Source organism: Acinetobacter haemolyticus (assembly GCF_900406815.1).
Lineage (GTDB): Bacteria > Pseudomonadota > Gammaproteobacteria > Pseudomonadales > Moraxellaceae > Acinetobacter > Acinetobacter haemolyticus_A.
Map to the genome: position 1 here is coordinate 57,672 of NZ_OVCN01000009.1, position 56,923 is coordinate 114,594.

Genomic DNA, 56,923 nt, shown 5'->3' on the forward strand with positions numbered 1-56,923 from the left:
ATCCTTGTGGGTTACCTGCGACATAATTTAATAAGAATTGAGGTAATCGTGCATAAGGTTTGTCTTTGTCATCGATTTCTTTATCAAGTGTTTGGAAATCTTCAACTTTTAATTGTGCTCTTAGACCAGGGATGCCATTTCGATAATTAAGCTCCCATGCTCGGCGCAAGTTTAAATCGGTTCTTGAGTTGGGGTTGTTATTAAAGTCAGAAAAATATTCTTTATCTGATGCGTAATTGTATTCTAGATTGGTAGACCACTGATCATCAATTCTCCAGTTATGGATAAAATGTAGATCGGAACGATTTTTGTTATTGTATTCTTTGTCATTTTGTATATATCCACCCCAAATTTGACCTGAACCAAAGTTTTCAGTCATGTAGCGATATTCAGCATCTAGCTTGGCACCACGGTTACTCATAAAGCTAGGTGTAAGCGTAAGATCATAATTAGGGGCTAGATTGAGATAAACGGGTACTGACAGTTGTGCGCCACCATCACTACTATAGCCAAAATTTGGACTGAGCATCCCTGTGGTGCGGCGATCATCGATTGGGAAGTTGAAATAAGGAACGGCAATCACGGGTACATTTTTGACATACAGCTTGGTGCCGCGAGTAACGCCGCGACCAGTATCTTGATTGAGTTCAATTTCTTTGGCTTGAATTTTCCAAGCCGGTTTTTGCTCTGGAGGACATGCTGTATAGCTTGCATCCTTTAAAACGAGTAGATTTTCGTTTTTCCGCAATATTTGATTGGCTTGCCCGTGCGCATGTTGTTGCTCAGCAATATAGAAGCTGTTATTTAAATCGCCTGTTTGGGTCTTTAGATTATAGTTAATTTGGTCACTTTGGGTGAGTAACCCAGATTGAGCAAGTTGAACTCGACCTTGAGCATTTGCATGAGTTTGTGTGGAGTCAATCGTGACTTGGTCAGCGCGAATGGTGCGGCCTTCTTGGTCAATTACCACATTGCCTTGTAAAATTGAATCACCGTTCGGGTTGTAGTGACCATAATCTGCTGTGATAACAGACGTGGTGCTGTTTGCATCAGCTGGCTTGGTTGCAGGATTAATTGGAGTAACCCATGTACCTTGACAGAAGGACGAACTCAAATGCTGATTATTACGCAGTTGAGCTTCTGGCGCGGTTTTATCTACATAATACTGTTGAAAAAAATGTTCGCCAGCATAACTTTCCTGATCTGGTTTTACTTGATTTTTTTCGGCGATAGCCTTGAGTTTAGCATTGTCTAGTGTAGAGACATGAGACGTGGTGGAAGCCGCGAAACCTGTTTGAATCGTGCCGCCACACAAGAGTGTCAAAATAGCTGTTGCTAAAGGATTAAATTTAAACTGATGTTTCATTGTCTCATTAACCAGTATGCTAATTCACAATTAATTATTGTCGCATCATAGAGAAAAAGTTGATAAGTGGCTACACTTAAGCTCTCAAAATCTCAGCTAGTTTTAGATTTTATTGCAAATGAATACACAACGTGAACAATTGATACAAACTTGGTTGCAAGCCACTCTACAATCTGATCAATTTGAGGTCAGCTTTTTAGCGGGGGATGCAAGCTTTCGTCGCTATGCGCGAATAAAGTTACAAAACAAAACATATATGCTTATGGATGCACCCCCTGAAAAAGAAGATTGTACGCCATTTGTGACAATTGATGAGTTTTTCGATCAGCATGGTGTACGCGTTCCTCATATCATTGCCAAGGATTTGGAAAATGGCTTTTTATTGTTGGAAGATTTTGGCGATGTAGTTCTATCGACGTTGCTCAATGATGCAACAGTGGATCAATATTATGCGCAGAGTTTTAAACAACTCATCGAATTGCAAAAGATTAATGGTCATGAGTTGTTGCCAGTTTATTCTTATGAAAAATTAATGACAGAAATGCGGTTGTTAACCGATTGGATGTTACCTTCGTTAAAAATTCAACCAACAGAGCAACAGCTTGAAACCATAGAACAAGCATTCGATTTTCTTGCAATTGAAGCTTTAAGTCAGCCGCAAGTGATTGTTCATCGTGATTTTCATAGTCGTAATTTGATGAAAATTGATAATGAACAAGAGCTGGGTGTCATTGATTTTCAAGATGCTGTAATTGGTGCAGATACTTATGATCTAATTTCAATTACACGTGATGCCTATGTTCAATGGAATGCGGCGCGCGTACACGAATGGTTTAATGTATTTTATAAGTTGTTGCCAGATGCAGCGAAAGTAAATCGCAGTTTTGAACAATTCAAGCGTGATGCTGATTTGATGGCGATTCAACGTCATTTAAAAATATTGGGCATCTTTGTGCGTTTATATGAGCGTGATGGTAAATCGGGCTATCTAAAGGATTTGCCACGGGTAATGTGGTATTTGCTTGAAGAAAGCCAAGGTTATGATGAGTTAAATGACTTTATGCATTTTATACGTGAAACGGTTATGCCAAAGTTCATATTGAAATATGGCGAATACGAGGTTGCTGCTTAATGAAAGCGATGATTCTGGCGGCTGGTCTAGGTAATCGTATGCGACCACTTACATTACATACACCAAAGCCGTTGCTTGAAGTGGGAGGGAAACCGCTCATTGTTTGGCATATTGAAAAATTACAGAAAGTCGGTGTAAAAGAGATTGTAATTAACACCGCTTGGCTGGGTGAAAAGCTTGTAGATGCTTTAGGTGATGGAACTCAATTCGGCGTAAATATTTTGTGGTCGCACGAGGGGGAAGGTTTAGAGACAGCGGGTGGTATTATTAATGCTTTACCTTTGCTTGGTGATCAACCATTCATTCTTGTAAATGGTGATGTTTGGACAACAATGGACTTCGCATCATTGCTGGATGTTAAATTAGGGACTAAACAGGCACATTTGGTTTTGGTTGATAATCCACCACAGCATTTAAAGGGTGATTTTATTCTGTCAAACAATATGGCCTATACTTTTGATCAAGAGCAATGTGGTGAAGCGCTAACATATAGTGGCGTTGCGGTGTTGGCACCTCAGATGTTTATCGGCTTAGAGAGTGGTAAGCGTCCATTGGCTCCATTATTGAAAGAAGCGATGTTAGAACAGCAGGTTTCAGCTGAAAAAATGCAAGGAATTTGGGTGGATGTCGGTACTCCTGAGCGTTTGCAGCAGTTAGATCAACAGATACAACAAGGTGCGTTTGCTTAGCGCTAATAGCAAACCCTATTAAAAAACTTAATAGTTTGTGCAGTTTATCGTGTTTGTTCATGTTTAACTGCATAATCGTTCAACAAGTCCTACTGTGTCTTGTGACAGAAATAGGTATACTGCACAGCAAATTTATCGAGATGTCGCACTGTTATGCATCCTTTTTTTCAAGAATTAAAGCAAGGAAGTCAAGCCTTAGGTTTAAGTCTAAGCGAAGAAGCCTTATCGCTCTTGTTGAAATATCAAGATGCTTTGGTGTTGTGGAATAAGGCATATAATTTAACAGCCATTCGTGAACCCAAAGAAATGTTGGTTAAACATTTATTAGATAGTTTGAGTATCTTAAATGATTTACCTGCTGGGCGTTTACTTGATGTTGGTACAGGTGGTGGCATGCCAGGCATGATCATTGCATTATGTCAACCAGAACGTGACTGTGTACTGCTAGATTCAAATGGGAAAAAAATTCGGTTTTTGAAGCAATTTATTGCAGATTTAAAGCTCAAAAATGTAATTGCAGTGCAAACACGAGTAGAAAGCGAACATAGTATATCTGAGCTCGGTCATTTCGATGTCATTACAAGCCGTGCCTTTGCATCTCTGACAGATTTTGTGAATGCTGCACAGCCTTATATGCATGATCAAAGCATTATTGCAGCGATGAAAGGTCTCATTCCTGAGGATGAGGTGGAGCAGATGAAGGATGAGTATTCTTGTAAAATCATTGAACTTCGTGTGCCAAGATTAGATGAGCAACGTCATTTACTGTTACTTCAACGTATTCAATAAAAAATATTAAGGGTAGTTATGGCTCAGATTATAGCAATTGCAAACCAAAAAGGTGGTGTAGGGAAAACCACGACAGCGGTAAATCTTGCTGCTTCTTTGGCGATCTTGAAAAAACGTGTCTTGTTAGTCGATATGGACTCCCAAGGGAATGCGACGATGGGGTCTGGCATTCAAAAAAATGATTTACTTTATACAGTGGCAGACGTGCTTTTAGGTGAGGTACCAATCGAGACTGCAATACAAAAAGCTGAAGTTGGTTACAAGGTCTTGGGAGCAAACCGTGAACTTGCTGGCGTTGAGCTTACTATTGCCGAACAGGATGGTCGTGAGTTTATTCTAAAAAACGCGCTGCAAGAAATTGATGCATCATTTGACTATATTATTGTGGATTGTGCTCCGAGTTTAAGTCTGATCACTGTGAATGCTTTAGCTGCCGTAAATGGTGTGATCATTCCAATGCAATGTGAATATTATGCTTTGGAAGGATTGGCTGACTTAACCCAAACAATTGATCGTATACAAAAAGCATTGAATCCAAACTTGGAAATTGTCGGTGTATTACGTACCATGTATGATGCTCGTAACGCGTTGACACGTGATGTATCTGCTGAATTAGACCAATATTTTGGCAAGAAGTTATACGAAACGGTTATCCCCCGAAATATTCGATTGGCTGAAGCACCTGCACATGGTTTGCCTGTCATTTATTTTGAGAAGAGCTCAAAAGGTGCGGTTGCCTATTTGAATTTGGCCGCGGAAATGTTGAAGAAAAGTAAAGTCAAAAAAGGAAGTGCTGTATGAGCATCAAAAAACGCGGATTGGCTAAAGGTCGTGGTTTAGATGCGCTATTAGGTTCAATTCAGAAAGAGAAATTGCAACTTGAAGCACAAGCCTTGGATCATGGTCAACTCAAGCAAATTGATGTGAACTTATTAAAACGTGGTGAATATCAGCCTCGTCGTTTTATTCAAGAACAAGACTTACAAGAGCTTGCATCATCAATTGAAAAGCATGGCGTGATGCAACCCATCGTTATTCGTCCTGTAGATGATGAACAGTTTCCATATGAAATTATTGCGGGTGAACGTCGTTGGCGTGCTGCACAGTTAGCAGGACTAACTGAAATTCCTGCAATTGTTCGTGAACTCAATGATCAGGTAGCGATTGCATTAGCATTAATTGAGAATATTCAACGCCAAGATTTAAATCCGATTGATCAGGCACTTGCATTACAACGTTTTCACGATGAATTTGGATTAAGTCATCAAGAAATTGCAGAGACAGTTGGTAAAGCTCGAACAACAGTAAGTAATCTGTTACGTCTATTAAGTTTGGCTGATCCAATTAAAGATTTCATGCAGCAAGGTCAAATCGATATGGGGCATGCACGTGCGATTTTGAGTTTAAAAGCAAAAGATCAAATGGACGTGGCAAAGATCGTTATTGAAAAGAGTTTATCGGTACGTCAAACTGAACAGTTAGTACGTGAGTGGAATGAACCAAAGCCTGAAAAGGAGAAAGTACAAGTTTCTCCAGATATTGAACAATTGACCCAAAAGCTGTCAGAGCGTTTTGGTGCAAATGTGAAAATTGATCATAATCAAAAAGGTAAAGGGAAAATGGTCATTCATTATCACTCATTGGATGAGTTGGATGGGATTTTAAATATTTGTTTACCTAACTGAACTTATAACATTGAGAAACCATCCTTTTATAATTTTTTAAATATTATTGGGGAATGATATGTGGGAACTTGTGAAAGCAGGCGGCTGGTTGATGCTGCCGCTTATTCTCTCATCAATTTTTACGGTTGCAATTATTATCGAGCGGTATATTCGTCTTAAACGCTCACAAGTTTTACCGCAAGCATTGTTGGTTAAAGGTGCCGATGTAGAGAATGTTGTATTGACTCTTGAACAGCCTGAAATAAATCATAGTGCTTTGGGACGAATTCTAAAGGCTGGATATGATCATCAAGATCAGGGAGAGCAGTTTGCTCGTGCTCAAATGGAAGCTACTGCTTCAGAAGAAATAACCCATCTTGAAAAAAACATAAATTTTTTAGGTACCTTAGGTGCAATTGCGCCACTACTAGGACTGCTGGGTACTGTTCTTGGGATTATTGAGGCGTTCTTGGTGGTTGATGTTGGGTCGGCTGGTAATGCAAGTATGATGATGCCAGGAATTTCTACGGCTCTGATTACTACAGCTGTGGGGATGTTGATTGCAATTCCAGCAATGATTGCTTACCGTTATTTTCAGCGAGTCGTTCATGAGTATGTGGCTGAGTTAGAACAGCAGTCAACATTGTTTCATGCAGCGCTTTTCCATAAAAAGACCCCACATGTTCAAGAACATCGTCGCGCCAGTTGAACGTAGGTGTGATGATGAAATTTAAACGCGCTCAAGTTGATGATATTCATATAAATTTGACACCTATGATCGACTGTATGTTGTTTATTTTGGTGTTTCTACTACTTTCTACCACCTTTAGTCAGCAAAGTCGCATAAACTTGACGCTGCCTGATGCTCAGGGTGTACCACCGAAACAATTCGATCACAAAATTGAAATAATGGTAGACTCAAAAGGGCATTATTCTGTGAACGGTCAAGCGATGGCAAGTAAGGAAGTTGCTGATCTAAGCACAGCGATCAAACAGATTGCACAAGATCGTCGTGATTTTATGTTCGTGATTGCTGCTGATGCCAATGCTGCACATCAAGATGTTATTCGTGTGATGGATGTGGCTGGTCAGCTCGGTTTTGTCAATGTCAACATTAGCACTAAAGTTCCAACAAGAGGTTTCACTGAGTGAGTCAGGATTTTAAGGTCTATTTTCGTCTACTAGCTTATTTAAAATCTTATTGGGGTATCGCCTTATTTGTATTGATTGGTTTTAGTATCAATGCCGCAACAGAGGTCTCTGTTGCAAAGTTGCTTAAATACATTATTGATGCCATTCAAGAAGGTAGCCGAGAAAACCTAAATTGGTTTCCTGCCTTAATCGTATTACTCATGTTCTTTCGTGGTGTAGGCTTATTTCTAGGTGGATACTTTTCGGCAGTTATTTCTCGTCGATTAGTATTCAGTATCCGCCAAGAAGTGTACGCAAAACTACTTAGATTGCCTGCCCAATATTATCTTGATAATAGTGTCGGTTATATCAGTGCTAAATTGATGTATAACGTGGAGCAGTTGACTGCAGCTTCATCGGACTCATTGCAGACTTTAGTAAAAGACGGTTTGATCGTTATTGGATTGTTAAGCTATCTATTCTATACCAATTGGCGTTTAACACTCTGTATCCTTGTATTCATGCCTGTGATTGGGGTCTTGGTGAGAGTCGCAGCAAAACGCATGCGCAAACTTTCTATTCAAGTGCAAAACACCATGGGTGATGTAAACCATGTGGTTCAAGAAACGATTAATGGTAATTCTGTAGTGAAAAGTTTCACTGGTGAAGCTTTTGAACAACAACGTTTTTATAAATCGTCTGAAGAAAATTTACGTCGCGGTTTGAAGATGGTGGTGGTTCAAAATATCAATAGTCCAGTGGTACAGTTGATTTTATCTTGTGCGATGGCTGTTATTCTTTGGTTGGCATTGCGTCCGCAAGTTTTCGGTGACACATCTGCAGGTGAATTTGTTGCTTATATTACGGCAGCAGGTTTGATTTCAAAGCCAATCAAAAACTTGACTGATATCAATGAGAAATTACAACGTGGTTTAGCAGCTGCACATTCAGTTTTTGAGTTACTAGATTTACCAGAAGAAGAAAATAAGGGGCAATTAAAACCTGCACTCAAAGGCAGTATTCGCTTTGAGCGCGCTAATCTTCAGTACTCTGATGGTACTCATGCGATTAAAGATTTCTCATTGGATATAAAAGCAGGGCAAACGATTGCATTAGTGGGTCGTTCGGGCGCAGGTAAAACGTCGTTAGTGAATATGTTGCCGCGATTCCAAGAGTTGAGTGGTGGTGAAATCTATTTGGATAATATAGCAATTGATCAAATAGAGCTTTTATCACTACGATCTCAAATCGCAATGGTTAATCAACAGGTAGTACTGTTTAACCGTTCGGTACGCGATAATATTGCTTACGGTCAATTACAAAATGCGAGTGATGAACAGGTGATTGCTGCCGCGAAAGCAGCTTATGCACATGAATTTATTATGGCATTACCGCAAGGTTATGACACGGTTCTAGGGGCGCAAGGTTTAAGCCTTTCAGGTGGCCAGCGTCAACGTATCGCGATTGCACGTGCGATACTAAAGGACTCACCAATTTTAATTTTAGATGAAGCGACCAGTGCTTTGGATAATGAGTCTGAATATTTTATTCAGCGTGCGTTTGATGAGGCGATGCAAGGTAGAACAACAATTGTAATCGCACACCGACTTTCAACTGTTGAGAATGCTGATTTGATCGTTGTCATGGACAAAGGACAAATCATAGAGCAAGGAACTCATGCTGAGTTGTTAGCAAAACACGGGATGTACTATCAACTTCATCAACGTAACTTTGAGGAAGAATAAGTATGTCGATGGCGCAACGCATACAAGATGCTTGGAACCAACAAGCCTCATGGTTAATTGTTTTGCGTCCATTGTCATGGCTCTATCGATTCGGCTTTTGCTTAAATCAAGCTTTGTATACTTTAGGTTTGAAGAAAGTATACAAGGCTCCTATACCAGTGATGGTGATTGGTAATATTACCGTGGGTGGTAGTGGTAAAACACCGCTCTTGATTGAGTTGGTTAAGTATTTGCAGCGACATGGTGTGCGAGTTGGTGTGATTAGTCGAGGGTATGGTGGTCAGGGACCTTTTCCAGCAATTGTTGAACAACACGCTACACCTTCAAAAGTGGGTGATGAACCTTGTTTGATTGTTCAATCAACTCAAGTACCTATGGCTGTTGGCCCTAATCGTCAAGCTTCTATTGAGTTGCTATTAAAAACAGCTCAGTTGGATTTGGTTATCAGTGATGATGGTTTGCAGCATTGGGCTTTAGCACGTCAAATTGAATGGATCGTTTTAGATCAAAATCGTGGTTTAGGTAATGAAAAATTATTGCCAGAGGGCTATTTGCGCGAACCCAAATCGAGATTGCAAAACAGTACTGTGATTCAACATACTAAAAATGCTGATTCTAAGCTAAATATGCATTTAGGTCTTGGTGACCCATATTTACTGAACTCGGATCTCCAGGCGGATTGGTTTGATCCAAATCAATATTTTAATGCGGTTGTAGGGATTGGTTTTCCACAGCGCTTTTATCAAACGTTGAAAGGTTTGGGTGTTCATCAATTTCAAGCGCATGAGTTTCCTGATCATCATGATTACGAAATAATAGATTTAATGTTTGATTCAGATGATGCCATTATTACCACTGAAAAAGATGCGGTAAAATTTAAACAGCTATTGGAACAGCATCCAGAGTTTAATACACCTATTTGGGTTGTACCCGTTAAAGCTGTTCTATCATCAGATTGCTACGACTTGTTAAAGCAACAATTGCAACAAGTTGGTATTCAGTTTTCTTAGAGAAAGACCATGAAACATATTGTTATACCTGCGCGTTTTGCCAGCTCACGTTTACCTGCGAAACCACTTTTGTTGATTCATGGTCGTCCAATGATTCTACGAGTAGTCGATCAGGCTAGAAAGGTCGGTGGTTTTGATGATCTATGTGTAGCAACTGACGATTCTCGTATTGCTGAGGTATGTCGTGCTGAGGACGTGGATGTGGTTTTGACGAGTGCTGATCATCCATCTGGTACAGATCGTTTAAGTGAGGTTGCACGTATCAAGGGATGGGCGGAAGACGATATTATTGTGAATGTTCAAGGCGATGAACCTTTACTTCCGGCGCTACTTGTTAAACAAGTGGCACAATTGCTTGTGGATAATCCTCAATGTTCAATGTCAACTTTGTGTGAGCCAATTATTCATTTAGATGAGTTCCAACGCGATAGTATTGTCAAAGTTGTGATGTCGAATCGAAATGAAGCGCTTTATTTTAGCCGAGCAACGATTCCTTATGATCGTGATGGAGCTAAACAAGATGAGGTTAAGCTACATAGTCAAGCCTATCGCCATCTAGGTCTGTATGCATATCGAGTTAAATTATTACAAGAGTATGTAACATGGCCACAAGGTAAATTGGAAGTTCTGGAGAGCTTAGAACAGTTGCGTGTTTTAGAGAATGGTCATCGCATTGCGATTGCTGTAGCTCAAGCTAATCTTCCACCAGGTGTTGATACACAAGTAGATTTGGATCGACTTAATGCAATGCCAATAAGCGCGTTTGAGTAATATGATTGAAGATACGCAAGCAACGATGATCTATCCATGGCATCAGCAAACATGGGAGTTACTCAGTTCTAGGTTTCCTGAAGTTGGACATGGCTTATTGTTTTATGGCAAAAAAGGGTGTGGCAAAAATGAGTTCACAGCGCGTTTCGTTGCTTGGATATTATGTTTGAATAAACAAGCTCAAGCTGCTTGCGGTGAGTGTTCGAGTTGCCAATGGTTAAAATCTGATACTCATCCCAATTATGTACATATCACAACGGATGAAGATAATAAAAAGCAAAATGCAAAGATTAAAATAGAAAAAATACGTGATTTATTGCCATTTGTTCAACAAACGGGTGAGGGCTGGCGCGTTGTTGTGATTGAACCAGCAGAAGCACTAAATATTGCTTCTGCAAATGCATTACTAAAGACTTTAGAAGAACCAGGTGAAAAAGTTGTTTTGATTCTGCTTGCTGATCATTATTTGAAATTGCCAGCAACAATTCGTAGTCGGTTACAGCATTTCGCTTTGGATCGATTGAGTCAACAAGAAGCTGAGAAATATATACAACAACAAATACCACAAGTTATGCCAAATCAGATTTCATTGCTACTTAATCTGGCGAATGATATGCCGTTGACAGCAATTGAAATTGAAAAAAGTGATTGGCTACAAAAAAGATCTTTTTTTGTCGCTGATTGGCTGAAATTAGTTGCTGAAAAAAATATGCCTTTAAATTATGTCAATAAGTGGTCTAAAGAGTTAAATTTTTCAGAATTCATGACTATGTTTGAGTATTTATTAGGGGATTTGATTGCTTTCAAGTTGAAACAACCTTTAAGAAATATTGATTTAGATTTTCAAGAACTAGAAAAACATTATGAGCTTGATGCTTTGTTCACCATCTATAGTGATTTACAGCAAAAAAAATTGATGGTTGCACAGAACGTACAAACACAATTAGTTATGGATGAGCTTTTTATGCAACTTATGAATATTTAGTTTTAAAACCACTCTGCTTTAAATTGCTTTAGGCGTTTTATGTAAAGATTGTATTTAAATTGTTTCTTGTTCTGTCATCCTAATTAAAAATATATAAAATGTGAGTTACTTCACAATAATATTAAAAAATAAGGAATATAGTGATGAAAATAAGACTATTTGCTGTTCTGTTATCACTTTACACTCTGCCTGTAATTGCTATGGCAGAGCCGAAGTTTGAATCAAATATTGATGGTTCTTCGATTTTGATCAATGCTTCGAATCTTGGGGCACAATCTTATGAGTGTGTTTATAGCTATTCATATAACCATCCTAAACAAAACGAGGGTGCATATCAGTTCAGTGGAAAACTACAGATTGAAGCTGGCGCAAAACAAGTCGCTGTTGTAACACGACATACGAATCAGGCTGTGATCAAACTCAACTTTGATTATAAATGCACACAAAAGTAAATTTAAATCCATCTCATAAAAACCATTCTTTTTGAAAATAGAAGAATGGTTTTTTTTATTTTCTGATCTATGAAAATTTTAGCTTATTTGCACTAAAGCTATCTATAAATGGATCATCTTTTAGTTTTTCTTGTCATTTCGTTGAAACAGAGTTTGTTGTTTTGAATATTGTTTTCTATAATCAATTGATAAATTAACTTTAGATTTTTAAATTTGACGGTAAACCAAAGAAACGACGACAAAAATATATAGTGTTTTCTATATGTCTAGGCGTTATCAAGATCATAAACTTTGGTGATTTAGCGATTTAACAGGGGAATGTTATGCAGCAGCAAATGATGGGTGGGATTATACAGGTTAATATTCCAGATAAAGCGACTTTACAATCAAGTTATATGCCTTTTGTGGTGGGCGGTGGACTATTTGTTCCGACTAAACAAGCAGTTTCTATGGGACAAGAAGTATTTATTTTAGCAACCTTACCAGAGCAGACGCAAAAGATTCCGCTTACAGGTAAAGTGATTTGGATTTCACATAAGCAAACACATTTTAAGCCACAAGGCTTTGCGATCCAGTTGGTTGGAGAAAAAGGCGTGTATTACAAGAACGAAGCAGAAAGAATATTGGCAGGCTCAAAAGCTTTAGAACGACCAAGTTATACGATGTAAATAAAGAGTAGGAAGAAAGCGTGTTCGTTGATACACATTGTCATTTAACCATGTTGGATCTCAGTCCTTATGATGGAGATTTAGATCAAGCCTTAGCACAAGCTCGACTTGCTGGTGTTTCAAAGTTTATGGGAATTTCAGTTGATCTTGATGATCATGTGAAATTGGCTGAAATAGCTGCTCGTCATGATGATGTTGGATATACAGTAGGTGTACATCCTTGTGAGGATGAACATATCATGGCGCGCGCTACAACGGATTATTTAGTTGAATTGGCGCAGTCTGATAAGGTTTGGGCATTAGGTGAAACGGGCTTAGATTACTATCACAGCCAAGATTTCATCGCAGAGCAAAAGCGGTGTTTTGCACGCCATATTCAAGCATCAAAAATAGTAAAAAAGCCTGTAGTTGTCCATACGCGTTCGGCCAAATATGATACCGTCGATATTATTCGTGCGGAACAATCAACCCATGGGATTTTGCATTGTTTTACTGAAGATTGGGAAACTGCAAAAGCTGTTCTAGATTGTGGATACTATATTTCTTTCTCAGGCATTATTTCTTTTAAAAATGCTCAAGATCTTCGTGACGTTGCAAAGCAAGTACCGATTGATCGAGTGCTTATCGAAACAGACAGTCCTTATTTGGCTCCTGTACCTTATCGTGGTAAAACCAACGAACCTAAATACGTTCCTTATGTAGCCAAAGCTCTGGCAGATGTATATCATAAATCAGTTGAAGAAATGGGTCTGATTACGACTCAAAATTTTGAAAATCTTTTGAAATTTAAATAAACGGTTTATGTTGTATTAGGAAAGAGAGTTATCACGTGAAAATGGATCGTCAAGCTCAATTTAGGGCAAGAGAAGTATTAATTTTTCAAATCGCTGAGCAACTCCTATTAGAAAATGGTGAAGCGGGCATGACCCTTGATGCCTTAGCGGCAGAATTGGATCTAGCAAAAGGTACTTTATATAAGCACTTTCAAAGTAAAGATGAACTATATATGTTGCTGATTATTCGCAACGAAAGAATGTTGCTTGAGATGATTCAAGATACGGAGAAGGGATTTCCTGAGCATTTAGCTTTTTTCATGTTACATCATTTACATCACCCTGAACGTACCGCTTTATTTCATCAAATTGAAGAGCGCCTATCGACAACGGCTCAAGGTATTCAACTGTTATTTAGCGAGCTTTATAAAATTCGACGTCAGCGTTTGCGGATTATTATTCGTATGACGGAAAGTTATTTAGCTGATATAAATAGCACAATGACCACGCGTGACTATCTTGCTTCTATTTGGTCTTTAACTTATGGAGCTGCCGTGATACTAAATTCGAGTTTCTATCAACGTTATCTTGGATCAAGAGATACATTGCGAGTTGCTTATATCGAACAGGCATTAGCGATGCCGAAACTTCCTGAATACAGTGCATAAGTTGATCAGCAACGATGAGCTATCAATCTTTTAGTCGAGAAAAAAGTGCTAAAGCTTCTTGTATTGCGGAGCGGCCGAGCAGTGCTCGACTTAATCGCTCCTCAGGATTTACGTTGATTGAGATTATGGTTGTCATCGTTATTATGACGATTATGACATCATTGGTTGTACTGAATATTGGTGGAGTTGACCAACGTCGAGCAATGCAAGCAAGAGAAATGTTTATTCTTGATTTAAAGAAAATCAATAAAGAGTCAACAGATCAAGCCAAGGTATTTGCTCTGAATATACAAAATGCTACTGATGTCGCGCCCTTAAGTTATAGTTTGTTTGAATATCATGATCAGAGCTTTGAGCGAGTACGACAAGCAGATCGTATCTGGCAACCATATACAGAATTTAAACCTCGTCAATTACCAAGTAATGTCTCATTTAGTGTGCAAAGTTTAAATAATGAAAATTACCCTCGTGCGCAGAATGATGATTTATTGGGTGGCCAAGCACCACAGTTAATTTGGTTTGGAAATGGTGAAGTGAGGCCTGTTCGAATCCAATTTTACTATGCTCAACAGCCGATTGGACATGAATTAGAATTGGATCACTTGGGGAAGGTTAATGAAAATTAAGTCTTTATCAGGTCTTCCAGAAAATGCTTCTTGTCTTGTGAAAGAACAGAAACCTCGGATCTCAAGCATAGCTTTCGATCTTGCAGCAGGGCCAAGCGTTGCCCGATTTAATCGTGCTCACGTCGAGCATAGCTCTCCGTCTTGCGCTCAGGAGAAACGATGTTTCTCTAATCCTCGCTCAGGATTTACCTTACTTGAAGTGATGGTGGCTTTGGCAATTTTTGCGGTGGCTGCAATCGCGCTAACAAAAATAGCCATGCAATATACGCAAGCAACCTCAAATGCAATTTTACGTACTAAGGCTCAATTTGTTGCAATGAATGAGGTTGCAATGATGGAGATTAACAAAGAGTGGTTGGATGGAACCCAATCCAAACAAATCACTTCACAAGGTGAAACATGGCAAATTGATAAAAAAGCACAAGCAACGATTAGCCCCAAAGTTCAGCGGATCGAATTACAAGTGAGTCTATTTAACGTTGATCAAGATAAAGTTGAAGCGGGTGTTGGTCATCTAGTGTTTTTCAATCATCAGACTGAAAGTTAAATCATATGAATAATAAAAACAATAATATGCAAATCTCAAAGCTTCACTTTGTTAATCCTCGTACTCAAAGCCTAGCTTTTCGTTTTGCGGAGCGGTCGAGCAGTGCTCGACTTAATCGTGATCACTCCGAACATAGTTCGTCATCTTGCGCTCGGACAAAGTTTCACTTTGTTAATCCTCGCTCAGGATTTACGTTGGTTGAGTTGCTGGTTGCAATTGCAATTTTTGCAGTTCTTTCTATGTTAGGTTGGAAAGTATTTGATTATTTGTTAAAAGTGAAAGATCGAAATGCTGAACATGAAGTGAATTTGTTTGCATTACAAGACGCTTATCAGCAGATCTTGCGAGATAGTTTGCAGATCATCCCTTTAACAGCAAATGATGGAAGGCAATTGCAAGCTGCATTGGTACTTAATGATCAGGTTTTTATGTTCAGTAAAGCTGGTGTTTCTGATCCGCTTAAGCAAGGGTTGTCGCCATACGAGCGTATCGAATATCGTTTTGATGAGTCTCAAAAAAGACTATATCGATTGAAATACACAAATCTAAATATTCCAAATCGTGTGCAGCCGATGTCAAGTGTATTGTTGGATAATGTTGAGCGCTTTAAAGTATCAGTTTTCAATCCACAGGAGTTAATGCAGTGGCCTGAAAATAATGTAGATTCAGAAAACACGGCTGAATTAAGAAAGCTACCATTAGGATTGAAAATTCAATTGACTGTTGCTGGTACAGATTATGAGTGGATCTATCGTCTGATCGATCGTAGTCAGGATAGTCAATGATATGAGAAATATAAGATCACAACATGGCGTTGCTTTATTGACTATCCTTGTTATGGTTGCTTTAGCAACAATTCTCGCCGCAACAATTGCAAAACGCCAAAGTAATAGTGCTGAAAATACAGGCTATTTAATGCGACAGAATCAATCTTTGCTCTATGCGAAAAGTGCGGAGGCATTTTTTGCTGAGTTATTGATTCAGGATAATGAAAGTGGCAAAAATATTGATCATTTACAAGAAAGTTGGGCGAAACCAATGCCTGCATTCCCTGTAGAGGATGGATATGTTTCGGGTCGTTTAGTTGATGAGTCTGGAAAGTTTAATCTCAATAATTTACTTAAAAGTGACGGTAGTGTTGATGATTCTGCTCGCCGATGGTTTGAGAGATTGCTGCAACGCGTTGGATTGCCAGCAGAATTAAGTCAAGCGGTAATTGACTGGCAGGATAGTGATGATGAGCCAACAGGTGCTATGGGGGCTGAAAGTAATTATTATCAAGGTTTAGAGCCAGCTTATTTAACACCAAATACCAGATTTCACAGTATTGAAGAGTTAAAATTAGTCCGCGGCTTTGAAGGAAAGAATTATGACTTAATTAAAAACTATATTTCTGCCTTACCTGAACCAACAAAAGTGAATATCAATACAGCACCAGCATTGTTGCTTGCGAGTATTGATCCTAGAGTTGACGTAAATACGGTTGATCAAGAATTAAAAGCAAAACAGGCAAATTTAACGTATTTTTCTAGTCTTGATGATTTATGGAAAATAAATGCATTTTCTGGGATAGAAGAACAGAATAAAACGGATGCAGCGGCGTGGTTGGATACTAAATCAGATTACTTTACAGCGTTGATTGAGGTTGTTTTGAGTGAGCGAAAACGTCAATTTACCAGTGCTATATACAGGAAAGATAAGCAGGTTACGGTTTATGCTCGAAGTTTAGCACCTTTTCGTACGGGCCATGGATTGAATAATTGAATAGTCACAAATTTTAAATTCGATCCCAATGCTTGTTTTTTTGTTTTATAATAAACTTCGTTTGCAGAAAAGATTCGCTTGGTGCATGTTAATTCGTAAATTATTTAAGTTTGAAAACGCTCATATTGTACGGAACTGTACATCAGATCGCTGTAAGCGTTCTATTCATGGTCATAGCTATAAAGTTGAGTTGCTGCTAAAAGCATCGAAGCTGGATCATGGGCAAATGGTTTATGATTTTGGCTTGTTGAAAGGCGTGATTAAAGAGCTGTTTGATAGCTTTGATCATGCAATTTGCTATTGGCAAAAAGATGATCCAGCTTATATTGATGCATGTAAAACGTTTAGTGCACGATGGATCGCATTGCCTGTTTCGCCTTCAGCAGAGCAGTTTTCTCGTATTTTCTTCTATCTCGCTCAACAAGTGTTAAATTCAACAATTACTCAAAACGGTGAGGGTGATGTTGAAGTTTATTCGGTCATTGTTCACGAAACAGATACGGGTTATGCACAAAGTTTTCAAGAAGATATTGATAATGAGCAAATGGGTGCATTGAGCTTGGAGCAAATTATTTTTTCCGAGCAAGTTCAAGCTGAATGGAGTGATCCAAATCTGTATAAAAACTTGAAACAAGGGTTAAAATTTCAAAACCCAAATGTAGAATTACAAGTTAATATTTAATCTGTACATTTCATTCGTGAGAGTGGAGTAATTTCAAGGAATGTTGATGCAATTTACTGAACAACAGCAGGACAAGTTAAGTAAAGTTCAGTTGGATGAGTCGTGGAAAATTTCTTTATCTGACTTTCTTCTTAGTCAGAAAATGGATAGTTTGCGTGATTTTTTGCAGCAGCAAAAAAATGCTGAAAAAATAATTTATCCGCCGAGTAAGCAGATTTTTAATGCATTGAATACAACACCTTTAAATTCGGTTAAAGTTGTAATTTTGGGTCAGGATCCTTATCACGGTCCAAATCAAGCAAATGGTTTAAGCTTTTCGGTGCAGAGAGGGGTTGCATTACCACCATCTTTGCGTAATATTTTTCATGAATTATCTACTGATTTGGCAATACCCATTTCTCGTCATGGTGATTTGAGTAAATGGGCAGAGCAAGGTGTTTTGCTTTTAAACAGTGTACTTACTGTTGAGGCTGGTCAGCCCACATCACATCAAAAGCAAGGTTGGGAAGAATTTACCGATGCAGTGATTGATGTGTTAAACGAACAACGAGAACATGTTGTTTTCATTTTGTGGGGGGCTTATGCACAACGCAAAGGGCAACGTATTGATCGTAATAGGCATCTTGTTTTGAGTGCAGCTCATCCATCACCATTAGCAGCAAACCGTGGTGGTTTTTTTGGTTGCAAAGTATTTTCTAAAAGTAATCATTATTTGAAACAACATGGCATTGAGCCTATAGACTGGCAATTGGACGCATAATGACTTCTCCCGATTTGAATAGCTATCATCCTGATTTGGTTATTGAGCAAGAAAAGAATGGTTGGCGAGTAATTCGTTTAAACCGCCCAAAATCATTGCATGCATTAGATGAATCTATTGTTAGTGCACTACTTAAGGTTTTTGAGCATTTTCATGAAGATGAAAGTGTTAAAGCAATTTGGCTAGATTCAACAACCCCTAAAGCATTTTGTGCAGGCGGCGATGTACGTAAGCTCCGTCAGCTTGTCATTAACAATGAAGTTGATGCCGCAAATCGTTTCTTTGAACAAGAGTATGCCTTAGATTTACTGTTACATAACTATGCTAAACCAATCGTGGTTTGGGGTGAGGGTTATGTGATGGGTGGTGGACTCGGTTTATTTATGGCTGCGCCATTTCGCTTAGTTACACCTTATTCTCGCCTTGCGATGCCAGAAATCAATATTGGATTATACCCAGATGTGGGTGGAAGTCGTTTCTTGGCAGATCGCGGTCAAATTGGTTTATTCACGGGACTGACAGGGTCGATTATGACAGCTGCAGGTGCATTTAGTATTGGTTGGGCAACTCATATTTGTGAAGCGCAGCGTGATAATGTTTTACAGAAAGTATTGAATGTTGATTGGAATCATTATCCAGCGGGAGCTTTCCGTGCGATTGATGACACATTAAATAGTCTGCATCGTCCAGTTGCGGCAGGTCCATTGCAAAACTCTATTGATGTTATACACAGCGTTTGTCGTGGCCAAAACTTTGAGTTTGATTATCAGGCCATCATTGGATTGAGTGAAGCGAGCAGTGATTGGTTGCGTCAGGCGAGTGAGAATTTGCAAAAAGGTTCTCCAAGCACGGCGGCTATTACTTGGTTACTTTGGCAGTGGGGCAAACAAGGACATGCTTGGGATGAAGTGTTTGCATTAGAGGCCCAAATTTCTGATTGGAAAATTCGCCATCCAGATTTTGTTGAAGGTGTGCGTGCGCGTTTAGTGGATAAAGATCTATCGCCTGAATGGAAAGCAACTGAAAAAATTACATTAAAAGATATTTTGTCGGATTGTCCACCTATAACTACGATTGATAGTTGGAATGTATTGTTAAGACAATACGGTATCATTGCATAAGGCGATGAGTAATCCAGATACTTTTGATGACGAATATTGGATGCAGTTTGCTTACGAGCAAGCTGCATTAGCTGCAGAACAAGGTGAAATACCTGTTGGCGCTGTTATTGTAAGTCAATCGAAAATTATTGGGGCAGGTTACAACGCGCCAATCTTGCTTTCAGACCCAAGTGCACATGCTGAAATTCAAGCATTGCGCATGGCTTGTCAGAGCATTCAAAACTATCGTTTGCCCGAAGATGCAACGCTTTATGTAACGCTTGAACCTTGTACTATGTGTGTAGGTGCTTTGATTCATGCGCGTATTCAACGTGTTGTATTTGCAACGCCTGAACCTAAAGCAGGTTCGCTGGTGAGTGCTCGTCAGTTACTTGATAGTGGTTATTACAATCACAAATTTGTTTTTGAACATGGGTGTATGCAAGCAAAATGTTCCGCTCAACTCAGTGATTTCTTTAAACAAAGACGTAATCAAAAGAAACAGATCCGTTTATCTAAAACGTCCTCAAATGATTAAAAATCTGCGATGAGTTATGGCAGACTAGCCGCTCCTATGATTTTGGTTTAATCAAAAAGGCGAAACTATGCGTAATGCGATCACCATAAAAAAAGAATTCAATGCACCGATCTCCGAAGTTTTTGATCTGTTGTCAAAACATGCAACATACAATAAGGCATTTGCACCTTTGCAAGTTGTACGTGTTAAGGACTCTACTGATCCACAGCGCCCAGATGGAGTGGGTTCTATTCGACGTATGGGATTTGGGCCGATTAAGCCACTTCAAGAAGAAATAACTTTGTTGGAAGAAAATAAGCGTATCGAATATAAGCTAATTAATAACCCTTTAGTTAAGCACCATTTGGGACAAATTGATTTTAGAGAGATTACGCCTTATATCACTTTAGTAACTTATAAGATTGAATTTACAGCAAAAGCACCGCTTGTAAGTAAATTAATTCTTGCACAACTCAAAGCAGCGATTACACTAGGTTTTTCAAAGTTAGCGAAGTCGGTTGCTTCATAAGAGATGGGAATGACAGTTCATATTATTACGATAGATGGTCCAAGCGGTTCAGGTAAAGGAACATTGGCAGCAAAAATAGCAGCGCATTACGGTTTCAATTTGTTAGATTCTGGTGCGTTATATCGTTTACTTGGACTGTCATTGTTTCAACGCGGATTATTAGATCAAATTGATTCAGAATTGGAGCAATGTATTGAATGTGCAACTCATCTCGACATTGAGTTTAAATCATCAGCCTCTATAACACTTATCTATTTAGATGGTGTAGATGTGACCAATATAATCAGAACAGAACAAGTTGGTGAATACGCATCAAAGGTTGCGACTGTACCAGAGTTGAGAAAAGCATTATTTGAACGCCAACGTGCTTTTATCCAAGCACCGGGTTTAGTGGCCGATGGTCGTGACATGGCGACATCAATATTTCCTGAAGCGCAAGCTAAAATCTATCTAACTGCATCTGCTGAGTCCCGTGCCGAACGTCGGGTAAAACAGTTGCAGGGTATGGGTCTTGATGCTAAAATAAACGACATTTTATCTAATATACAGGCTAGAGATAAACGAGATATGGAACGTGCTGTTGCGCCATTAAAGCCAGCAGGCGACGCATATATCATTGATAGTTCTAATATTGGCATCAATGAAGTCTTCCAATTAATGGTTGACTATATCGATAGCCGTATTCAATAGATAAACCATTTTATTTTCAGTTGAAGCATTGCTTGATCAGATTTTTTGGACAATGTAACAACTTAACTAAACCGGCCTTGTCTGATCCAAGACCGCGGACTTTATCAGGTATATCATGACCGAATCTTTTGCAGCCCTCTTTGAAGAAAGTGAATTAAACCTCAACGTTGAAAAGGGTGCAGTCATCCAAGGTACTGTTGTTAGTATCGATTCTGACTGGGTTACTGTTGACACTGGCCTTAAATCTGAAGGCGTTGTTGATCGTGCTGAATTTTTAAATGAACAACGTGAACTTGAAGTTCAAGTTGGCGATACTGTTGACGTAGTTGTTGAAGCGCTTGACAACGGTATGGGTCAAACAGTTTTATCACGTGAAAAAGCAAAACGTGCTGAAACTTGGACTAAACTTGAGAAAATCTTTGAAGACGGCGAAATCGTTACTGGTGTTATCTCTGGTAAGGTTAAAGGTGGTTTCACTGTTGACATCGGTCCTGTACGTGCATTCTTACCAGGTTCTTTAGTTGACACTCGTCCTATTCGTGACACAACTCACCTTGAAGGTAAAGAGTTAGAGTTCAAAGTAATCAAACTTGATGCTAAACGTAACAACGTTGTTGTATCTCGTCGTGCAGTTATGGAAGCTGAATCTTCAGCTGACCGTGAAGCATTACTTGCTCAACTTGAAGAAGGTCAAACAGTTACAGGTACAATCAAGAACCTTACTGATTACGGCGCGTTCGTTGATCTTGGCGGTATTGATGGTCTTCTACATATCACAGATATGGCTTGGAAGCGTATCAAGCACCCATCAGAAGTTGTTGAAGTTGGTCAAGAAGTTACAGTTAAAGTACTTAAATTTGACCGCGAGCGTAACCGCGTATCTTTAGGTCTTAAGCAATTAGGCGAAGATCCATGGTTAGCGATCATGAGCCGTTACCCTAAAGGTTCTATCGTTAAAGCACGTGTAACAAACTTAACTGATTACGGTTGCTTCGCTGAAATCGCTGAAGGCGTTGAAGGCTTAGTACACGTTTCAGAAATGGACCACACGAACAAAAACATCCACCCATCTAAAGTTGTTCAGATCGGTGACGAAGTTGATGTTATGGTTCTTGAAGTTGACGAAGAACGTCGTCGTATTTCGTTGGGTATCAAACAAACTCGTGCTAACCCATGGGAAGAGTTTGCTAAAGCACATGAAAAAGGCGAAAAAGTTTCTGGTACAATCAAGTCAATCACTGACTTCGGTATCTTCATCGGCTTAAACGGTGGTATCGACGGTTTAGTTCACTTGTCTGATATTTCTTGGAACGAACAAGGCGAAGAAGCGATTCGTCGTTACAAGAAAGGCGACACAGTTGAAGCAGTTATCTTGTCTGTAGACGCTGAAGGTAACCGTATCAGCCTAGGTATCAAGCAATTAAACAGCGATCCATTCAATGACTTCTTGGCTGCGAATGAGCGCGGTGCTTTAGTTAAAGGTACTGTAACTGCTGTTGATGCTAAAGGTGCTACAGTTAAATTAGCTGATGACATCGAAGCAACACTTAAAGCTTCTGAAATCAACCGTGACCGTGTTGAAGACGCAACTAAATTCTTAGAAGTTGGTCAAGAAGTTGAAGCTAAGATCATCAACGTTGATCGCAAATCTCGCTCTATCAACTTGTCTATCAAAGCGAAAGACGAAGCTGAAGAGAAAGAAGCTGTGAACAATGCTCGCCAAGCTGCTGCGACTCAAGCTGCAGAAAGCAATGGTCCTAAGACTATTGGTGACTTAATTAAAGCTCAAATGAAGTAATTTGTTAAAAAGTACGTTTCTTGTAACAGAGATGTACTTTTTTATACAAAAATACTGTAAACGGTAGCGTAGTAATCATGTACTGCGCTACCGTTTTGTATTTAAACAGGTTATTATTAAAAACACTGAGAAGTAGCAATAATTAAAGAGGTCATTAATGACTACTGAAGCACTTAATAAATCTGATTTAATTGAACGGATTGCACTTAAAAACCCACACTTAGCAGAACCTTTAGTTGAAGATGCTGTTAAAATTATGATTGACCAAATGATCGAAGCTCTTTCAAATGGTGATCGTATTGAAATACGTGGTTTTGGGAGCTTTGCTTTACACCATCGTGAGCCACGTTTAGGTCGTAACCCAAAAACAGGTAAAGCTGTTGATGTCGCAGCAAAAGCTGTACCACATTTTAAACCAGGTAAAGCCCTTCGTGATGCAGTAAACGAATCTGGTCAATAAGAATTTGAGGTGTTTATGCGTTATGTATTAATTGCATTACTCGTTGTCATCTTTGGTTATTCACTTGCCTTGGTGCTTCAAAACCCAACTGAGCTACCAGTTGATTTATTGTTTACTCAAGTTCCAGCAATGCGTTTAGGTTTATTGCTTCTATTGACGTTAGCATTAGGCATTGTGGTTGGACTGCTCTTAGGTGTTCAGGTTTTCCGCGTTTTCCAAACGAATTGGGAAATTAAAAGATTGCGTAAGGATATTGATCATCTTCGCAAAGAACAAATTCAACTTGCACAACAAGCGGCTGCTGATGCTGCTGCAAGTGTAAGGCACGAAAAAACTGTATTGGATATTACCAATGAAAATAAAAGCCCATTATAATATGGGCTTTATTTTTATCGGGAAGAAAAGCTCTTGAGTATTATTGTTGCCCTAGACGCAAAAAGCCAATACGACGCTCTGACGATTGTGGAACAACTTGATCCTACTTTATGTCGAGTTAAAGTAGGCAAGGAGCTTTTTACTCACGAAGGACCTGCTGTTGTTAAAAGCTTGCATGATAAGGGTTTTGAAGTTTTTCTTGATTTAAAGTTTCATGATATTCCAAATACTACAGCACAAGCTGTATGCGCGGCTGCTGATTTAGGGGTGTGGATGGTGAACGTTCACGCATCTGGCGGTCGTAAGATGATGGAAACTTGTGTGGAGCGTCTTAAAGCAGGAAATTATCAAACCCAATTGATTGCAGTTACTGTTTTAACTTCGATGGGTCGTGAAGACTTGCGTGATATAGGTTTAGATATTGAGCCTGTTGAGCAAGTGCAGCGTTTAGCTAAACTCACTCAGGAAAGTGGTTTAGATGGGGTCGTTTGTTCAGCGCAAGAAGCAAAAATTCTTCGTCAAATGCTCGGCCAAGACTTCGCATTGGTTACTCCAGGAATTCGTCCAGCAGGATCAAGTGCTGATGATCAAAAGCGTATTGTGACACCGAAACAAGCGATACAAGATGGTTCTACTCATTTAGTAATTGGTCGCCCAATCACTAAAGCAGAGAATCCGACAGCGATGCTAAAATCGATTTTAGCTTCAATTTAAAATTTTAAGTTTAAAAATAGACTGATTAAGAGTGGCGCGAGCAAGGATAAAATTAATCCGCTCATCATGGCGTGTGGTACGTAATGCGTGCCACATGATTGTTTAACCATTGCTAAAGTTACATCCATCGACGTTGCACCTGCACTAGAAATTGCTGATCGTGGAAAACGCCAGCCTAAACAATACATCAATAGAATTGCAAAAATCTCTCTAAATAAATCAGTAAGCAGCGCAATACCACCAAGTCTAGCTGAGTGTAATTCAGTAAACACAATTCCTGACATTGAATACCAACCGTAGCCCTGTGCTAATGCGAGAACTTCGTTTAATTTATAGTGATCTGATAGAATAAAATAGTTAAAGATAGAAGCAAGACAAGAACCAATAATAGCAGCAACAGGAACAAGCAAAATTTTCCAACTTAACCAACTGCGATCAAATTGGGTAAAGGCGAGTTCGATACCGATTAAGAAGATAAAAATAAGTAATAGATACCAACTGTTGAATGGTATATGTACATCAAAATTTTTGATCAATAGGCCTATTGCAACACCTATTGCAAGTGCCAAAAATGCTTTAGCGATATTTTTCAATGCATTTAAAAACAAGCGTAATGATATTTTGCCTTGAACACTTTGCCGATCAATCAGTTTATAAGTAAATAAACAAATAAAGAAAGCACCTATAGATGTTGTAAATGCAATCAGTAAAGCTGGAGGAAGAATAGCGACAGGATTTTCAATATGATTGAGGGCTTGAGTTAACTCAAAAGCTACACTGATCAATAAAATATAAGAAAAATAAGGAAGAATTTTAAAAACAAGTTGTTTTATCTGGAAAGATAAGTGAGGGGCAATAAAGTAGCCTAATGAAATTACGATAAATATTTGGAGAATCAGAATAAGAGATTGCATAAAAAAAGCAGGTCACGAATAACCTGCTTATTATGAAGAATTATTGCTTAAGCTGCATCGACTTTTGTATCAATTGCTATACTGATAAAATTGTAATCCGCAACATTCACCTTGCGGGTTTCTAACCAATATTTCCAAGTATACGTTGGCCACAAAGAAAAGTTTTTACCATCCGCAGCTTGATACCAACTGCTACATCCACCGGCTTGCCATACTGTGCCTTTGAGTTGTTCTTGTACACGTTCGTTGAATTGGTCTTGAACTTCTTGCTTGACTTCAATTGCTTGAGTGCCTGTTTTATCAACTGTTTGAATCAATTGTAGAATGTAGTTTACTTGTGATTCAATCATAAAAATCACAGAGTTATGGCCAAGAATTGTGTTTGGACCTAAAAGCTGGAAAAGGTTAGGGAAGTTTTTAGTTGCAACACCATAATAACTCTCAGCGCCATCTTTCCAAGCTTGTTTAAGCTCAATGCCATTTCGACCCACACAGTCAAAATGTTTTAAGTAGATACGTGGATCCGTAATAAAACCTGTACCATAGATCAAACAGTCAATCTGACGCTCTTTACCATCTTTGGTGATAATGCCATTTGCTGTGATTTCTTGAATACCATCTGTTACTAGTTCAACATTTTTACGGTTAAACGTAGGGAAGTATTTGTTTGAAATCAAAATACGTTTACAACCCATAACAAAATCTGGGGTAAGCTTCTTCGCTAAGGCTTTGTCTTTGACTTGGAAACGAATAAAGGCTTCGGCAAGTTTTTGACCATATTTCATAATTTGTGGTTGCACAATTGGTACAACACGTGACTCGTTGCTCCAGTACAAACGACTACGATGAATTTGACGATAAATATTTGAAGCTTTAAATAACGATTTACTTAGTTTTGAATATTTACGTTCATCACGTGGAATTACCCAGGCTGCTGTACGTTGGAAAACATAGAGTTGCTTAACCTCAGGTGCAATCTCTGGAATATATTGAATAGCACTACCACCTGTACCAATCGATGCAACTGATTTTCCATTTAGATCGTAATCGTGTTCCCATTTAGATGAATGAAATACTTTACCTTTAAATTTCTCAATGCCTTTGATATGTGGAATTTGTGGAACATGTAATGGACCAGAAGCAAAAATTACGAATTGTGCTTCTAGTGTTGGTTGGTCTTTAAAATCTACAGTCCAAACATTACGGTTTTCATCAAATTCAGCATGTGTTACTTCATGATTAAACTTGCAATAATCCTTTAATTTGTATTGCTCCGTAATATCCTGAATATAACCAAAAATTTCATCTGCTTCGGCATAACGTTTGGACCAATCTGTCTTTGGTGCAAAGGAAAGAGAATACATATGTGATTGGACGTCACATGCAGCACCAGGATATTGGTTTTCTCGCCATGTTCCACCAACATCGTTGGTTTTTTCTAAGATAACAAAATCATTGATTTGACTTTGCAACAAGCGAATCGCCATAGCTAAACCACCAAAACCTGCACCAATAATCGCAACTTTTGTTTTTTGAATAGCATTTTTGGTTACATCACGCATAGTCTACGTCCTACACAGCTAAATTTTGTGCAAGTTTAACGGTTTTACCAAGATTAAATATGATTGTATAGACGTAAAACTTGATCATTTCGGCAATTCATTTAGCTATTTTTTTATAGTACAACATTAAAGTTTTGAGAATTAGATTTAGAATTATGAAAAGATCTATCCTCGGATTGATGTATTTGATTCAAGGCATGCGTCATGTTGGAATAGATGTGGATACACGTTTAGCCCAAATGGGAATACATGCTGACGCTTTAGATCCAAGTTCAATCATTGCGGATGAGATTGAGTGGGATATTCTGCAGCATATTAGTCAAGATGTTTCACCTGAACAAGGTTTGTTTATTGGTCAGCATTATGCATTAGCAGGTTATGGTCCATTTCTTATGCTTTTGGTGACCAGTAATACTTTAGAAAAAGCTTTGCTAAACGGAATCCGATTTCAACAGCTCACGCATCTATTTGGTTCTTTAAAATTAGATATTCAAGAAGATTTTATTCATTTGGCATATCAACCGGTTGATCTCGAAACACATTTGGGGCATTTGAGAGCGCAGTGTGAAATCTCAGGAACCTATAAATTCCTACAAGATATTTTTAAAATGATGGGATTAGAGATTCCTAAAATAAAGATTGAATTACCCTTTAAAAGGCCAAAAGATTTACACTTGATCGCTTCCTACCAAGATTATTATGGTGTGGATGTGAAGTTTGGTTGCGAGCAAGCTGCATTTATGATGGAGAATACACAACTTTTAGAAACTAAAATTCCATCTGCGGATATCCTGACCTATCGAATTTATGAAGAAAAATGCCTATCCGATTTGGAGCTGTTAGAGAAGGTCGCGCATTTAGATGTGACAATAGTTGAGTATGTGGAAGGTTATCTCGAATTGCAAAATGGGGTCATACCGACCATGTCTGAGACAGCATGCGCACTCAAAATTCCTGAGCGAACGCTAAGGCATCAATTGCAGCAAATGCAGACCAGCTATAAAGAAATCCGTGAAAGGCTTATCAAGAAAAAGGCAATAAAATTTATTGAAGCAAGTACATATTCAGTTGAACAGATTGCAGAAATGTTGGGTTATTCTGAACCTGCTGCCTTTAATCATGCATTTAAACGATGGTTTGGACAGAGTCCTCGACAGTATAACCGAAATCATTAAATGATTAAAAATGGAACATTATGATGTTTAAACTACATGATAATTAAGCCTAAAATCTAATGTCTTTGAACTCAATGTTCGATATAATTTTTCTCAATTAAAATTGTAATAACACCTTATGTTAAATTCTAAGCCAGACTCGCATAGCACTGCATACATTCCAACATCACCTGCTGAGCGTTATGCTCAAGCACTTGAGTCAGGACAGTTCATGCCTGATGAAGCACAAGCTCAGGCAGTTCAAGAGCTAGATCGTGTATGGAAAGAGTTGCTCACTCGTTATAAAGCATCGAAGAAAGCGTTTAGACGATTCCGTCGTCAAACCTATCCGAAAGGTGTTTATATGTGGGGTGGTGTAGGACGTGGTAAGACATGGTTAATGGATCAATTTTATGAGTCAGTACCATTCCGTCGAAAAACACGTATGCATTTCCATCACTTTATGCAACATGTACATAAAGAGTTAAACAAACTTTCAGGTCAGCGCAATCCTTTAGATTTGGTTGCAGATCAAATCTACAAAAATGCAGTGGTGATCTGTTTTGATGAATTCTTTGTATCGAATGTTACAGATGCAATGATTATTAGTGATTTATTCCAGAAGTTGTTTGAGCGGGGCATTACTTTAGTTGCTACCTCAAATATTGCTCCTGAAGGTTTGTATAAAAACGGAATTCATCGAGATCGTTTCTTGCCGACAATTGCATTGGTTCAGAAAAATTGTACCGTTTTGAATGTTGATGCTGGTATCGATTACCGTTTACGGGTATTAAAGCAAGCACAATTGTTTAAGCATCCGCTTGGTAATGATGTGCAGGCATGGATGGCTGAGCGTTTTAGCGCTTTAACCCAAACACAAGTACAATCAAACTCTCCGATTATGATTAACAATCGTGTTGTTGAGACTTTGGGGCATACTGAAGACGTATTGTGGTGTGAGTTTTCTGAACTATGTTTTAAACCGCGTAGCCCAGCTGATTTCATCGAAATTGCAAACATATACAATACTGTTTTAGTCAGTAATGTACCGCATTTGACGGATTTCTTATCTGAAGGGACACGTCGCTTTATTTATTTGGTCGATGAATTCTATGACCGTGGGGTAAAGTTATTATTAACCTCAGAGGATTCGATTATTGATTTATACGAAGGCGATAAATTAGCATTTGAAATTGAACGGACGCGTTCAAGATTACTTGAAATGCAATCGGATGACTATTTAAATTCTGAACATCGACAAATCCAAATCGCAAAAACTTCATGATTTGAAAAGGCATTCTTCGGAATGTCTTTTTTTATGATTTTAAGTATAGAACACTTTATTCTTGCAGGAATTTTGTTATAACTAGATAGGTTTGAACCTTGTGTAAAGGTTACAACACTAAACAGTAAGGACATAATACATAAGCTTTTCCCAAAACAAGAAATTGAATTTTTGTCAATACTACATGTGGGGAAAATGCTTACTATTTAGGAATGTGATATTACTATTCAGGCTAGTATAAATCGGTATACTAGGTTTCTTGTTATAAAAAGTTAGCACCATCAGGAAAGACAATGACTGTACGTATTCAACAAGGCAAGCTAGCGATTGCTAAAGAACTTTACGATTTCATCGAAAATGAAGCTTTACCAGGTTCTGGTTTAGATAGTGAAACTTACTGGAAAAACTTCGAGCAAGTCGTTGTTGATCTTAGTCCAAAGAACAAAGCATTATTGGCTAAGCGTGAAGAGCTTCAAGCGAAAATTGATGAGTGGCATCGCAATAACAAGTTTGAACTCGAAGCATATAAAGCATTCTTAACAGAAATTGGTTACTTAGTACCAGAAGTAGAAGATTTTAAAGTTACAACTGAAAATGTTGACGAAGAAATTGCTTTATTGGCTGGTCCTCAACTGGTAGTACCTGTGCGTAATGCACGTTACTGCTTGAATGCTGCAAACGCTCGTTGGGGTTCATTGTACGATGCGCTTTATGGTACAGATGTAATTTCTGAAGAAAATGGTGCTGAGAAAGGTAAGGGATATAATCCTGTTCGTGGCGACAAAGTGATCGCTTTTGCAAAAGATTTCTTAAACCAAACCTTCCCATTGGCGCAAGGTTCGCATGCAGATGCAACAAAATACGCGGTTGATCACAACCGTTTAGTTGTAAGCCTAAAAGACGGTTCAACCACTACTTTAGAACATGAAGCACAGTTTGTTGGTTTTAATGGCGAGGCTGCTAATCCAACAGAAATCGTTTTATTAAATAACGGCTTACACGTTATTATTGATATCGATGCAAATAGCCCTATTGGTCAAACTGATGCAGCTGGCGTGAAAGATTTAACGCTTGAGGCTGCGATCACCACCATTCAAGATTTAGAAGATTCTGTTGCAGCTGTCGATGCCGAAGAGAAAGTTGAAGGTTACCGTAACTGGTTAGGTTTGATGAAAGGTGACTTGCAAGAGTCAATCGAGAAAAATGGTAAAACCATTACTCGTGCTTTGAATAAAGACCGTACGGTTCAAAACTTAATTGGTGGTACGACAACTTTACATGGTCGTTCATTAATGCTTCTTCGTAATGTTGGTCACTTGATGACGAACCCAGCGATCCTTGTGGATGGTGAAGAAGTATTTGAAGGAATCATGGATGCTTTAGTTACGCCATTACTTACAATTGCTGATATCCGTGGCCAAAACGAGAATCACAACTCTCGTAAAGGTTCTATGTACATCGTAAAACCAAAGATGCATGGTCCTGAAGAAGTTGCTTTCGCAGTTGAATTGTTTGAACGTGCTGAACAAGCACTTGGCTTACCAGCTAAAACACTCAAAATCGGTATTATGGACGAAGAACGTCGTACCTCAGTGAATTTGAAGAACTGTATCGCTGCTGCGAAAGATCGTACAATCTTCATTAACACAGGTTTCATGGACCGTACGGGTGATGAAATCCATACTTCTATGGAAGCTGCACCAGTTGTACGTAAAGAAGCAGTTAAGACTCAGAAATGGATTGCTGCTTATGAAAACCGTAACGTTGCAATTGGTTTAGCATGTGGTTTACAAGGTAAAGCTCAGATTGGTAAAGGCATGTGGCCGAAACCAGATAGCATGAAAGATATGTTGGCAACTAAGACTGCACATCCAAATGCTGGTGCAACTTGTGCATGGGTTCCATCACCAACAGGTGCCGTACTTCATGCGTTGCATTACCATCAAATCAATGTTAAAGCACGTCAAGACAAGTTAGCAGCCGAAGAAATGTTGTCACTTGATGACTTGTTAACTCCACCATTTGCACCTGAGACGAATTGGACTGCAGAAGAGTTAAACAATGAGTTAGAGAACAACTGCCAAGGTATTTTAGGATATGTTGTTCGTTGGGTAGATCTTGGGGTAGGTTGTTCGAAAGTTCCAGATATCCACAACGTTGGTTTAATGGAAGACCGTGCAACATTACGTATCTCTTCTCAACATGTTGCAAACTGGTTACGTCATGGGATCGTTACACGCGAACAAGTTGAAGAAGTGCTTAAGCGTATGGCTGTGATTGTTGATCAGCAAAATGCAAATGATGCATTTTATATACCAATGGCACCAAACTTTGATGGTATCGCATTCCAAGCTGCTTCAGATTTGATCTTTAAAGGCGCTGAGCAACCATCAGGTTACACAGAGCCATTGTTACATGCTGCACGTTTAAAGCTTAAAGGTTATACAGGTGACTAATTTCGATTAGTGACTGTCAATCTGCAAAGACCCTTCAATTCTGAAGGGTCTTTGTTTTTATGGCGCGATCATATAAATGCGAACTAAATTTTTGCTATAATTCTCTCAATTTGATCATTTAGTCGAAACTTAACAATGTCACAGATTTTAAAATTAGATGCTTTAAAACAAGCACAAGTTTCAACCTCTCCTTATCCATATTTTGTGGTAGAAAACTCGATTTTGGATAGTGAAGTAAAGGCTGTGATTCAAGACTTCCCAAAAATTGATCAAGGGGGAAGTTATAATATTGAAGACGTTGAAATCAAACCTAATTTTGATCGTTTTTTAAAGTCTCTTGATACCAAAGAGTTTCGCCAAATCTTAACTGAAAAATTTGATGTGGACGTGATGGAGCATCCGATGATGATCACATTGCGTGGTTATTCACGTCAAAAAGATGGTCGTATTCATTCTGATTCTAAAACTAAATTGCTGACTATTCTGATTTATCTAAATGAGTCTTGGGATGCGCCTACTGGTCGTCTTCGTATTTTAAATGACGAGAAGAATATGGATGACTATGTAGAGGAAATCAATGCTGGTCCAGGTACTTTGGTTGCATTTAAAGTGACAGATAATGGCTGGCACGGATATGTTCCTTACGAAGGGCAGCGCCAATCAATTCAAATTAACTTCTTAACGAGTGATAAAGCCAACGCTAAACATCGGTTTGTCCATGGTTTAAGTGCGAAATTAAAAAAGTTATTTAAATAACCTTTTTAAAATAATAAAGGAGGTGAAAATACCTCCTTTTTAAACAAGATTTTTATTTAAGATTTAATTAATCATCATAATATGTGTGCTAACTATAAGCCTTTAACGCCTGAGCAAGTAAAGCAACTCGAATTGCCATTGATCCCATTTGAATATGTGGATGAAGTCTATCCGAGTTATAAAACGCCTTTGCTATTTCAATCGGAACAGGGTTTAGAATGGCGAGAGGTATTGTTTGGTCTGGTTCCTAAGTGGTCGGAAGACACGAATATTGCCAAACATACTTATAATGCACGACACGAAACAATCTTTCAGAAACCTAGTTTTGTCGAAGCCGCATCAAAGTGTAAGTTTGGTGTTATTCCAGTTTCTGAATTTTATGAAAGTAAATATATTGATAATAAGCCGCAGCGGTGGGGTGTACGTAGAAAAGATGGTAAAGCATTCTATATTGCAGCACTGTATGAAATCCGCAAACTCAATGACCAGATTGTACGCTCTGCAACGATGTTAACCATGGATGCAATTGATCATCCGATGATAAAAGATTTTCATGAACCTGGTGATGTTAAGCGCTCTGTCGTGGTTATTCCTCATCATCGTTTGAATGAATGGCTCAGCTTAAAACAACCTGATCAACTTAATCATTTCATGTGTGGATTTCCAGTGGAAGAATTTGAATGCTCACATGTACCCAAAATAAAGATCGAAAAGATAACACCTCAGCTAAATATGTTTGATGAATGAAAATTTAACCAGACATAAACGACAAAGGCTTCATTAATGAAGCCTTTATGTGTCAAGAGGACGAATATTTTAGCGAGCAAGATTCTTAAACATGTGTCTCAAAATTTCCATGGTTTTTTCGATTTGCAATGGTGTCAAACCATCAAAAGATTGCTCAAGGATAACAGAGGTCAAATCATTAATTTTAGTGATCATTTCTTGACCTTTATCTGTTAGATAAACGCGAGTGATACGACCATCTTCTTTGCATGAGTAGGTCTCAATATAACCTTCATCTTTTAAACGATAAACAATTTTGGTTGTTGTCGACATTTTTGAGATGACCATATCTGACAGTTCAGATACGCTTGCATGAGGTTTAACATCTAATGCGATAAGAATACGACGACGTGAGTTGTCTAAGCCATATTTCTTAAGTACGTTGTCGATGTTTTGTACGTACTGAGCATTTACTTGAGAAATCCAATAATAAGGAAAATCTTCTAGCTTAAATGAATCGGCTGTAGGTAAAAAACGCGCATATTTCTTTGTCATTTCCCTCTTTCCCCCATGCTTTATGAAGAGCGATATAGCGTAACGCTTAGATTCCATGAAATGTCTACAATTTCATTGCTAAAAACACGAGTTTCATAGCAGGTCGTTAATAGCCAATCTATTTAAAGATAATTATGTAATTATCTTGATCAATCACTAAGGGAATTATCACAAAATTCACATAAATTTGTAATGAATGATGAATTCACCAAAGAGACCCAATCCCACGATATTCCAACGACTTCGCATTTCTGCTCATTTGTAGAATAATCGTATTGTAGAAAAAAAATACGTATTTTGACGTGACTTTTTTATAAAAAATTCTGTCTAAAATGTCATAAAAATACAAAATCAATATATTTACTAAATAAATAATCAATAAAAAATTAAATAATACAGAATCTTGTATTGAACAGATGGTTAAAAAAATATGCGCAAAAATATTGTGAAACAGTTGAATAAGGACATTCTTTATCACACTTTCATTTTTTGCTGCGGAATAAAGCATTTTTTAAGGAAATTAGGTTAAGTATTTCTAATTTAATAATTATTTTGATTAGTATGTCTAACTTATATGTTAATTTTTTTAGGTTTCATCATAGTTAAATTGATTGCTTAAAAAAACGCATCTAAACAGGATTACAGATTTAGATGCGTAAAGTGGAAAACTTGTTTCTAGTGATTGAGATCTATATGTAATTCTCTTTCAATCACTGGCCAGAGTTTTTGATGTGATTTTTTAAACATTAACATATGACCAATTTGCTTATAACCATGTTTCTGCGGACTCAGCTCAATCAGCTTGGTTCTAGCATTTGGATATAAACGAAGTAGATCTTTGACATTGGTATGGGTGGCGATTTCATCGTCGCTAGCCCAAAAAGAGGTGATAGGGCATAGAATTTCTTGGTGATAATCTTCGAAAATACTTTTGCCAATCGCATTCATGACATAGCCTGGTTTGCTACAAAATTCTGCCCATTGCTGAGCGACTTTTTTAGGCAAATTTTCTCCCATACCAATAAATTGTGTGGCCCCATATCCTTTAATTAAACTTGAGATCGGAAAAATCACATTGAACATTACTGGCGCAAGTAACTTGGTTTTACCTTTCAAACCTTTTACATGACCAGTAGAACCGGCGATTGCCAAAACTTTTGCCACTTTATGATAGTTTGGTGTAATGCCAAGGAGTTGTCCTCCAGCACTGTGTCCGACAATAATCACTTGTTCTGCATTTGTTCTTTTTAATAATGTTTCAATTGCAGCAGGGATATCGAGCATGCCCCAATCATTGATGCTGGCTGTTGAATCTTTTAATGGGCCATGTAAGGAACCACCAATACCTCTAAAATCAAAACTAAGAACATTATATCCTTGTTGGCTTAACCACTCTGCAAAGGCATGATAAAAGGTTTTGGTTATACCCGTTGCTGGACAAATCAAGATAGGGAGTGCTTTAGTATTCTCTGTTTGAGCAGGATAGAATTGAGCAGCGAGTTGATAGCCATCAATACAACTCATCCAAAATGATTCAAATGTTTTCATCCAAGACATACTCTTTTTGATTCATTGTTCTACTTTACACAAGTTCCAAAAAGAAACTTGATTGAAATGTGACTCCAAAGTCAAATTTTATGTAATATAGCGGCGAAAGGAAATTAAATTACTAAGGATGCTTTGATGTATGTATTAAATACTGCAACGCAGATTGCAATTGTGTTTAGTGGGATATTTTTATGGGTAGGAATGCTTACTGGGGTTTGGAAATACTATCAGATTAGAAAAACTGAACAGGCGAGAGCACATTACTATGTCGATATTGCTCATCGAAGTAGTCTGTTATATGCCGCAGCGAGTTTAATACTTGCGGCGCTTAGTTATTTTACGATTTTGGCTGAGTCAGTGGTCTTATTTTGTGTTATTGCAAATTTATTCTTTTTCGCTATGTCAATTTTCACTTATATCCTTCACGGCTTACTAAAAGATACAACCAATCAATTTAAACAACCCCATCAATTAGGGCGTTTAACACTGCCTGCTTGGGCCATGACGATGATGATGTTGGCTTTAATTATAGTGGAACTTGGCGCAACAGGAATTTTATTGTTGGGCACAATGTTAAGTTTTTGGAGTTAAAAAAATGGATGATCACTCATCCATTTTTCCTAAAGAATTTTTCTTACGTGCTAGGCTTAATTGTCGAAATTTTTGGTCTACGACGGCCCAAACACAAAATGCCAATGAAACAATTAATGCATAAGCAAAATATTCAGGTTTTAAATTGCCTTTAATGACGCCTTGAAACAATAATGTTGCCATTAGCGCAAGTGTCGTGATGGCATAAATAATTGAGTCATTGGTCTTCAGAGTGTTAATGAAGACTTGCTTGTTGAAATGTGTTGATAACATCTCCATCCCTCCTTGTTGTGATGACAAAACCATGTGTTTTTGTCAGAATTGTTATTAAAGTTGTACTTGGAATTTTCAAACTTTTCAATAGCTAAATGCATTCTTTTTTAGGCGAATTATATATAAGGATTGATTTATATAACTTTTTGGTATTTTTTGTGTGAATTCACCCTATTTATTTGTTAAATATAAAGACATTGTTATCTTTTTTAGTAACTGCCGAAAAGTAACTCATGGACAGAATTTGTTTAATTAGTGGTCATCAACTTAATTGTTGATTATTTTAAATTTAGTACATGGAAAAATGATTTGTCGTAAACAAAAAATGAACATTGGATAAAAGAACATTCTTTGTATAGCTAAAATCATGTTTGGGTAAAACATCATTTTAACGACAAATCATTTTAGTCTTTACTCATAACCATTCGATCTATCACAATCGCGCAGACGAGAACGATCAAGGATGGTAGTAACCATGCAAGATTTTGTTCATTTAATGGTAATTGTTCGATAAAACTAGGTAGATAGGTTTCAAAACCTGCAGCTTTTATGGCTTCGATAATTCCAAAGAAGAAGGCAATCGCAGTTACTGAACCGACCACAAGAGAAGGTTTTTTCCAATATTTCCAGAAAAAGCTCAGCATGATCACAACAATTGCAGGTGGATAAATCGCACTCAACACTGGAACAGAGAAAGCGATTAGCTTAGTTAAGCCCAGATTTGAAATTAATAAAGACAAGCCGGTAAGGATGAAGACCAATAACTTATACGGTAAACCTGTTAACTCCGTAAAGTATTCAGCACATGCACATGTTAAACCAATCGCTGTGACCATACAGGCAAGGAAAATTAAACCTGTCAGGAAATAAGAACCATAATCACCAAACGCATGTTGGACATAAGCATGGAGGATGATTGCACCATTGTCTGCATTGGCTGCAACTTCATGACTGCCTAAACCCAGTTTGAATAAACTTATATAGACAAGGGTTAAACCTAAACCTGCAATTAAGCTAGCGATGATGGCGTATTTGGTAATGAGTTTGGAATCAGTGACCCCACGTGAATGAATCGCCTGAATGATCACAATACCAAATACAAGTGCACCTAAGGTATCCATGGTTAAATAACCACTTACAAAACCTTCAGAAACTGGGCTAGCAATATAGTTATTGATTGGTGGTGAAATCAATCCTGTCGGAATCGCAAATGCCGCAATCCCTAATATGGCCAGTGCAATGATTTTTAAGGGTGCAAGTACATGACCAACTGTATCTAAAAGCTTGTTTGGATACAAAGACACAGCCATGACAAAAACAAAATAAATGATACTGTAGATGAATAGACTGCTATTTGAAGTCCCAAAATAAGGTGCAAATCCGATCTCATACGAAACGGTTGCTGTGCGTGGTGTAGCAAACAGTGGTCCTACAGTTAGATAACAGACGATCGTGAGAAGTAAACTCGAAAAACGTCCTAGGGGAGAGCTGATGATTTCAATTGAGCCTTGCATACGGGACAAAGCCATAATTGTGATTACAGGTAGACCTACTGCTGTGATTAGAAATCCAAAAGCAGCTAGCCATACATGTTCACCAGCTTGTTGAGCAACAATAGGTGGAAAAATAATATTACCTGCACCGATGAACAGTGCGAAGGTCATAAAACCTAAGGCAATAATATCTCCTGTACGGAGTTGGTTCATAAAAGCGGGATGATTAAATAAAAGTGCGGATTTTAGAACAGAAAGATGATCAATTGAAACCAATTTTATGTGAAAACTGGTTTATTTTTGACTAAAAAGCACATGTAAAAAACAAAATATGATTTTGATTCATTTGATGGATCGATAAGTGTTTAAAAGTGCAGCAGATTAAGTGGCTTATCGTTTCTCTCTATAATTGGTATTGAAATTAAATGTAAAATAAAAGTGTTATTTTAGTCATAAAATGATTGAAGATTTTTCTTTTGAAGCGTAAAACTATTCCCCATACCTATTGTAGCTTCTCTTTTAAGCTACTTTTTGAATTGAAATTGTTTTTTATAAGGAATATCTCGAATGAGAGCTTCTACTGTGACCATTAAGACTGAACAAGATATTGAGAAATTACGTATCTCTGGACGTTTAGCGGCACAAGTATTAGAAATGATCGGACCTTATATTAAACCCGGCGTTTCAACTGAGTATTTAGATGATATCTGTAATGATTACATCGTAAATACATTACAGGTTATTCCAGCGAATGTGGGTTACCACGGCTTTACCAAGACCACTTGTATTTCTGTTAATGAAGAGGTCTGCCATGCAATCCCTTCTGCTAAAAAGATTTTACAGGATGGTGATATCCTAAACATTGATGTGGCCGTGATCAAAGACGGGTATTTTGGTGATACAAGTCGTATGTATTTTGTGGGTGAGCCAAGTCCAGCAGCTAAAAAATTGGTTGAAACCACTTATGAAGCAATGTTAGCTGGTATTCATACAGTTAAACCTGGTGCGACTTTAGGGGATATTGGTTACGCAATTCAATCTGTGGCTCATCGCGAGGGCTATAGCATTGTTCGTGAGTATTGCGGGCATGGTATTGGACGTGTTTACCATGAGCAGCCAAATATTTTGCACTATGGTCAAAAAGGTCAAGGCATGGTGTTAAAGAAAGGTATGGTATTTACCATTGAACCTATGGTGAATGCAGGAAAACCTTTTGTAAAAGAGTTAAGCGATGGTTGGACTGTCATCACACAAGATAAATCTTTGTCCGCGCAATGGGAGCATATGGTTGCTGTGACTGATGATGGTTTTGAGTTACTCACACCATGGCCAAATGGAACAGGAAATTATCCACCTGTTTAATATTTCTTAGACTGTTAGATGAATAAAGCGAAAGGTTCGATTTAAGATCGAACCTTTTTTGTTGTGCACTGAGCTAACTCTTCCACTAGATAATCAATAAAAACGCGCACCGCAGGCAGTAGTCCTCGTCGTGAAGGATAAACAGCATGGAAAATACCATGAGGTGCCGTCCATTCTGGTAATACTCTGACCAGTTGCCCTGATTCTACAAAGTTTTGGGCAATACTATCCGGTAATAATGCAATTCCACAGTTTTGACTGGCTAGCTCAGTTAACATCAATAAATTTGAGCCCATAATCACGGGATTAACCTTAATCTTCTTTTGAATATTATTCGGTCCAGATAGTAAAAACTGTTGATCAAGATGATCTTCAGACATACTGATGATGCGATGATCAGTGAGTTGTTCCGGTGTGGTGATATGACCAAACTCGTTTAAATAGGCCTGACTTGCGAAAAGTCGTTGTTCGATTGTTTCAAACTGTCTTAAAACCAAGTTAGGGTCTTCATCAAGATTCGAGCGGACGCGTAGTGCGAGATCAATTCCTTCGTTAATCACATCAACCCGACGGTTACTAACCAGCATTTGCACTCGTACTTCAGGATATTTTTTTAGAAAAGCGGGTAGGATTTTAGCCATTTGGTTTTGAGCTATATCTACAGGTACGCTGACTTTAATTACACCTCTAGGTTCGCTGCTTAAATGGTTGACTACATCATGTGCAGCTTGTGCAGCATTCATCATGACTTGTGCATGACGATAGACATCCATACCAATATCTGTAACTGCAAAATGTCGAGAACTACGTTGAATTAAGCGTACACCGAGTTGCTCTTCGAGGTTGTAAACGCGCCGACTGAGTTTTGATTTTGGAATATCAGTTGCGCGTTCAGCCGCACTAAACCCACCATGTTCAACGACTAGCGCAAAACAGTAAAAATCATCTAAATCGGTTAGCATTATTCAATTCCATTTCTGCAACATTCGATATTTTATAGATTTGTCGTTGCAAAAATAAGAGCGTATTCGATATTTTTTGTGAAGTAAAAAGTCCTTTATAATTCAGAAAATTTTTATGATCGATAAATATGACTTATCAACTCTTTGAAGTATCTGATGCTAGTGCGAATATTAGCTGTCCTTATTGTGACCAAGCAGTTTTAGATTGGACGCAAGAGCAATATATACAACCATGTGAACATACTTTGTTTATGGCAATGGATTTAGGGTTTGAGTTCATTGCTGATCGTTTTGAAGCAGCTTTGTCTCAATCAGTGGATGAAATTCACGATGATCCTAATATGAACATCTATGCAACAGTGACTCAGGCAAAATACTTAAATATACAGATTTTTAAAGCAGATTTGGGCGTGGAAGGGATGTTTCGTTATATCGGGTTTAGTAAAGACTAAGACTTTCTATTCTCAATTTCCAATAAAAAAGCCAATCATATGATTGGCTTTTTGCTTGATAGCTTATGCTTCAGGCGCTGGGCTGTATTGTTCTACTAATGGTTTTAACTCACCATTTTGGAACATTTCAAGCATGATATCGCTACCACCAATTAACTCGCCATTAATCCAAAGTTGTGGAAAAGTAGGCCAGTTTGCAATTTGAGGTAAAGTTGCACGAATATCTTGATTTTCTAGGATATTTACATAGGCAAATGGACGACCAATTTGGCTAAGTGCTTCTACTGCACGAGCAGAAAAACCACATTGCGGGAATTGTGGAGTGCCTTTCATGTAAAGTAAAACAGGGTGTTTCGCAATTTGATCACAAATTAACGCTACTGTATCACGCGCTTGTTCCGTCATTAGATAGATCCTCAACTAAACTTCCGACATTATATACCTAAAAAAATCGCTTCGCCGAGCATTGCCTAAGATTTTTCTTGTATAAATGTGAGTTTATGCTTTCAATCTATGCAAGTTTTTGCTTATATAACTTTTTTCCACACAACTACTGATAGATTGAGTTTGTTATGACAAATATTACTCTTGCTCCTGTGCAACCTGATCAACCGTCACATCTTATGGCAACCTATGGTCGCCAAGCGATCAGTTTTGTGCGAGGACGAGGGGCGTATTTATATACAGCAGAAGGGACAGAATATCTCGATGCTTTGACGGGGATTGCAGTATGTGGTTTAGGGCATGCACATCCAGTGATTGCATCTGCTATTGCTGAACAAGCTGCAACATTAGTACATACCAGTAATTTATTTGAAATCCCTTGGCAAACTGCAGCAGCGCAGAAACTTGCTGAAGTCTCTGGTATGGAAGAAATTTTCTTTTCGAACAGTGGTGCTGAGTCAAACGAGGGTGCAATTAAAATTGCACGTAAGTTTGGCTCACAACAAGGGATTGCGAATCCTAAAATTATCGTAGCTGAGCAATCGTTCCATGGACGTACACTGGCAACTTTGTCAGCGACAGGCAATAAGAAAGTTCAAGAAGGTTTTGCGCCATTAGTCGACGGCTTTGTTCGTGTGCCTTTTGGAGATATTGAAGCAATTCAAGAAGCAGCGATTCACCATCCCGATATTGTTGCGATCCTGATTGAACCAATTCAAGGTGAAGGTGGTGTCAATACTGCACCGCAAGGTTTTAGTTATCTAGAAGAAGTACGTGCGTTATGTAATCAGCATAATTGGCTGATGATGCTCGATGAGATCCAAACTGGAAATGGACGTACTGGTAAATATTTTGCTTATCAACACACCAGTATTATTCCTGATGTAATGACGACTGCTAAAGGTTTAGGTAATGGATTTCCCGTAGGTGCTGTGATGACCCAAGGAAAAGCTGTTGGAATACTCGGCGCTGGTAGTCATGGTTCAACTTATGGCGGAACTGTATTGGGTTCACGTGTGGTTTATACCGTAATTGATACGATTCAGCAGGAAAATGCAGTAGAGAATGCTGCTACAGTAGGGGCATATATAGTTGATCAACTAAGAACACAACTTGCTGAAAACAATGTCCAAGTGCGCGGTTTTGGTATGATGATCGGTATTCAACTCCCTAAGGATTGTGCTGAATTAGTTGCGATTGCACGTGATCAGTATAAATTGATTATCAATGTAACTGCGGGTTCAGTTGTTCGTCTATTACCACCGTTAAATATGACTCAAGCACAGGCAGATGAATTATTACAGCGTCTTGTTCCTGCCATTCAAAACTTTTTAGCCGCATAAGTCTTATATTTAAAAAAATGGGCAATTTAAAAATTGCCCATTTTTTGATAATTCGAAAATCTAGCCTGAAATATATTGTTGTAATTGTTCAATTAGAATACGTTGATCGTCCATAGCTGCTTTCACTAAATCACCGATAGAAATAAAACCAACCAGTTTGTCATTTTCTAATACTGGTAAATGACGCAAATGACGATCCGTCATTAGCTGTAAGCATTCTTCAACTGTGTTGTTTAAACCTACGGTGATGACTTTAGAAGTCATAATATCAGCAACCAATGTGCTATTTGATGAACGTTCCATCAATGCAATCTTACGGGTATAGTCACGTTCAGAAAAAATCCCAATGACTTTTTCATCCTCTGCAACGACTAAAGCACCAACACCTTTGTCTGCCATAATTTTAATTGCTTCAAGTACAGTCGAATTTGGTGAGATTGTAAAAATGGATTGTTCAGCTTTATTTTTGATGACTTGAGCAACGATTGTCATTGTTTATTCCACCTGTGTTGTATTGTCGTTTTCATTTAACTTAACGGTATTTTTTTTAATTGCAAAGCCCTAATTGCAGCTTAATGATGACTTTTTAAACATATTCTGAATAAAAATATGCATTGATGTCGCTAATTTCTCCTAAACAGCAATAGCTGTTTGATGATGCATGAAGAAAAAGTGCTGCATCTGCTGTGTAGAGAGTTTAAATTTGCAATGAGATGAATTAAATAAAGCTGGTTCTACCTGCAAACGTGTAAGTAGGGGAAGTAGGGATTCATGAAAATCCTTTGATGTGATTTTACGTGGTTTATAGTGTTTCCAATTCGACTGAGCATAGCGATGCGCTTGAACACCATTGAGCCAGAAGGGGAATAAATGTCCATTTTGATCGGACTTAATCGCCCAACCTTCATGATAAAGACCCCAAAGAACTCCGCAATACATCATTGTTTTTAGAATTGATATTTTAATCATCAACTCTCGCGAGACTGGTTTGAAATGATTGAACCGATACATGTCGTTAAACTGAGCTTATTTAAACTTATGTTTTATTATAAGAAATCTAGATGGCATTTATGTTTAAACTCTTCATCAAAATCGTAAGCAAATATTCTTGGTATTGCACAACCAACTAAGTAAGTTCTGCAAAACGACTATAGCTTTGATGTAGCGCAAGATAAATAGGGGTATTATTGATACATTGCTTTTATACAAGGATTAAAAAACGCCACCTAGGTGACGTCTCTTTATGCTTGCAAGGTTGCCATCTTTTGCCAGTATTGGGCTTTTAATGAATCTCGTTCGACTCGAAAACCTTGATAGTACAATTCTGCTAAAAATAATGCTGCTTTACCGTGACCTGCTTGTGCAACTTGTTCAAGATCTTTTACAGCGTCTTGAAAGTTTTTTTGCGATTGAATTGTATTTACCGCATTTGCATAAACATGCTCTAGTTCATGTTGTGTAAAATGTTGAATCATATATAACTCCTTATTTTAATTATGATTACCGCATATTCTATTCAAAGCTACATTGCTCCGAATTTAAGCTAATTTATCACTTGTTTGTGAACTTATTATGACAAAATTAATTGAATTGTCAAATAACTAAAGTGACTAAACAGATTTTTATTTGTTTTAAATAAAAGCTTACACGATGAAACATTCACTGCAAATAATTTTGAGTAAAATCAAAGTGAGAAGAAGAGATAAGGAGAAAAATATGTCATACATAATCGATGGTTTAAACTTCGATATGCCACCAACTGAGAATCAAATTGTTGCTTTAGCACATCATCATCGTAAGTTACTTGATGAGGCAGTTTTTCATCAAGAGATTCATCTAGGTGATTATTGTTTGGCGCAACGTAAACGTGTTTATGATTTTGCGATTAATCTTAGCCCTCAAGAAAAAGAACGCTTTTATGAAATATACAATGGTGAGCTACTGAGGATTGCAGATGAAGATGATTTGCATCCTGCGGACGCTGAAAGCGGCGTCGGAATGTTTGCAATATTTATAACCTTGGTATTCATTGCATTTATTTTGTATTTTGCCTTTGTACGTACACTGACAAGTTAATTTTGATTTCTCCGTGGGTGTTGCGTTATTGATTGAAAAACAGTCTTTAACGCATACTTTAATAGGTGTAGATTGAAGTTGAGACTTGCTCTAAGTGAGGTAGATACATACACTGCTTCATAACACTGAGGTTGGTTATGTTGTCTATCATTTCTAAACATAAAATTATGCAGTCTAAGTATGGACTTACACTAGACCGATTTTTTAATATTTTGGTCCTTGTTGTTATTTTTTCTTTTTTTATTGTGGGCTATAAAGCTTTACAACGTCCAGTGAACGACTTACAAATCGATCACATAATTCAGTTATCTCTACAGGCAAGTCATCCTAGAACTCAGGCGATGGCAAAAGAAATTTTAAACTCTCCACCAATTAAAAAATTTAGCTATTTACGTCTCATGCATGCTTATCAATTTGAATCAAATCGAATTAAACAATACCCAGCAATGGCACGAGAAGATGAGTAGTTTTAAATCACTATTTTTAATGATAAATGAATGGTTTATGTCGGTCGGGAAAATGAGATCAATTTGTGCTAGACTGACGATCTTTTTAAAAGCTGCTTTATTTTCAAGGAATCGACATGCAACAGCAATCGAATATTCAAAATAAATTCTTGATAGATGCTGACATCGGTGATGATGATGTTACCTTGCCAAGTTTACCTGCTGTCGATGTTCCGATTATTGAACCTGTAGCGCCAAAAACGGTAGAAGAAACGTCCGCTCCTGTACCTGAGGCAACTGCGCCAGTTGTTGAAGAAGAAAAATCAGGTGGTTTCTTTGGTCGTATGAAAGATGGTTTAACCAAAACCCGCCGTAGTTTTACGGATGGGATGGTGAACATCTTGATTGGTGGTAAAGAAATCGATGATGAATTATTAGAAGAAGTTGAAGAACAATTGTTGGTTGCTGATATCGGTGTAGATGCAACAAAGACGATTATTGCAAATTTGACAGAGCGAACAGCCCGTGGCGATTTGATTTATTCACATGCATTGTATAAAGCATTGCAAGAAGAGTTAGTGGCTTTGCTTGCTCCACGTGTTAAGCCTTTACATATTGATCCAAATAAATCTCCTTATGTGATTCTTATGGTCGGTGTAAATGGTGTAGGTAAAACGACAACGATCGGTAAGCTTGCGAAACGTTTGCAGGGTGAAGGCAAGAAAGTAATGTTGGCCGCTGGTGATACTTTCCGTGCGGCTGCCACAGAGCAACTACAAATTTGGGGAGAGCGTAATGATATCCCTGTTGTTGCACAAGGCCATGGTGCAGATAGTGCTTCTGTAATTTTTGATGCTTTTGAAAGTGCCCGTGCGAAAGGGATCGATGTATTAATTGCAGATACCGCTGGACGTTTGCAAAATAAATCGCATTTGATGGAAGAACTTAAAAAAGTGAAACGTGTGATGCAAAAGATTGATGCAACTGCACCGCATGAAATTATGTTGATTGTTGATGCAGGTACTGGTCAAAATGCGATTAATCAAGTGCAACTTTTTGATGAAGCAGTTGGATTAACGGGTATTACCATTACGAAATTGGATGGTACTGCAAAAGGCGGCGTACTCTTCAATATCGCAAGTCGTACGCATGTACCGATCCGTTATATTGGTGTGGGTGAGAAAATTGACGATTTACGTCCTTTCTCAGCTAAATCATTTGTTGCTGCATTGTTTGAAACAGATAAATAACTAAATATTGTTAAAAAGGCCCCTTCATGGGGTCTTTTTTACAGGTTAAAAAATAATATTGTTTCAAAATCGAAACGATCTGTTATGTTTTTTAGACTATTACAGAAAAATGAGCCGTTATACACTACATTCAATCCAAGATAACTCCCATCGGGTACAGGTAGGAATAACAACATGAGTAACTTTTTAAATAGTATCAAAGCACGTCGTACAATCTATGCCATTGGTAAAAATGTTTCTGTTGATCAAGCAACAATTGAAGAAACGATTCGTGAGGCGGTAAAACAAAGTCCATCATCTTTTAACTCACAAACATCTCGTGTTGTGACTTTATATGGTGAATCGCATACGAACTTCTGGAATATCGTTCGTGAAACATTACGTAAAATTGTACCCGCTGAAGCTTTTGAAAGCACCAATGCAAAAATTGATAGTTTTGCTGCTGGCTTTGGTACAGCGCTATTTTATGAAGATCAAGATGTTGTAAAGGGTTTACAAGAACAATTTGCATTGTATGCAGATAACTTCCCAGTATGGTCAGAGCATTCAAGTGCAATTGCACAATTTGCAACATGGACTGCATTAGCTGAAATTGGTATCGGTGCTTCATTACAGCATTACAACCCGATTATTGACGAAGAAGTTGCAGAAACTTTTGCTATTCCAGCAAATTGGAAACTACGTGCTCAGCTTGTATTTGGCTCAATTGAAGCACCAGCAGGTGAAAAAACCTACATGGATGATTCAGCACGCTTCAAAACCTTTAACTAAGTTGTCGTGTAATAAGAAGGGCGCGTTATGCGCTCTTTTTTTTTGTAATAAGAAAAAACAGCGAAATTGGGCAAAAGTGGTATGGCCTTTGATGGAAAATATGAGTATATATCACTTGAAGGTGGAAGTTTTAAGATAGACAGTTCGTCTTATTGTCATAAAATAGTCATAATCTCGTAGCATAGTGCATACGGTTTCATAAATAGTTTATATCGAGAAAAGTCTAATGTCTTTAAGAGTTGGTATTGCTGCTTTAGGGTTGTTATTCAGTGGTTCAGTTTTTTCAGCGGTTACAATCACTGCTCCTGAAGAAATCGTTATTGTTGCGGTGAATGGTCAAGAAGTAAACTCAGGTCTATTACCTTCAAGTAAAAATAACTATCAAGTTGATGCTGGCGACTTAACCCTTAATGTTCGATATCGTGAGTATTTTGAGCATTTAAGTGGTGAGCATGATATCGTGAGATCGGGTGTTGTAACCATTCAAGCACCAAATTTAAAAGATAATCAAAGTTATCGCTTGGGTTTAGTCGATGCCCCTAAAAATTTTGAAGCTGCAAAAAAATATGCAGAACAGCCAACAGTTGCGCTGTATGACCAAAATAAAAAAATTATCGTACAACAAACTGGCGCTAATAATGAGGCAAAGCCATGGTTTACGGGTAATGGTCTGTTGAGTCGTACACTTGATCTAACACAAAAGAATAAAAACAATACTGCTAATCAACCTCCAGCTGTATACGCAAATGCAAAACCAGTAGTTGTTGAACCTGTAGCTGTAGTTACAAACAGTACTGCGAACACAACTGATCAGCAATTGGTTGAGTTGTGGCAGAAAGCTTCTAAAGCAGAACGTCAAAAATTTATGACGTGGTTAGCTGGGCAAAGTAACTAGTGTATTTTTTGTTTTATGAAGCCGATGTTATCATCGGCTTTTTTATTAAATAGATATAAACAAGAAATGATGAAGTTAAAAACCAGAAAAGCCATCAAGGAAGATGTAGGTCAAATTGTTGAATTATTGAATAGTGCGTATAGAACTCAGTCAGGACGAAGTTGGACGACAGAGAAAATCTGGGTTGAAGGAAATCGGATAACAGTAAAGCAATTAAATGAAGAGTTAGAAAAAGAACAGTTTGAATTATTCGTGGGTGAAAATGAGCAAAAACAAATAATTGCATGTATTGGTTTAACGTTTGAAGATATCAGCGTTGAAATTGGTACATTTGCTATTAAACCAATGATTCAGAACGTGGGTTATGGCCGTGAAATGCTCGGTTTTGTTGAACACTATATTACTGTTGATCATCCTCAGATTTCTAATCTATTCATGTATGTTTTAGATGTAAGGCATGAACTAGTTACTTATTACCAACGTCGGGGTTATCAGCAAACGGGGAATATATTACCTTATCCTTTAGATGCTGATGTTGGCCTGCCTTTGGCTTCAATTCAGCTTATTGAAATGAAGAAATACTTAAAACCTGCAATGTAATTACAATGGATGTGCATTGTGATGAATTGTACATTAACAAAGAAGTATCTTGGTTGAAGATACTTCTTTGTTTGTTATAAATCTAATTGCCAACCCAAATATAATAGCCAAGTATCATGAGCGGCCATGCAATATATGGGCTAAATAACCATTTCCATAACCAAAATTTGGGAATAAACCCTACACCATGAATGAAACCACCAGAAATACCAATCATTACCAACATCAGTAGACTATGATTGTAATGCCCGTTCGCATCTAACATTAATGCAGGATGAACCAATAAAATAGCTGCAAGTGGCAATGCCAACAGAAACGAAATGGTCATTGCAAATACATGTGCTTTACTATTTTTCGGTGTTGCCATTGCTTTTGCCATTTTAAGATTCCTCATCTAGATTTTGATGGTGTTCGATATATAGTGCACTGAGTACACCAGCAAAACATGCCATTAAAATCCCTAGGATCCATGCAAAGTACCACATTTCTTCGCTCCTTAATCAGTACAAACTATGTGAATTTTCTTCGATGTGGTTGTTCGTAATCACTCCCCACATTTTGTAATATGACCAAGAGGTATAGATCAAAATGAGCGGAACAAAAATACAAGCAGCAACAGTCATTACTCCTAGCGTTTTATGGCTGGATACGGCATCCCACATCGTCAAGCTAGAGGCTGGGTCGATGGTGGATGGCAACAGGAAGGGAAATAGTGCAAATCCTGCAGTAAGAATCGCACCTACGATCATTAAACTTGTACCTGTGAAGCTGGCAGCAGCTTTGTGTTTGCCTGCACTGATAAGAGCAAGTAGTGCACCCAAAATAGCAGCAATAGGCGCGGCTATAGTGATTGGGTAGGTTGAATAATTATTCATCCAGCCATGGTTTGCATTCGTCACGACTTCTTTTGCAAGAGGGTTGAGTGCAGCATTGGTATCTATTGCAGTAGCGTAACTATAGCCTTCAATATTTCCGAAATATAACCAAGCACCTGCTGCTAAAAAGCAGACAAGGAAAACAGTTGCCATCAATTGGGTGGCTTTTGCAGAGCGATGAAATAATTCATCATCGGTACGTAGCATCAACCATGAACCACCATGAGCGCAGAGCATGGATAAGCTCACAATACCGCAAACCAAGGCAAACGGATTTAAGAGAGCAAAAAAGCTACCTGTATATTGAGAGCGTAAGGTTTCATCTAAGCCAAATGGGACACCTAAGAATAAATTACCGAATGCCACGCCAAATACTAAAGCCGGAACAGCACCACCGATACATAGCCCCCAGTCCCATGAGGTACGCCATTGCGTGTTTTCTAATTTAGAGCGATAGTCAAAACCAACGGGTCGTAAAAATAGTGCAAACAAGACCAATAGGAGTGCCCAGTACATACCTGAAAAGGCAACAGCATAAACCATGGGCCATGCGGCAAATAGCGCACCGCCTGCGGTAATAAACCAAACCTGATTACCATCCCAGTGTGGTGCAATCGTATTGATTGCAGCACGTCGTTCATTGTCTGTTTTACCAACAAATGGCATTAATGCCATTGCCCCCATATCGAATCCATCGGTGAGCGCAAAGCCGATGAGTAAAACACCAACCAATACCCACCAGATAATTTTAAGTAGTTCATATTCGATCATGGTTGAGCCTCCACTGATTTGGCTTCAAATTTTTCAAAGTGATACTTACCAGTGTGTAAAGAACTTGGACCTAGACGTGCAAATTTGATCATCAAGTACATTTCAATGATGAGAAGAACGGTATAGAACGCAGCGAGGGCAATAATTGAACCCCATACATCACCCGTACTGATGCTTGATGCAGACAGGTGTGTCGGTAAGATCTCACCGATGGACCACGGTTGACGCCCACCTTCAGCAACATACCAGCCTGTTTGAGCTGCAATCCATGGGAGTGGAAGAGAAAATAATGCAAATTTGAGTAACCACGGTTTATCTTCGGCATTGCGTTTAGCCACTGCCCACGTTGCTAAGATAAAGAGCAGAAGCATCAAGAAGCCTGAAGCCACCATGGCACGGAATGAGAAGAACAAAGCTGCAACATTTGGAATAGTATCTTTGGTCGCTGCTTGAATGTGTGCTTCAGTCGCATCCACAACATTTGGAGCATATTTCTTTAATAAAAGGCCATAACCAAGGTCTTTTTGATTTTGCTCAAATGAGGCAATTAATTCTGGAGAGCGATCACCAGCACGAAGTTTTTCCAATTCGCTATAGGCCACCATACCATTGCGGATACGAATCTCATGCTGTTTCATAAGATCATGAATACCCGTTACTTCTTTGTCAGTAGAACGAGTTGCAATGATTCCCATGACATAAGGGATTTTAATAGCATAGTCAGTCCGCATTTTTTCTTGGTTTGGAATACCAAATAAAGTAAATGCAGCAGGTGCTGGTTCTGTATGCCATTCAGCTTCAATAGCCGCAAGTTTGGTCTTTTGAACATCACCTAATTCGTATCCTGATTCATCACCAAGTAAGATCACAGATAAGGTGGAAGCTAAACCAAAGATTGCAGCGATAGCGAAAGAGCGGCGTGCAAAAGGTAAATCTCTTTTTTTCAATAAGTAATAGCTAGAGATTGCTAGAACAAAGATTGCACCAGTAACATAACCAGCAGATACGGTATGAACGAATTTAACCTGAGCAACTGGATTAAAAATCAAGGCTGCAAAGTCTACAAGTTCCATTCGCATGGTTTCATAATTAAATGCAGCACCGACTGGGTTTTGCATCCAACCATTTGCAATCAAAATCCATAATGCGGACATATTTGAACCGATTGCGACTAACCAAGTTACCCCTAAATGCTGAAATTTTGAGAGTCGATCCCAGCCGAAAAAAAACAAGCCAATAAAAGTAGATTCTAAGAAGAAAGCCATTAAGCCTTCAATTGCAAGCGGTGCCCCGAAAATATCACCGACATAGTGTGAGTAATAAGCCCAGTTAGTTCCGAACTGGAATTCCATCGTAAGTCCAGTGGTTACACCTAAAGCAAAGTTAATCCCAAAAAGTTTTCCCCAAAATTTAGTCATGTCCTTATAAATTTCTTTACCAGAAATCACATAGGTGGTTTCCATAATGGCAAGGATAAAAGCAAGACCTAAAGTTAAAGGGACAAAAATGAAGTGATACATCGCAGTCATTGCAAATTGGAATCGCGAAAGATCGACCACGCTTTCAGAAATCATCAACGTGTCTCCTGAGTGTTGGATAAGTTACCCGCAATACGCTCGGCAACTTGATTGTTAAAATCTTTTGGAATTGTTGGTGCATCAAACCAGATATGTTTAATTACCAAGAGAAGGGCCACTTTAATAATAAGGATAATCGTGATTTCTCGAATTAATCGCCGATTTGAGTTTTGAGAACGTGTGTTCATAAAACTAGTTTCATATTAAAGTTAAGATATTTGTATTATTTATCAAAAATAATTAAAAATAAAATTTAAATGTATTTTAAATACATTTATCAATAAATAATTATTAAATTCAAAAAGATATATTTATTATATATTTTAATATAATGATTCCCTACTAAAATAGTTGGTTATAAAATAAAACCCGACTAAAATGCTTATATTTAATTATTTAAAATCCTATTAAAATAGTTGGGTATATGTTTTTTATAGGTTGAATAAGTTTATTAAAATACTCGGGATTTAATAAATTTTAATGTTTACATAGAGTTGTGTTTTTATGTCTTAAAATTATTTTTCATTGAAGTTTAAAATGTGATAAACCTAGTAAAATACTATGGTTTATCTAAAGAATAAATAAATACAAATATCTTGTTCGCTTGTCGAAATTTACTCAGCATTAAAAAAATAGAAAAGGAGAGGTTTTAGGATGATTTATTGTTAATTTTTGTAACAAAGGCTCATAGAACAAGTTCCAAACACTTAATCAGCGGTAAAAAGCTTATTTGAAATGGATATTTTTTTTGCAAGATAGTGTGCATTCGATCTTTGGCTTATTAATAATACTTGAGATTGTAGCTCTAGCTCCCCATATTCGGGTTCGACTTGCACATAATAAAGCTGTCCAAATTCATCACGAACACGAGCTTGAGCAGAAAAGCCAGGACGGGCATTGCCCGTAGAAATCGTCGCTAAACGACCAACCAAATTAGCATGCGTATGGATGACTTTAGGTTTAATGACTTGATCCAGACAGTGAATCATAAAGACTGTAAAAAAGATGTCGATGATGAATGCTGGAATAAATAAATAGTAGGGTGAAATGAAATAATGCTGAATTGCAAAAAAAGAGAGTTCTAAAAAATAGCCTGCAAAACTAAAATTGATTAGCAGAAAAACAACAATCAGATATTTTGAAAACTTAACATCTAAAAGGGGGGAGTTTAAAATCCATTCAGGCATCATTTTTTTTACAAGATGGCTTGGACGTAATCCAATCAAGATACCCACTGTTTCTGCTATGCTGAGTAGAATCAGAGCGACTACACTCATGTGAAAAGGCATCAGATAGTAGTTTAGAAAAAACTCAGTCATAGCAAAATTCTAATTTGGGAATCAATCAACTATATAAATACCACCATCAGAGTGGACTTCCAAATTTACTTTTTCAAGGAAGTCACCCAGACACGGTCCAGAAATACATTCACCTGTTTCCACTGAAAACAATGCACCATGGGTTGAGCATTGTATATATTCTCGATCTTGATCTAAAAACTGATTTTCTAAATACTCAAGTTCTGTTTGCAAATGCGGGCAAACATTTTGATAAGCATAAAAACTACCATCTTTTTGAGTAATAAAAATAGTTGTCCCTTTCATCGTGTCAAATGCACGAGATTCACGTTCAGGGACTTCTTCAGTCATGCAAATCTTTTCCATGTTAAGCACATTCCTGTTGAGCTTTTTTAAATTGTTCCAAGAGTTCTTCGTAATGAGCCACCGATAAACGTGGACCGAACTGGGCAACAACTTCGCTAGAGATTAAAATAGCAAGTTGAGCAGCTGCTTCCAAGCTTAAACCAGCATTGATTGCATATAGAAACGCACCTGCAAAGGCATCACCCGCACCATTGGTATCCACAGCTTCTACCGCACGACCATTGACATGAAACTGATGAGCTGCGTCTACAATTACTGCGCCTTTAGCACCTTGTGTAATCACAATATGTTGATTTTTATTTTTTAAAACTTCAATGGCGTCGTTTAAATTATCTGTTTTGCTAAACATCAAAGCTTCTTGTTCGTTACAGAACAGTAAGTCAACACCTTCATCTAAAAGTTCTTCTAAACCTGATCGCGCATATTGCACCATTGCTGGGTCAGAAAGAGACAAGGCAACTTTAACGCCATGGGCTTTAGCCAGTGCTCGTGCCTGTTTTACTGCTACACGTGCTGTGTCACTTGTTGATAAATAGCCTTCAATGTAGAGCCATTTCGCTGTTTTTAATGGTTCAAAGTCGATCTGCTCAGCTGTCAATTCAGCTGTAATACCAAGATAAGTTTGCATGGTACGTTCAGAATCTGGACTAATCAGAACCATACAAGTCCCAGTGACGCCTTCACTGATGGATTGGGTTGCTGTTTTGATGCCAGCTTCGTTTAAACCCGTCAAATAGATTGAACCGAGTTCGTCATTACCTACGCGACAACCATAAAAAGCGGTACCACCCAAAGCGCTAAAAGCTACGCTTGTATTCGCTGCTGAACCGCCACTTGCTTGTCCTTTATAAGTTTGCGTATCTTGAAGTTTTTGATATAACGCAGATTGAGTTTCACCATCAGCTAACTGCATAGTGCCTTTTTGCAAAGCATGTTCTGTTAAAAACTCATTTGAGACTTTAAATTCTTGGTCAATGAGCGCATTTCCAATTGCAAAAAGATCAACAGTTGCCATGTTTGTCATCACATTAAAAATCAAAACATAAAGTTTACACTAATGCTCAGGATTACTGTAGGTTGTTCAGAAAAAATCAAGCGTTGAGTGGTTTCCTGTATTTATTCTGAATATTGCTCAGTCGATGAATTTTTCTACAAAAATAGACTAATTTACATGGATATCGATTACGATTCTTCGGTAGACTCTCAAGAGTAACTATTTAAATAGATAAATTGGAGATCATATGACTGTCGATGTTTCTGAAAGTATTGCTAAAACGACACACCCAGCGTTTCAGTTATTACGCCAACATCATGTAGAAGCACTCGATATTCACGTTTTAGAATATAAACACAAAGTTACTGGTGCGGTTCATTACCACTTAGCCACCAACCATGATGAAAATGTTTTTTTGGTTGCATTTAGAACTCAACCTATGGACTCGAAAGGGACAGCACATATTTTAGAACATACCGCATTATGTGGTTCTGAAAAATTTCCTGTTCGTGATCCATTCTTTCTCATGATTCGCCGTTCACTTAATACTTTTATGAATGCATTTACGGCAGCAGATTGGACTGCTTATCCATTTGCAACACAGAATAAAAAAGATTTTCAAAATTTATTATCCGTTTATTTAGATGCAGCTTTCTCTGCAAATTTGAATCCTTTGGACTTTGCTCAGGAAGGAATTCGAATTGAACTTGAAAATGATCAAGCCGTTTACAAAGGTGTCGTTTTCAATGAAATGAAAGGTGCGATGAGTGCTCCTACAGATCAGCTTTATCATCAACTTGCGCACCATTTGTTCCCAGAAACGACTTATCATTACAATTCTGGTGGCGATCCTAAAGACATCCCGGATTTGAGCTATGAGCAATTGGTTGATTTCTATAAAACGCATTATCATCCGAGTAATGCTGTATTTATGACTTTTGGTAACCAAAGTGCTTATGATCTACAAGAGCAATTTGAAAACTTGGCATTACATAAGTTTTCCCAAGGTACAACTTTATATTCAAAACCTGAGAAGCGTTTAGCGGCGCCGATTACAGTTACAGAATCTTATGCCGTTGATAGTGAAGACTTAAAAGATAAAACTTATCATGTGCTGGCTTGGTTATTGCCAGAAACAAGCGATATTAAGTTACGCTTAGGCATGCGTTTAGTCGAAGGGATCTTATTAGAAAACTCTGCTTCACCATTGCGCCATTATCTAGAAACTTGTGGTTACGCTCAATCCACAGGGCCAATTATGGGTGTTGATGATAGCAATTTTGAAATGACTTTCTATTGTGGCGTACAAGGTTCCAATGCTGAGCATGCAGAAACCTTCAAAAATGGTGTTTTAAATATTTTAAACAAGGTTGCATCTAAACCTGTTGACCAAGATCTGGTAGATGCAATTCTTCATCAAATTGAATTACATCAACGCGAAATCAATGGTGATGGCACACCTTATGGTTTAAGTTTGATTTTGAATGGCTTGAGTAGTGCAATTCACCACAATGACCCAATTCACGTCTGGGATGTAGATTCAGCAATTGAGCAAGTAAAAGAAGAGCTAAAAGATCCAATGTGGTTGTCTAATTTAATACAGACACACTTGCTGGATAATCCACATCGCGTACAAATGACGTTGGTGCCAGATGCAAGCAAATCAGTTAAAGAACAACAAGATGAACAAGCGCGCTTGGCTGAAATCACAGCGCATTTGACAGAAGCGCAAAAACTAGAGATTCAGAAAAAGACAGATGCACTTAAAAAACGTCAAGATACACCTGACGATCTGGAGTTGTTGCCAAAAGTTGGTTTGGAGGACATTCCTGCCGATCTACAAATTGTACAAGGTCAATTGCGAGAGATCATTTGCAATCGTCTCGATACACCCTTAAATCTTTATCATGCTGGAACCAATGGTATTTATTATCAACAAGTTTTGATTGAAATCCCAGATGAAATTGTTCAGTCTCCATACTTCAATTTACTGTCTATTTTGATGGGAGAAGTGGGTGCTGGTGAATACAATTATCTTGAGTTACAACAAATTCAGACCGCTGTAAGCGGTGGCTTGGGCATGGGTGCATCTTTACGAAGTAAGGTTGATGATAAGGATCGTATTAGTGCTTGGTTGACGCTGACAACTAAATCACTTACGCAAAAACTTGATGCAATTCAGTTATTGAAATTGGCTTTTGAAAAGCTTCGATTTGATGAGAAAGATCGGATTATCGAGTTATTGCAACAACGTAAAACACGTTGGCAGTCACGTTTGTCGGGCTCTGGACATAGCTATGCGATGCAAACAGCATCTCGTCAAATGAGTGCATTGGCTCGCCGTGATTATCATAATACCGGTTTAGGTGCCTTAAATTGGCTCAGTGATCTTGTGAGTAAGATTGACAAAGATGATGAGGCTTATCAGGCACTCATTACTGAGTTACAAGCAATACATCGGATGTTATTACAAGCTCCAAAACAATTTTTATTGGTCTGTGAAGAGCATCAGTCTGATCGATTAGTTGAAGAAATTCAGAATGTTTGGGATAAGTTAGAAATTGATCCTACACCTGTAACGCTCAGCCAGATCGAGCAAGACAACAGTAATACTGATGAAGCATGGTTAATTCAAGCAAATGTACAATTCTGTGCATCTGCCTATCAAGCTGTAGATGTATCGCATCCTGATGCAGCGCCTTTGATGGTGCTAGCAGCCTATT

At 38.1% G+C, this 56,923-nt stretch carries 64 protein-coding genes and 1 pseudogene (2 of these 65 only partly in view); 45 read left to right on the plus strand and 20 right to left on the minus strand.

Annotated features, from left to right (window positions below):
- Positions 1-1,366, minus strand: the 5' portion of a protein-coding gene (locus DK207_RS07815; RefSeq protein ID WP_109440691.1) for an LPS-assembly protein LptD. It extends 1,103 nt beyond the left edge of the window; only the first 1,366 of its 2,469 coding nucleotides appear in the window; it begins with the start codon at positions 1,364-1,366; its stop codon lies beyond the left edge, outside the window.
- A gap of 118 nt (positions 1,367-1,484) precedes the next feature.
- Between DK207_RS07815 and DK207_RS07820 the strand changes: the two genes are divergently transcribed.
- The 29 genes and pseudogenes from DK207_RS07820 to pyrF all read left to right on the plus strand — a co-directional run bounded on the left by DK207_RS07820 (position 1,485) and on the right by pyrF (position 24,405).
- A complete protein-coding gene (locus tag DK207_RS07820) occupies positions 1,485-2,498 on the plus strand; it encodes an aminoglycoside phosphotransferase family protein (protein WP_109440692.1) in 1,014 nt (337 codons plus the stop codon).
- A complete protein-coding gene (gene murU / locus DK207_RS07825) occupies positions 2,498-3,187 on the plus strand; it encodes an N-acetylmuramate alpha-1-phosphate uridylyltransferase MurU (protein WP_109440693.1) in 690 nt (229 codons plus the stop codon). The genes DK207_RS07820 and murU overlap by 1 nt, the downstream gene beginning before the upstream one ends.
- Positions 3,188-3,340: 153 nt before the next feature.
- A complete protein-coding gene (gene rsmG, locus DK207_RS07830) occupies positions 3,341-3,976 on the plus strand; it encodes a 16S rRNA (guanine(527)-N(7))-methyltransferase RsmG (RefSeq protein ID WP_109440694.1) in 636 nt (211 codons plus the stop codon).
- 18 nt (positions 3,977-3,994) lie between these two features.
- The gene (locus tag DK207_RS07835; protein WP_004639316.1) at positions 3,995-4,777 is read left to right on the plus strand and encodes a ParA family protein; all 783 of its coding nucleotides are present in this window, start codon (positions 3,995-3,997) and stop codon (positions 4,775-4,777) included.
- Complete coding sequence (locus tag DK207_RS07840; protein ID WP_004639315.1) at positions 4,774-5,661, plus strand: ParB/RepB/Spo0J family partition protein; 888 nt, start codon at positions 4,774-4,776, stop codon at positions 5,659-5,661. The genes DK207_RS07835 and DK207_RS07840 overlap by 4 nt, the downstream gene beginning before the upstream one ends.
- A gap of 58 nt (positions 5,662-5,719) precedes the next feature.
- Positions 5,720-6,349, plus strand: a complete 630-nt coding sequence (locus DK207_RS07845) for a MotA/TolQ/ExbB proton channel family protein (RefSeq protein ID WP_004639314.1) — start codon at positions 5,720-5,722, stop codon at positions 6,347-6,349.
- Between the two features lie 14 nt (positions 6,350-6,363).
- A complete protein-coding gene (locus DK207_RS07850; RefSeq protein WP_005080448.1) occupies positions 6,364-6,792 on the plus strand; it encodes an ExbD/TolR family protein in 429 nt (142 codons plus the stop codon).
- Entirely contained in the window at positions 6,789-8,516 is a 1,728-nt protein-coding gene (gene msbA, locus DK207_RS07855) for a lipid A export permease/ATP-binding protein MsbA (RefSeq protein ID WP_109440695.1), read from the plus strand. The genes DK207_RS07850 and msbA overlap by 4 nt, the downstream gene beginning before the upstream one ends.
- Positions 8,517-8,518: 2 nt before the next feature.
- Positions 8,519-9,526, plus strand: coding sequence for a tetraacyldisaccharide 4'-kinase (lpxK, locus tag DK207_RS07860; RefSeq protein WP_109440696.1), 1,008 nt, complete (start codon positions 8,519-8,521; stop codon positions 9,524-9,526).
- A gap of 9 nt (positions 9,527-9,535) precedes the next feature.
- On the plus strand, positions 9,536-10,297 hold the full coding sequence (gene kdsB / locus DK207_RS07865; protein WP_109440697.1) for a 3-deoxy-manno-octulosonate cytidylyltransferase: 762 nt from the start codon (positions 9,536-9,538) through the stop codon (positions 10,295-10,297).
- 1 nt (position 10,298) lies between these two features.
- Positions 10,299-11,282 (plus strand): DNA polymerase III subunit delta', encoded by a 984-nt coding sequence (locus DK207_RS07870; RefSeq protein WP_109440698.1) that lies wholly within the window; start codon positions 10,299-10,301, stop codon positions 11,280-11,282.
- 143 nt (positions 11,283-11,425) lie between these two features.
- Positions 11,426-11,734: a hypothetical protein gene (locus tag DK207_RS07875; RefSeq protein WP_004639308.1), complete on the plus strand. Its 309-nt coding sequence runs from the start codon at positions 11,426-11,428 to the stop codon at positions 11,732-11,734.
- Between the two features lie 323 nt (positions 11,735-12,057).
- Positions 12,058-12,402, plus strand: a complete 345-nt coding sequence (locus DK207_RS07880) for a PilZ domain-containing protein (protein WP_100833619.1) — start codon at positions 12,058-12,060, stop codon at positions 12,400-12,402.
- 20 nt (positions 12,403-12,422) lie between these two features.
- Positions 12,423-13,196 carry a TatD family hydrolase gene (locus tag DK207_RS07885; RefSeq protein ID WP_005080456.1) on the plus strand — a complete coding sequence of 258 codons (774 nt, stop codon included), beginning with the start codon at positions 12,423-12,425 and terminating at the stop codon, positions 13,194-13,196.
- A gap of 41 nt (positions 13,197-13,237) precedes the next feature.
- Complete coding sequence (locus DK207_RS07890; RefSeq protein WP_017394545.1) at positions 13,238-13,843, plus strand: TetR/AcrR family transcriptional regulator; 606 nt, start codon at positions 13,238-13,240, stop codon at positions 13,841-13,843.
- A 14-nt stretch (positions 13,844-13,857) separates the two neighbouring features.
- Complete coding sequence (locus tag DK207_RS07895) at positions 13,858-14,469, plus strand: type II secretion system protein (protein ID WP_109440699.1); 612 nt, start codon at positions 13,858-13,860, stop codon at positions 14,467-14,469.
- Between the two features lie 181 nt (positions 14,470-14,650).
- Positions 14,651-15,016: pseudogene (gspI, locus tag DK207_RS15935) on the plus strand (type II secretion system minor pseudopilin GspI); the annotation flags it as partial.
- A gap of 5 nt (positions 15,017-15,021) precedes the next feature.
- Complete coding sequence (gene gspJ, locus DK207_RS07905) at positions 15,022-15,801, plus strand: type II secretion system minor pseudopilin GspJ (RefSeq protein ID WP_109440701.1); 780 nt, start codon at positions 15,022-15,024, stop codon at positions 15,799-15,801.
- Position 15,802: 1 nt separating this feature from the next.
- Positions 15,803-16,780 carry a type II secretion system minor pseudopilin GspK gene (gene gspK, locus DK207_RS07910; RefSeq protein WP_109440702.1) on the plus strand — a complete coding sequence of 326 codons (978 nt, stop codon included), beginning with the start codon at positions 15,803-15,805 and terminating at the stop codon, positions 16,778-16,780.
- Between the two features lie 85 nt (positions 16,781-16,865).
- Positions 16,866-17,462, plus strand: a complete 597-nt coding sequence (locus DK207_RS07915; protein WP_017394547.1) for a 6-pyruvoyl trahydropterin synthase family protein — start codon at positions 16,866-16,868, stop codon at positions 17,460-17,462.
- A 46-nt stretch (positions 17,463-17,508) separates the two neighbouring features.
- Complete coding sequence (gene ung / locus DK207_RS07920) at positions 17,509-18,222, plus strand: uracil-DNA glycosylase (RefSeq protein WP_075316509.1); 714 nt, start codon at positions 17,509-17,511, stop codon at positions 18,220-18,222.
- Positions 18,219-19,343: an enoyl-CoA hydratase/isomerase family protein gene (locus tag DK207_RS07925; protein WP_171055793.1), complete on the plus strand. Its 1,125-nt coding sequence runs from the start codon at positions 18,219-18,221 to the stop codon at positions 19,341-19,343. The genes ung and DK207_RS07925 overlap by 4 nt, the downstream gene beginning before the upstream one ends.
- A gap of 4 nt (positions 19,344-19,347) precedes the next feature.
- Positions 19,348-19,860 (plus strand): tRNA adenosine(34) deaminase TadA, encoded by a 513-nt coding sequence (gene tadA, locus DK207_RS07930; RefSeq protein WP_005080470.1) that lies wholly within the window; start codon positions 19,348-19,350, stop codon positions 19,858-19,860.
- Positions 19,861-19,927: 67 nt separating this feature from the next.
- A complete protein-coding gene (locus DK207_RS07935; protein ID WP_004639295.1) occupies positions 19,928-20,368 on the plus strand; it encodes an SRPBCC family protein in 441 nt (146 codons plus the stop codon).
- A 9-nt stretch (positions 20,369-20,377) separates the two neighbouring features.
- Positions 20,378-21,058 carry a (d)CMP kinase gene (cmk, locus tag DK207_RS07940; RefSeq protein WP_100833624.1) on the plus strand — a complete coding sequence of 227 codons (681 nt, stop codon included), beginning with the start codon at positions 20,378-20,380 and terminating at the stop codon, positions 21,056-21,058.
- Positions 21,059-21,173: 115 nt separating this feature from the next.
- Positions 21,174-22,856 (plus strand): 30S ribosomal protein S1, encoded by a 1,683-nt coding sequence (rpsA, locus tag DK207_RS07945; protein WP_004639293.1) that lies wholly within the window; start codon positions 21,174-21,176, stop codon positions 22,854-22,856.
- A gap of 157 nt (positions 22,857-23,013) precedes the next feature.
- Complete coding sequence (locus DK207_RS07950; protein ID WP_004639292.1) at positions 23,014-23,316, plus strand: integration host factor subunit beta; 303 nt, start codon at positions 23,014-23,016, stop codon at positions 23,314-23,316.
- A gap of 15 nt (positions 23,317-23,331) precedes the next feature.
- Positions 23,332-23,691 carry a lipopolysaccharide assembly protein LapA domain-containing protein gene (locus tag DK207_RS07955; protein ID WP_004639291.1) on the plus strand — a complete coding sequence of 120 codons (360 nt, stop codon included), beginning with the start codon at positions 23,332-23,334 and terminating at the stop codon, positions 23,689-23,691.
- A 33-nt stretch (positions 23,692-23,724) separates the two neighbouring features.
- Complete coding sequence (gene pyrF / locus DK207_RS07960) at positions 23,725-24,405, plus strand: orotidine-5'-phosphate decarboxylase (protein WP_004639290.1); 681 nt, start codon at positions 23,725-23,727, stop codon at positions 24,403-24,405.
- On the opposite strand, the gene DK207_RS07965 is transcribed toward pyrF, so the two are convergent.
- Entirely contained in the window at positions 24,402-25,319 is a 918-nt protein-coding gene (locus DK207_RS07965) for a lysine exporter LysO family protein (RefSeq protein WP_109440703.1), read from the minus strand. The two genes, pyrF and DK207_RS07965, sit on opposite strands and share 4 nt — an antisense overlap.
- Positions 25,320-25,366: 47 nt before the next feature.
- Positions 25,367-26,881 (minus strand): flavin-containing monooxygenase, encoded by a 1,515-nt coding sequence (locus DK207_RS07970; RefSeq protein WP_109440704.1) that lies wholly within the window; start codon positions 26,879-26,881, stop codon positions 25,367-25,369.
- Between the two features lie 155 nt (positions 26,882-27,036).
- Between DK207_RS07970 and DK207_RS07975 the strand changes: the two genes are divergently transcribed.
- From DK207_RS07975 to DK207_RS07995, 5 genes are all read left to right on the plus strand, one after another.
- Positions 27,037-28,056: an AraC family transcriptional regulator gene (locus DK207_RS07975; RefSeq protein WP_109440705.1), complete on the plus strand. Its 1,020-nt coding sequence runs from the start codon at positions 27,037-27,039 to the stop codon at positions 28,054-28,056.
- A gap of 118 nt (positions 28,057-28,174) precedes the next feature.
- Entirely contained in the window at positions 28,175-29,320 is a 1,146-nt protein-coding gene (zapE, locus tag DK207_RS07980) for a cell division protein ZapE (protein ID WP_075315656.1), read from the plus strand.
- A 293-nt stretch (positions 29,321-29,613) separates the two neighbouring features.
- Entirely contained in the window at positions 29,614-31,776 is a 2,163-nt protein-coding gene (locus tag DK207_RS07985) for a malate synthase G (RefSeq protein WP_109440706.1), read from the plus strand.
- A gap of 135 nt (positions 31,777-31,911) precedes the next feature.
- The gene (locus tag DK207_RS07990; protein WP_109440707.1) at positions 31,912-32,532 is read left to right on the plus strand and encodes a 2OG-Fe(II) oxygenase; all 621 of its coding nucleotides are present in this window, start codon (positions 31,912-31,914) and stop codon (positions 32,530-32,532) included.
- An 81-nt stretch (positions 32,533-32,613) separates the two neighbouring features.
- Positions 32,614-33,279: an SOS response-associated peptidase family protein gene (locus tag DK207_RS07995; RefSeq protein ID WP_109440708.1), complete on the plus strand. Its 666-nt coding sequence runs from the start codon at positions 32,614-32,616 to the stop codon at positions 33,277-33,279.
- A 69-nt stretch (positions 33,280-33,348) separates the two neighbouring features.
- On the opposite strand, the gene DK207_RS08000 is transcribed toward DK207_RS07995, so the two are convergent.
- Together DK207_RS08000 and DK207_RS08005 are read right to left on the minus strand one after the other, a co-directional pair.
- Positions 33,349-33,813, minus strand: coding sequence for a MarR family winged helix-turn-helix transcriptional regulator (locus DK207_RS08000; RefSeq protein ID WP_109440709.1), 465 nt, complete (start codon positions 33,811-33,813; stop codon positions 33,349-33,351).
- A gap of 675 nt (positions 33,814-34,488) precedes the next feature.
- A complete protein-coding gene (locus DK207_RS08005) occupies positions 34,489-35,361 on the minus strand; it encodes an alpha/beta fold hydrolase (protein WP_109440768.1) in 873 nt (290 codons plus the stop codon).
- Between the two features lie 135 nt (positions 35,362-35,496).
- Here DK207_RS08005 and DK207_RS08010 point away from each other — a divergent pair, with 135 nt between their 5' ends.
- Complete coding sequence (locus tag DK207_RS08010) at positions 35,497-35,952, plus strand: hypothetical protein (protein ID WP_109440710.1); 456 nt, start codon at positions 35,497-35,499, stop codon at positions 35,950-35,952.
- A 12-nt stretch (positions 35,953-35,964) separates the two neighbouring features.
- On the opposite strand, the gene DK207_RS08015 is transcribed toward DK207_RS08010, so the two are convergent.
- Together DK207_RS08015 and brnQ are read right to left on the minus strand one after the other, a co-directional pair.
- Positions 35,965-36,225: a hypothetical protein gene (locus DK207_RS08015; RefSeq protein WP_109440711.1), complete on the minus strand. Its 261-nt coding sequence runs from the start codon at positions 36,223-36,225 to the stop codon at positions 35,965-35,967.
- Positions 36,226-36,629: 404 nt separating this feature from the next.
- The gene (gene brnQ, locus DK207_RS08020) at positions 36,630-37,931 is read right to left on the minus strand and encodes a branched-chain amino acid transport system II carrier protein (RefSeq protein ID WP_109440712.1); all 1,302 of its coding nucleotides are present in this window, start codon (positions 37,929-37,931) and stop codon (positions 36,630-36,632) included.
- Positions 37,932-38,285: 354 nt separating this feature from the next.
- On the opposite strand from brnQ, the gene map reads away from it, so the two are divergent.
- On the plus strand, positions 38,286-39,080 hold the full coding sequence (gene map, locus DK207_RS08025; RefSeq protein ID WP_109440713.1) for a type I methionyl aminopeptidase: 795 nt from the start codon (positions 38,286-38,288) through the stop codon (positions 39,078-39,080).
- A gap of 41 nt (positions 39,081-39,121) precedes the next feature.
- On the opposite strand, the gene DK207_RS08030 is transcribed toward map, so the two are convergent.
- A complete protein-coding gene (locus DK207_RS08030; protein ID WP_109440714.1) occupies positions 39,122-40,042 on the minus strand; it encodes a LysR family transcriptional regulator in 921 nt (306 codons plus the stop codon).
- A gap of 128 nt (positions 40,043-40,170) precedes the next feature.
- Here DK207_RS08030 and DK207_RS08035 point away from each other — a divergent pair, with 128 nt between their 5' ends.
- Positions 40,171-40,494, plus strand: coding sequence for a hypothetical protein (locus tag DK207_RS08035; protein ID WP_005080492.1), 324 nt, complete (start codon positions 40,171-40,173; stop codon positions 40,492-40,494).
- Positions 40,495-40,557: 63 nt separating this feature from the next.
- Here the strand turns inward: DK207_RS08035 and grxD are convergent, their stop codons facing one another.
- Positions 40,558-40,899: a Grx4 family monothiol glutaredoxin gene (grxD, locus tag DK207_RS08040; RefSeq protein WP_109440715.1), complete on the minus strand. Its 342-nt coding sequence runs from the start codon at positions 40,897-40,899 to the stop codon at positions 40,558-40,560.
- 167 nt (positions 40,900-41,066) lie between these two features.
- Between grxD and DK207_RS08045 the strand changes: the two genes are divergently transcribed.
- The gene (locus tag DK207_RS08045) at positions 41,067-42,281 is read left to right on the plus strand and encodes an aspartate aminotransferase family protein (RefSeq protein ID WP_109440716.1); all 1,215 of its coding nucleotides are present in this window, start codon (positions 41,067-41,069) and stop codon (positions 42,279-42,281) included.
- A 60-nt stretch (positions 42,282-42,341) separates the two neighbouring features.
- Here DK207_RS08045 and DK207_RS08050 read toward each other — a convergent pair whose 3' ends face one another.
- From DK207_RS08050 to DK207_RS08060, 3 genes are all read right to left on the minus strand, one after another.
- Entirely contained in the window at positions 42,342-42,773 is a 432-nt protein-coding gene (locus DK207_RS08050) for a CBS domain-containing protein (RefSeq protein WP_109440717.1), read from the minus strand.
- Between the two features lie 141 nt (positions 42,774-42,914).
- The gene (locus tag DK207_RS08055; RefSeq protein ID WP_109440718.1) at positions 42,915-43,292 is read right to left on the minus strand and encodes a DUF2750 domain-containing protein; all 378 of its coding nucleotides are present in this window, start codon (positions 43,290-43,292) and stop codon (positions 42,915-42,917) included.
- 230 nt (positions 43,293-43,522) lie between these two features.
- Positions 43,523-43,756: a hypothetical protein gene (locus DK207_RS08060; RefSeq protein WP_005090384.1), complete on the minus strand. Its 234-nt coding sequence runs from the start codon at positions 43,754-43,756 to the stop codon at positions 43,523-43,525.
- 241 nt (positions 43,757-43,997) lie between these two features.
- On the opposite strand from DK207_RS08060, the gene DK207_RS08065 reads away from it, so the two are divergent.
- The 6 genes from DK207_RS08065 to DK207_RS08090 all read left to right on the plus strand — a co-directional run bounded on the left by DK207_RS08065 (position 43,998) and on the right by DK207_RS08090 (position 48,319).
- Complete coding sequence (locus tag DK207_RS08065; protein ID WP_109440719.1) at positions 43,998-44,357, plus strand: hypothetical protein; 360 nt, start codon at positions 43,998-44,000, stop codon at positions 44,355-44,357.
- A gap of 137 nt (positions 44,358-44,494) precedes the next feature.
- Complete coding sequence (locus DK207_RS08070; protein ID WP_109440720.1) at positions 44,495-44,824, plus strand: hypothetical protein; 330 nt, start codon at positions 44,495-44,497, stop codon at positions 44,822-44,824.
- Positions 44,825-44,940: 116 nt separating this feature from the next.
- Entirely contained in the window at positions 44,941-46,053 is a 1,113-nt protein-coding gene (ftsY, locus tag DK207_RS08075; RefSeq protein WP_109440721.1) for a signal recognition particle-docking protein FtsY, read from the plus strand.
- A gap of 174 nt (positions 46,054-46,227) precedes the next feature.
- Positions 46,228-46,824, plus strand: coding sequence for a nitroreductase family protein (locus DK207_RS08080; RefSeq protein ID WP_109440722.1), 597 nt, complete (start codon positions 46,228-46,230; stop codon positions 46,822-46,824).
- 226 nt (positions 46,825-47,050) lie between these two features.
- Positions 47,051-47,719: a DUF2057 family protein gene (locus tag DK207_RS08085; RefSeq protein ID WP_109440723.1), complete on the plus strand. Its 669-nt coding sequence runs from the start codon at positions 47,051-47,053 to the stop codon at positions 47,717-47,719.
- A 24-nt stretch (positions 47,720-47,743) separates the two neighbouring features.
- Entirely contained in the window at positions 47,744-48,319 is a 576-nt protein-coding gene (locus tag DK207_RS08090; protein WP_109440724.1) for a GNAT family N-acetyltransferase, read from the plus strand.
- An 82-nt stretch (positions 48,320-48,401) separates the two neighbouring features.
- Here the strand turns inward: DK207_RS08090 and DK207_RS08095 are convergent, their stop codons facing one another.
- From DK207_RS08095 to DK207_RS08130, 8 genes are all read right to left on the minus strand, one after another.
- On the minus strand, positions 48,402-48,698 hold the full coding sequence (locus DK207_RS08095) for a cyd operon YbgE family protein (protein WP_109440725.1): 297 nt from the start codon (positions 48,696-48,698) through the stop codon (positions 48,402-48,404).
- Between the two features lies 1 nt (position 48,699).
- Complete coding sequence (cydX, locus tag DK207_RS08100) at positions 48,700-48,804, minus strand: cytochrome bd-I oxidase subunit CydX (RefSeq protein ID WP_005080515.1); 105 nt, start codon at positions 48,802-48,804, stop codon at positions 48,700-48,702.
- A gap of 15 nt (positions 48,805-48,819) precedes the next feature.
- Positions 48,820-49,965 (minus strand): cytochrome d ubiquinol oxidase subunit II, encoded by a 1,146-nt coding sequence (gene cydB / locus DK207_RS08105; protein WP_109440726.1) that lies wholly within the window; start codon positions 49,963-49,965, stop codon positions 48,820-48,822.
- Positions 49,962-51,539, minus strand: a complete 1,578-nt coding sequence (locus tag DK207_RS08110) for a cytochrome ubiquinol oxidase subunit I (RefSeq protein WP_109440727.1) — start codon at positions 51,537-51,539, stop codon at positions 49,962-49,964. The genes cydB and DK207_RS08110 overlap by 4 nt, the downstream gene beginning before the upstream one ends.
- The gene (gene cydP / locus DK207_RS08115) at positions 51,539-51,730 is read right to left on the minus strand and encodes a cytochrome oxidase putative small subunit CydP (RefSeq protein ID WP_109440728.1); all 192 of its coding nucleotides are present in this window, start codon (positions 51,728-51,730) and stop codon (positions 51,539-51,541) included. The genes DK207_RS08110 and cydP overlap by 1 nt, the downstream gene beginning before the upstream one ends.
- Positions 51,731-52,249: 519 nt before the next feature.
- Positions 52,250-52,861 carry an OB-fold-containig protein gene (locus DK207_RS08120; protein WP_109440729.1) on the minus strand — a complete coding sequence of 204 codons (612 nt, stop codon included), beginning with the start codon at positions 52,859-52,861 and terminating at the stop codon, positions 52,250-52,252.
- 21 nt (positions 52,862-52,882) lie between these two features.
- Positions 52,883-53,191, minus strand: coding sequence for a Rieske (2Fe-2S) protein (locus DK207_RS08125; protein ID WP_109440769.1), 309 nt, complete (start codon positions 53,189-53,191; stop codon positions 52,883-52,885).
- Positions 53,192-53,207: 16 nt separating this feature from the next.
- Complete coding sequence (locus tag DK207_RS08130) at positions 53,208-54,221, minus strand: adenosine kinase (RefSeq protein WP_109440730.1); 1,014 nt, start codon at positions 54,219-54,221, stop codon at positions 53,208-53,210.
- Between the two features lie 226 nt (positions 54,222-54,447).
- Here DK207_RS08130 and DK207_RS08135 point away from each other — a divergent pair, with 226 nt between their 5' ends.
- Positions 54,448-56,923, plus strand: the 5' portion of a protein-coding gene (locus DK207_RS08135) for an insulinase family protein (RefSeq protein WP_109440731.1). Its footprint extends 464 nt past the window's final position; only the first 2,476 of its 2,940 coding nucleotides appear in the window; its start codon is at positions 54,448-54,450; its stop codon lies off the right edge, out of view.

What these genes read in the sequence shown, in the direction of transcription:
- DK207_RS07845 (WP_004639314.1), top strand. Translation starts at nt 5,720, where the DNA reads ATGTGGGAACTTGTGAAAGCAGGCGGCTGGTTGATGCTGCCGCTTATT.
- cmk (WP_100833624.1), top strand. Translation starts at nt 20,378, where the DNA reads ATGACAGTTCATATTATTACGATAGATGGTCCAAGCGGTTCAGGTAAA.
- brnQ (WP_109440712.1), bottom strand. Translation starts at nt 37,931, where the DNA reads ATGAACCAACTCCGTACAGGAGATATTATTGCCTTAGGTTTTATGACC.
- DK207_RS07820 (WP_109440692.1), top strand. Translation starts at nt 1,485, where the DNA reads ATGAATACACAACGTGAACAATTGATACAAACTTGGTTGCAAGCCACT.
- DK207_RS08090 (WP_109440724.1), top strand. Translation starts at nt 47,744, where the DNA reads ATGTTATCATCGGCTTTTTTATTAAATAGATATAAACAAGAAATGATG.
- DK207_RS08065 (WP_109440719.1), top strand. Translation starts at nt 43,998, where the DNA reads ATGTCATACATAATCGATGGTTTAAACTTCGATATGCCACCAACTGAG.
- DK207_RS07950 (WP_004639292.1), top strand. Translation starts at nt 23,014, where the DNA reads ATGACTACTGAAGCACTTAATAAATCTGATTTAATTGAACGGATTGCA.
- kdsB (WP_109440697.1), top strand. Translation starts at nt 9,536, where the DNA reads ATGAAACATATTGTTATACCTGCGCGTTTTGCCAGCTCACGTTTACCT.
- gspK (WP_109440702.1), top strand. Translation starts at nt 15,803, where the DNA reads ATGAGAAATATAAGATCACAACATGGCGTTGCTTTATTGACTATCCTT.
- gspJ (WP_109440701.1), top strand. Translation starts at nt 15,022, where the DNA reads ATGAATAATAAAAACAATAATATGCAAATCTCAAAGCTTCACTTTGTT.
- DK207_RS08030 (WP_109440714.1), bottom strand. Translation starts at nt 40,042, where the DNA reads ATGCTAACCGATTTAGATGATTTTTACTGTTTTGCGCTAGTCGTTGAA.
- grxD (WP_109440715.1), bottom strand. Translation starts at nt 40,899, where the DNA reads ATGACGGAACAAGCGCGTGATACAGTAGCGTTAATTTGTGATCAAATT.
- DK207_RS07895 (WP_109440699.1), top strand. Translation starts at nt 13,858, where the DNA reads ATGAGCTATCAATCTTTTAGTCGAGAAAAAAGTGCTAAAGCTTCTTGT.
- DK207_RS07975 (WP_109440705.1), top strand. Translation starts at nt 27,037, where the DNA reads ATGAAAAGATCTATCCTCGGATTGATGTATTTGATTCAAGGCATGCGT.
- DK207_RS07880 (WP_100833619.1), top strand. Translation starts at nt 12,058, where the DNA reads ATGCAGCAGCAAATGATGGGTGGGATTATACAGGTTAATATTCCAGAT.
- DK207_RS08125 (WP_109440769.1), bottom strand. Translation starts at nt 53,191, where the DNA reads ATGACTGAAGAAGTCCCTGAACGTGAATCTCGTGCATTTGACACGATG.
- lpxK (WP_109440696.1), top strand. Translation starts at nt 8,519, where the DNA reads ATGTCGATGGCGCAACGCATACAAGATGCTTGGAACCAACAAGCCTCA.
- DK207_RS08035 (WP_005080492.1), top strand. Translation starts at nt 40,171, where the DNA reads ATGACTTATCAACTCTTTGAAGTATCTGATGCTAGTGCGAATATTAGC.
- DK207_RS07850 (WP_005080448.1), top strand. Translation starts at nt 6,364, where the DNA reads ATGAAATTTAAACGCGCTCAAGTTGATGATATTCATATAAATTTGACA.
- tadA (WP_005080470.1), top strand. Translation starts at nt 19,348, where the DNA reads ATGAGTAATCCAGATACTTTTGATGACGAATATTGGATGCAGTTTGCT.
- DK207_RS07890 (WP_017394545.1), top strand. Translation starts at nt 13,238, where the DNA reads ATGGATCGTCAAGCTCAATTTAGGGCAAGAGAAGTATTAATTTTTCAA.
- rpsA (WP_004639293.1), top strand. Translation starts at nt 21,174, where the DNA reads ATGACCGAATCTTTTGCAGCCCTCTTTGAAGAAAGTGAATTAAACCTC.
- DK207_RS07875 (WP_004639308.1), top strand. Translation starts at nt 11,426, where the DNA reads ATGAAAATAAGACTATTTGCTGTTCTGTTATCACTTTACACTCTGCCT.
- DK207_RS07870 (WP_109440698.1), top strand. Translation starts at nt 10,299, where the DNA reads ATGATTGAAGATACGCAAGCAACGATGATCTATCCATGGCATCAGCAA.
- DK207_RS08015 (WP_109440711.1), bottom strand. Translation starts at nt 36,225, where the DNA reads ATGTTATCAACACATTTCAACAAGCAAGTCTTCATTAACACTCTGAAG.
- DK207_RS07985 (WP_109440706.1), top strand. Translation starts at nt 29,614, where the DNA reads ATGACTGTACGTATTCAACAAGGCAAGCTAGCGATTGCTAAAGAACTT.
- DK207_RS08110 (WP_109440727.1), bottom strand. Translation starts at nt 51,539, where the DNA reads ATGATTTCTGAAAGCGTGGTCGATCTTTCGCGATTCCAATTTGCAATG.
- murU (WP_109440693.1), top strand. Translation starts at nt 2,498, where the DNA reads ATGAAAGCGATGATTCTGGCGGCTGGTCTAGGTAATCGTATGCGACCA.
- DK207_RS08000 (WP_109440709.1), bottom strand. Translation starts at nt 33,813, where the DNA reads ATGACAAAGAAATATGCGCGTTTTTTACCTACAGCCGATTCATTTAAG.
- cydX (WP_005080515.1), bottom strand. Translation starts at nt 48,804, where the DNA reads ATGTGGTACTTTGCATGGATCCTAGGGATTTTAATGGCATGTTTTGCT.
- rsmG (WP_109440694.1), top strand. Translation starts at nt 3,341, where the DNA reads ATGCATCCTTTTTTTCAAGAATTAAAGCAAGGAAGTCAAGCCTTAGGT.
- ftsY (WP_109440721.1), top strand. Translation starts at nt 44,941, where the DNA reads ATGCAACAGCAATCGAATATTCAAAATAAATTCTTGATAGATGCTGAC.
- DK207_RS07915 (WP_017394547.1), top strand. Translation starts at nt 16,866, where the DNA reads ATGTTAATTCGTAAATTATTTAAGTTTGAAAACGCTCATATTGTACGG.
- DK207_RS08085 (WP_109440723.1), top strand. Translation starts at nt 47,051, where the DNA reads ATGTCTTTAAGAGTTGGTATTGCTGCTTTAGGGTTGTTATTCAGTGGT.
- DK207_RS08060 (WP_005090384.1), bottom strand. Translation starts at nt 43,756, where the DNA reads ATGATTCAACATTTTACACAACATGAACTAGAGCATGTTTATGCAAAT.
- DK207_RS07840 (WP_004639315.1), top strand. Translation starts at nt 4,774, where the DNA reads ATGAGCATCAAAAAACGCGGATTGGCTAAAGGTCGTGGTTTAGATGCG.
- DK207_RS08055 (WP_109440718.1), bottom strand. Translation starts at nt 43,292, where the DNA reads ATGTATCGGTTCAATCATTTCAAACCAGTCTCGCGAGAGTTGATGATT.
- DK207_RS07970 (WP_109440704.1), bottom strand. Translation starts at nt 26,881, where the DNA reads ATGCGTGATGTAACCAAAAATGCTATTCAAAAAACAAAAGTTGCGATT.
- DK207_RS08080 (WP_109440722.1), top strand. Translation starts at nt 46,228, where the DNA reads ATGAGTAACTTTTTAAATAGTATCAAAGCACGTCGTACAATCTATGCC.
- cydP (WP_109440728.1), bottom strand. Translation starts at nt 51,730, where the DNA reads ATGAACACACGTTCTCAAAACTCAAATCGGCGATTAATTCGAGAAATC.
- DK207_RS08130 (WP_109440730.1), bottom strand. Translation starts at nt 54,221, where the DNA reads ATGGCAACTGTTGATCTTTTTGCAATTGGAAATGCGCTCATTGACCAA.
- DK207_RS07995 (WP_109440708.1), top strand. Translation starts at nt 32,614, where the DNA reads ATGTGTGCTAACTATAAGCCTTTAACGCCTGAGCAAGTAAAGCAACTC.
- DK207_RS08120 (WP_109440729.1), bottom strand. Translation starts at nt 52,861, where the DNA reads ATGACTGAGTTTTTTCTAAACTACTATCTGATGCCTTTTCACATGAGT.
- ung (WP_075316509.1), top strand. Translation starts at nt 17,509, where the DNA reads ATGCAATTTACTGAACAACAGCAGGACAAGTTAAGTAAAGTTCAGTTG.
- DK207_RS07955 (WP_004639291.1), top strand. Translation starts at nt 23,332, where the DNA reads ATGCGTTATGTATTAATTGCATTACTCGTTGTCATCTTTGGTTATTCA.
- map (WP_109440713.1), top strand. Translation starts at nt 38,286, where the DNA reads ATGAGAGCTTCTACTGTGACCATTAAGACTGAACAAGATATTGAGAAA.
- DK207_RS08010 (WP_109440710.1), top strand. Translation starts at nt 35,497, where the DNA reads ATGTATGTATTAAATACTGCAACGCAGATTGCAATTGTGTTTAGTGGG.
- DK207_RS08070 (WP_109440720.1), top strand. Translation starts at nt 44,495, where the DNA reads ATGTTGTCTATCATTTCTAAACATAAAATTATGCAGTCTAAGTATGGA.
- cydB (WP_109440726.1), bottom strand. Translation starts at nt 49,965, where the DNA reads ATGATCGAATATGAACTACTTAAAATTATCTGGTGGGTATTGGTTGGT.
- DK207_RS08050 (WP_109440717.1), bottom strand. Translation starts at nt 42,773, where the DNA reads ATGACAATCGTTGCTCAAGTCATCAAAAATAAAGCTGAACAATCCATT.
- DK207_RS08045 (WP_109440716.1), top strand. Translation starts at nt 41,067, where the DNA reads ATGACAAATATTACTCTTGCTCCTGTGCAACCTGATCAACCGTCACAT.
- DK207_RS08005 (WP_109440768.1), bottom strand. Translation starts at nt 35,361, where the DNA reads ATGAAAACATTTGAATCATTTTGGATGAGTTGTATTGATGGCTATCAA.
- DK207_RS07990 (WP_109440707.1), top strand. Translation starts at nt 31,912, where the DNA reads ATGTCACAGATTTTAAAATTAGATGCTTTAAAACAAGCACAAGTTTCA.
- DK207_RS08095 (WP_109440725.1), bottom strand. Translation starts at nt 48,698, where the DNA reads ATGGCAAAAGCAATGGCAACACCGAAAAATAGTAAAGCACATGTATTT.
- DK207_RS07965 (WP_109440703.1), bottom strand. Translation starts at nt 25,319, where the DNA reads ATGCAATCTCTTATTCTGATTCTCCAAATATTTATCGTAATTTCATTA.
- DK207_RS07935 (WP_004639295.1), top strand. Translation starts at nt 19,928, where the DNA reads ATGCGTAATGCGATCACCATAAAAAAAGAATTCAATGCACCGATCTCC.
- zapE (WP_075315656.1), top strand. Translation starts at nt 28,175, where the DNA reads ATGTTAAATTCTAAGCCAGACTCGCATAGCACTGCATACATTCCAACA.
- DK207_RS07835 (WP_004639316.1), top strand. Translation starts at nt 3,995, where the DNA reads ATGGCTCAGATTATAGCAATTGCAAACCAAAAAGGTGGTGTAGGGAAA.